The organism is Cupriavidus yeoncheonensis, assembly GCF_905397275.1.
GTDB lineage: Bacteria > Pseudomonadota > Gammaproteobacteria > Burkholderiales > Burkholderiaceae > Cupriavidus > Cupriavidus yeoncheonensis.
In genome coordinates, this window is sequence record NZ_CAJPUY010000002.1 from 115344 (window position 1) to 170978 (window position 55635).

Below are 55635 nucleotides of genomic sequence, written 5' to 3' on the forward strand. Positions count from 1 at the left end.
ACTGGCTGTCCGGCTTGACCGAGTTCCACGTCGCGCGCGCGGTGTCGCCGGCCTTCTTCATGGTTTCATCGACCTTCTGCTGGTCGCAGCCAAACAGGGCAAGCAAGGAAGCGAACAATCCCATGGCGGCAAGGCGTCGCGGCGACGCATGAGTTGGGGGGTGACGGTCAACGCTTGACCGGCTCTGCGGCAGCAGCCGATGCGGCCTGCGCCGCGTTTTCGCTATCGGATTCCGGGTTGCCATCTTCCTGGCTCCTTCTGGTGCCGCTGCGATTCGAAGCCCCCGAGAACAGGACGCCCCAGTTGTCGAAGCGGCGGTTGAACAAGACCGACAGGCCGTTGATGGATCCGCCCTTGGCGATCAGCGACCAGCGCCGCGAAAACGCCCAGGTCAGCTTGACCACGTTGGAAGCCGACGTCAGGCTCTGCTCGTAACCGACCGAGAGCTGCTCGGTCACGGCCTTGCCCACGCTCACCACCTGCTGGTCGTTCAGGCCGGCCGTCGACGGACCGATCGAGAACTCGTCGAGGCCGAAGTGCTGCACGACGCCCTTCCCCGCCTTGCCGCCGATCATACCGAGCGCTGCGCCACCCAGTGCCGCGCCGCCGAGCTGCTTCTGCTGGCCCGCCGCCGCGCTTTCCGCGCCATAGCCGAACATCAGCCATGACAGCTTGTCTTCCTCCGGCACATTGGGCTCCGACACCAGCCGCACGCGCGGCAGCCGCACCGTGCCGGTCACCTCCACGCCGGCTTCGACTTCCTGGCCGCGGCGCATCGCGCGGATGTACATGTTCGGATTGTCGATCGGGCCGTTGAAGTTGATGGTACCGCGTTCGATGTTCAGCTTGCGGCCAAAGGCCTCGTAGGTGCCCTCGGTCACGCGCACGGTGCCGGTGGCCCTCATCGGCGCGAGCGGCTCGCTGCGCACCGTCATCTGCCCGGCCATTTTGAGATCGGCGCCGGCGCCGCGGAAGCGGAAGTCGTTGCCGAGATCCACGGCGATCTCGATCAGCGGGCTGAACTTGCTCGCGGGCTTGGCTTCCGGCGCCGGCGTGGCCGCCGTCTTCAGTTCGCGCTGGTCCTTGCGGCGCACCACCACGACGTCGTCGCCGAGTTCCGGCGCGCCGGCCTTCGGCAGGTCGAACAGGCCTCGGTCGACGCGGAACTTGCCGCGGATCACCATCTGCCGGTTCTCGTTGCCGATGGTCGCGTTGCCCGACAGGATCAGCGTGCGTTCGGGACTGGCGAACAGCTGCAGCTTGTCGGCGACAATCTTGGCTGTCAGGTTCGGATCGGCCTCGCCCAGCTTGACGTTGCCGGTGGCCGTGACTTTGCCGTCGCCGCCGTGGAACTCCACCTGCTTCAGCTCGACCGTGTTCTGGTCCAGCACGATGCGAACGATACCGTCGGTCAGGCGGATGCCCAGATCGTACATCGTCAGCGCGATGCCATCGCCATCGACCGTACCCGTCAGCGCGGGCGCGCCGACCGTACCGGAGAGCCGCAGCGCCGCCGCAAGCTTGCCTTCGAAGGCATACTGCGGCCCGCTCAGCGCTTCCAGCGACTTCAGCCGCGGCACGTCGAGCTGTACCGTGCCGCCCAGCGTCGAGGCCGGCCCCACGCTGAGCAGGCCCTGGTCCGGCACCAGTCCGGCAGACACATCCACCGCCACCTTGCCGATGCGTTCGGCCACGGTGCCGCCGCGCAGCGTGATGCGGTTGCCCGCGATATCCGCGCGCAGCGACGTCTCGCCGAGCCCCAGCGACGTGAAGCCGCGCCCGGCGTTGACCGACGCGTCGCCGCTGCGGCGTCGGATCTCGGCAAACCCCGCGGCGGTTTCCGCGAGCGTCAGGTTCCAGCGGCCGTCGAGCACCAGGTCCGAACGCAGCGGCGGCTTCTCGCCGGTCACGGTTTCGACGAGTTCCAGCACGTGGCCGACCTGCACGCCATCCAGATTGCCCTGCGTGCGGATGCGGCCGTGGTCCCAGTCCAGGCTGTCGATCTGCAGCACGGCACGGTCGAACAGCAGGCGCGTCGCGCCGAGCCGCAGCCGCTGGTCGGCCACCATGAGCTGTGTCGGCGCCGCCAGCTTCACGTTGACGGTGCTGCGTTCCTCCAGCGTGCGGATGGTGCCTTGCCAGCCGTCGGTCGGCCCCTTCCACGCGCCCTGGCCGGACAGCGCCAACTGCAGCGGCCGCTGGTGCAGCGTGCCGGCAGCCTTGGCATCGAAAACGTGGCTGGCCTGCGTACCGTTGAGCGTGGCGTCGAGCGTGCTCAGGCTTGCCTGCGGCCCCTTGTAGCCGCGCGCCGCGAGCTGGACCGACAGCGTGCCGTCGAGCCCGCCGCGCACTTCGGCGTGGCCGCTGGCCGTCGCCACGCTGTGCGGTCCGAACGTCAGCGCCTGCGCACTGTAGTCGCCCACGATCTCGGGCCGTTTGATCGTCCCGCTTACGTCCGCGTCGAGCTTGAGCTTGCCCGCCACGCCGAATTTCAGCCGCTCCAGTTGCGGCGCGTCCACGGCGACATGCAGGCGGTCGCCGCGCGCGCCGAAGCTGCCGCGCAGGTCGACCTGGTTGCCGGCCATGCTGAGCGCGGCTTCGCTGGGCAGCAGCCGCTCGCCAGCCAGGCGGATCTTGCCCGCGCCGGTCATCGGCAGGCCGGCGTACTCGCTCTCGCGCACGGTGAAATCCACCGCGGCGCGAATCTCGTTGGCCAGCGTGCCGGTCGTGCTGAAGTCCGCGTTGATGCGGCCGCTGGCGACCTTGGCCAGGCGCGCCGGGTCGAACGCCGCCAGCTTGCCCTTGAACTCGAAGGCCTGCTGGTCCTTCAGGCCGAGCTTGCCGTCGGCCGTGAGCGTGCCCGCGCCCAGCGTCGCGCGCAACGCCGACAGCGTCAGCGTTTCGTCGTCCATGCTGGCATCGGCAAAGAGCTTGAGTTCGCCGCCGCTGAGGTCCAGCGCCACGCTCTGGCGGCCGCGGTCCAGGCGCACGGCCAGCGGGCCGGACAAACTGGCTTCATTCAGCGAGCCATGCAGCGCGGCGGGATTGAGGCGATGCACGTCCAGGTCGAAGGCGCCGCGGCCGTCCTGCAGCGCGCCGCTGCCCGTGATCTCGGCCTTGCCCGTCAGCGCGATGCGCAGATCGCGCAAGGCCTGCGTCTTCTCGTTGAGCTGCACGTGGGCCTGCACCGACTGCACCGGCAGTCTGCCGGCGTCGATGCGGCCCGCTTCGAGGTTGCGCACCACGATGTCGCCGGCGACCGTGAGCGCTTCCGCGGGGACCGGTGCCGCCGGGCCTGAAGCCGGCGCCGAGGCTGGCGCCGCCGGCTTCGCAGGCGCACCGGCTGCATCGACGGGACGCAAATCGGCATGGACCGTCAGGTTCGCCTGCGGCGCCGACGGACTGAACAGCCGCGGGTTGATGCGCTCGCCATCGACCAGCAGGTGCGTGAATGGCACCTTGCCGTACGGGGTCACGTCGGCGCTGGCGCGTGCGCGGATGCGCTCCCCGTTGGCCTCCAGCTCGGCGCGCAATGCCTCCAGCGAACCCTGCGCGGTGGCGCTGACCGTGAAGTCCTCCTTTTGCCAGCTTGCCTCGAGCAAGGCCTGCAGGTTCAGCGCGAACGGGGCCCGGGCCGCGATCTGCGCGGTGGCGGCCAGCTTGCCATACGGTGTCTCGAGCCGGTCGACACTGAGGCGATGCCGCAATCCGTCGGAATGCAGCGCGCCCGCCAGGCCCGAGAAGACCATCGGCTGTGCCGTTGCCGCCGGGCTGGTGCGCAGGGCCAGCCGCTCCAGCGTCAGCACGTCGATATCGATGGCCAGCGGCAGTTCGAGCGAAGTCGGCATCGTCGCCGGCGTCGTGCTCGGTGCGGACGGGCCGAGCTGCACGTCCACCTTGCCGATGCGCAGCCACGCCACGTGCCAGCGCCGCGGCGACCAGGCCATGTTCCAGCTGCTGTCGATCCGGTCGACCGTGACGCGCGTAGCGCCGCTCGCGAACACCACGTCGCGCAGCCGCAGGCCCTGGAACAGCGTGCCGCCCTCATACCTGCCCGCCAGCATCCCCGCCGACAGCCGCGTGGCCAGCGTCCACAGGTGCCGCGTGCCGGCCTCGGAGCGCAGCGCCAGCACGCCGGCGGCAGCCAGCGCCACCAGCAGGGCCAGCAGGCCCGCGGCGATCCACGCCAGCACGCGCCCGAAACGCCGGCGGCGTGGCGGCGGGCCGTCAGGCGGCGGTGCGTCGTCGCCGCGACCCGGCACGGAAGGCATGTCCACCAGGCCCATCAGAACGCCACCCCCAGCGAGATATGCGGACGGAACTGCTTCTCCTGGATACCGTAGCCGATGTCGAGCTGCACCGGCCCCACCGGGCTGCGCCAGCGTGCGCCGACACCTACGCCATTGAAGATCTTCACGTCATTGAGCGCGTCGGCGGCCGTGCCGGCGTCCCAGAACACCGCCATGCCCCAGTCGGGCTTGAACCAGTACTGGTACTCCAGCCCGGTGGTGGCCAGGTACTTGGCCGGCAGCACGCTGGAGCCGCTTGCCGTGCCGATCGACTGGTAGCTGTATCCGCGCACGGAATCGGTACCGCCGGCGCGGAAGCGCAGCGTGGCCGGGATCTTGCTGGAATCGGCGCTGGTCAGGTTGGCGCCCAGTTCCAGCCGCGCGATGAACAGGTCGCGGTTGCCCACCGGCACGTACTGGCGGATGCGCCCGTACATGCGGAAGAACGTGGCATCGCTGAGCAGCCCCTTGGCCGCCACGCCGAGCTGGGTGGCGATCACATTGCCGCGGCGGGGGAAGACCGGGTTGTCCACATCGCGCCGCGTCCACGCGAAGGCCGGCACCAGCGCCTTGCTGATCTGCGCGGGCTGGTTCTGCGGCAGCAGGTTGTCGTAGTAGAAATCGAGCGACAGCGTGGTGTCGTACTTCTCGCGCGAGCGCGAGCGCTTCAGGCCCGCGCGCCAGCTCGTGGTGTCGGTGTTCTCGACGTCGATGGTGCGTTCGTAGCTGCCGTACAGGCTGTTGCGGTATGTGCTGCGGTCCGGCGGCATGGCGGTTTCGGCGAACAGGTAGGAGCGCTTCTGCTCGATGCGGGCCTGGGAATCGAACACCCAGGCGCGGTTGAACAGGTTGTAATAGGAATAGCGGCCTTCCACCTGCGCGCCGGTATCGGTCGTGAAGCCGACACCGCTGTTGAGCCGGTGTTCGGGATACTCGCGCACCTTCACCTCCACCGGCGCGGTAATCACGCCGTCGGGCGGATTGGCCGCCTGCCCTGCCGGCGGCACCAGTTCGACCTGCACGTTCGAGAAATAGGGCTGGTTCTGGATGGCGCGCTGCAGTTCCAGCAACCGCTCCACGCGATAGGGCTCGCCTTCGTTGAGCGGATTCACGTTATGGACGATCTGCTCGGGATAGCGGCGCGTGCCGCTGACGTGCAACGGCCCCAGCAGGTAGGCCGGCCCGCTGTCGTAGCTTGCCGACAAGTCCGCACGCAGTTCATCGGGCTCGATCCGGGCCTGGGACCGGGCCAGCCGCGCCCCATAGTAGCTCCGGCTCTGCAGCGTCACCAGGGCATCTTCCTTGGCCTTGTCCCAGTCCGCCTGCCGGAAGGGCTCGCCGACGGGCAGGCCCCATTTCTTCCGGATCTCGGCAACCTGCTCCGGCGAACGTGTCGCCGCCGGTCCCTCCACCTTGATTTCGACGTTGCGGATGAGCGTGCGCGCGCCGGGGTCGACCATCACATGCACGACGCGCTTGTCGCCCTCGCCCTCCAGGCGCGTGGTGGTGACGGGATCGAAATACCCTTCGGTGGAGGCGAACTGCCGCACCTGGTCGCCCACGGTCTCCACCATATAGTCGAACTGGTCCGGCGACAGGTCGGTGCGGTCCTTGTAGCGGGACAGGTCAAGGTGGTTTTCCAGGATCTCGCGCAAGGGCTTGGGCGCCTCAACCTCCACTTTGTAGGCGGCGTGCGCCGGCAGCAGCCACACTGCCGCCAGCGCGGACAGGAGCAGCCGGCGCAGGCGCGCGGGTATCCGCCGCCGCGCGTCCGGCCCGGTCTTCCAGTCAGTGGTGGCCGCCATGCGGGCCGATTCGGTCCTCATTCGCTGGTGTTGCTCCGACGGGCGGAATTGGCGCCTGTGGGCGCTGGTGGGCGCGTGTGCGCAGTACGCGAAGTCGGTATTTGACCACACCCCCGCCCATGGCCGTAACCATGGACCGCCACAACGCAACGCTCCGGCAGGCCGCGCACGGGGAACGGACCGTTGCAGGGGCCGGATACTGTAAAATCCTGGCGCACCGTACCTTTCAGCCGCCTTCGCGGCGCATTAGCAGAATCCCACCATGGCCATGTACGAATCGGAAGTCACCCAGTTCCTGAAGTCGCTCAAGCAGGAACGTCCCGCCCTCGAAACCGAGCAGCGCGAAGGCCGTGCCCTGCTGTGGGACAAGGAACCGATCGACCTCGATGAGCGCGCCCGCGGCGAGGCCTCGCGTGTGACGCAAAAGCCCTACGTCTACTCGCTGGACAACTGATCCGGGCCGATCCGGCGGACACCGCGCGCCTTCCATGAACCAGAGCGATCAGGACAAGCTGCAGCTTGCCGTGGAACTGCCTGCCGCGCTGCCGGCGCAGTCGGGCAGCCCGGCCGACGTGGTCGACGGGATGGCGTTCGCGCGCCTGTACGGCGAGCCGCTGTTCAAACTGCCGCAGGACCTCTACATCCCGCCCGACGCGCTCGAGATCTTCCTGGAAGCCTTCGAGGGCCCGCTGGACCTGCTGCTGTACCTGATCCGCAGGCAGAACTTCAACGTCCTGGACATCCCGATGTCGCAGGTCACCCGGCAGTACCTCTCGTACATCGAGCAGATTCGCAAGACCAACCTTGAGCTGGCGGCCGAATACCTGCTGATGGCGGCCATGCTCATCGAAATCAAGTCGCGCATGCTGCTGCCGGTCAAGAAGGCCGACAGCGACGAGGATGCCGAGGATCCGCGCGCCGAGCTGGTGCGCCGCCTGCTCGAATACGAGCAGATGAAGCTGGCCGCGCAGCGCCTGGACACGGTGCCGCAGCTGGGCCGCGACTTCCTGCGCTCGCAGGTCTATATCGAGCAGAGCCTCGCGCCACGTTTCCCGGACGTGGAAACGATCGACCTGCAGGCGGCCTGGGCCGACGTGCTCAAGCGCGCCAAGCTCAACCAGCACCACAAGATCTCGCGTGAAGAACTGTCGGTGCGCGAGCACATGAGCCAGATCCTGCGCAGGCTGCAGCATGCGCGCTTCATGGAGTTCACCGAACTGTTCGAAGACGCGATCCGCTCCGGCAAGGGCGTACCGGTGGTGGTGGTGAACTTCATCGCCATGCTGGAACTCGCGCGCGAGTCCCTGGTGGAGATCACGCAGCCCGAGCCGTTCGCGCCAATTTATGTGCGATTGGCGTACACCCCCGCCTGACCCCCCGTCGCGCCGCGCCCGCCGCGCGGCTACATGTTCTACAATCCGCCGACAACCCGCGAAGAGTCCGTACAAGGTCCGCCGGGCATGTCGGCGCGCCCGCCAGAAGGCGCCAGGGTCACCCATACCACGACAGCACACCACGTTCATGAAAGTCATTTCCTCCATCCACGAGCTGCGTGACCAGTTGCGCGGGCAAAACCGGGCCGCGTTCGTCCCCACCATGGGCAACCTGCACGAAGGCCACCTGTCGCTGATGCGCCTGGCGCGCCAGCATGGCGACCCGGTGGTGGCCTCCATCTTCGTCAACCGCCTGCAGTTCGGCCCGAACGAGGACTTCGACAAGTACCCGCGCACCCTGCAGGACGACATCGAAAAGCTGCAGAAGGAAGGCGTGTACGTGCTGTTCGCCCCCACCGAGCGCGACATGTATCCGGAGCCGCAGGAGTACCGCATCGATCCTCCGCACGACCTCGGCGACATCCTGGAAGGCGAGTTCCGCCCCGGCTTCTTCAAGGGCGTCTGCACCGTGGTGATGAAGCTGTTCACGTGCGCGCAGCCGCGCGTGGCGGTGTTCGGCAAGAAGGACTACCAGCAGTTGATGATCGTGCGCCGCATGGTCCAGCAGTTCGCGCTGCCGATCGAGATCGTGCCGGCGGAGACCGTGCGCGCCGACGACGGCCTGGCGCTGTCGTCGCGCAACCGCTACCTGACCGAAGCCGAGCGCGCCGAGGCCCCCATGCTCTACCGCACGCTGCATGACGTGCGCGACACCGTGCTGGGCAGCGACCGTGCTGCCACTGCGCTGACCACCGTCGAGGCCAGCGCCTGTGACACCCTGGCGCAGCGCGGCTGGAAGCCGGACTACGTATCCATCCGCAAGCGCAGCAACCTGCAGGCGCCGACGCCCGAGGAATTCGCCGCCGGCGAGCCGCTGGTGGTGCTGACGGCGGCCAAGCTGGGCGCCACGCGACTCATTGACAACCTGGAGATCTGAGCCCGGCGGCCGCGCCGCCAGACCAGACAAAAAGAGCAAGCCCGCGGGCTTGCTCTTTGCATTTCAGGCGCCGGCCTTGCCGGTGCCACGCAGGCCGGCCCGCTGGCTGGCCCGCTGGCTGCCCTTGGCCACGTGGCGCCGGTGGCCACGCCGGCGCTTCCACCAGATCAGCACGCCCGTGATGGCGAACGTCAGCGGCGCCAGGCCGAATACGGTGATGAAGACGCGGCCCGGTACGCCGAAGGCCTCGCCGGTATGGAGCGGGAACAGCCAGTTCAGGAAGGTGTCGCCGGCGGGCGCATCGGCAGGGTCGCGCACGCCGAGCCGCCGGCCGGTATAGGCATCGAGCCACAGGCGCGTGGCGCCGCTGTCCTGGCGCACCTCGCCCGGCTGGCGCAGGCGCACCTCGTAGGCGTCGCCCGCCTTGCGCGGGAAGCTGATGCGGGTCACGGCGGCATGCGGGTATTCCGCCTGGGCGGCTGCCATCATCTGCGCCGCGCCCAGCGGCCGCGTGCCCGGCTCGGCCGGCGCCGACACGTGCCTGGCCGGCGGCGTCACCGTCATCACGCTGGACACGATCGGCGTGACCCATTTCGGCAGGTTCAGATACCAGCCCGAGAAGGCGATGATCGCCAGCACCGGTGCGGCAAAGATGCCGCCCGCACGATGCAGCGTATAGGTGAAGCGCGACCAGGATCCACCGTGCGTGATACGGAACGCCTGCAGCATCGAACGCGGCCGCAGCTTGGGCCACCAGGCCGCGATGCCGAGCAGCACGGTGATCAGCAGCATCATGCCGCCCACGCCGGTGATGGTCTTGCCGGTCTCGCCGCTGAGCAGGTAGCGATGCAGGTGGAACAGCGTGGGCAGCAGTTGCTGGCGCGTCAGGCCGGGCTCGCCCCACACGCGTTCGCCCTTCACCTCAAGCGTGACCGGGTCGATCATCACCTGGCGCGAACGCCCCGGCACCGCGCCGTCGGGCCCCTTGATCGGGTACCAGGCGACAAAGACGCCATGTTCCTCGACCGGCAGCATCAGCAGGTTGGGCTTGCCATAGCCGGGACCGGACAGGCGCTCGGTGACGGCCTGGACCGTATCGGGCAACACCGGCATCGGCACCGGCGCGGATGCCACGAGCAGGTCAGGGTTCAGCCACGCATCAAGCTCGTCGCGCCACGCAATGGTGGTGCCGGTGAGCCCCATGAGGACGAACAGCAGGCCGAAAACCAGGCCGATATACAGATGCAGCTTGACGATGACGACGCGAAGGCGGCCAGTGACCATGGGGCGACAGAAGGAAATGCGAAAGCCGGCGGGAATGACGCATGAAGCATGCTGCACGCCACGGGCCAAGCGATGCAAATGGGAAAGATTCGCAATTCTATCAGGCCGCAGGCACGCGGTTGCGCCGGTGCGGCGGAATGACGACCCGCCGCCCTGCCGCTGATGTCCCCGTGCCCGCACGGCTCGCACGGCTACAGCCGAAGGCGCCTCAGCGGCGCAGTGGCGCGAACATGGCGTGCAGATCGAGGTGGCTCGCGACGCTGTCGGCCAGCCGCTCGATCGAGGCCTCGCGCAGGGCCGCCAGGTCGATCCCCTGCGCGCCGTCCAGCCCGGCCCAGCGCAGCAGCGCCTGGCAGGCCGCCGGCTCGTCGAACAGGCCGTGCACGTAGGTCGCCAGCACCTGGCCGTCTTCGGAACAGGCACCGTCGGGGCGTGCCTTGCCATCGCCCTCATCCAGCCACAGTGCCGGGCGATCGAGCCCGGCGCCGCGACTCACGCCCATGTGAATCTCGTAGCCGCTGACCGCGGCCTGCGCGCCTGACAGCCGGCCGCTGACATGGCGAAGCTGCTTGTGCGGCGCGAGCGTGGTCTCATAGTCGAGCCAGCCGAAGCCCGCGCTGCTGCCCGCCAGCCCTTCATGCCCGGCGGGATCATGGATCTGCCGGCCCAGCATCTGCATGCCGCCGCAGATGCCGATCACCTTGCCGCCATAGCGCAGGTGACGGCGCAGGGCGGGCTCCCAGCCGTTGGCCCGCAGGAAGTCCAGGTCGGCGCGCACGCTCTTGCTGCCGGGCAGGATCACGAGGTCCGCGGGCGGCACCGGCATGCCCGGCCCGATGAAGCGGAGGTCCACCTGCGGATGGGCTCGCAGCGCATCGAAATCGGTATGGTTCGAGATCCGCGGCAGCACCGGCACGATCACGCGCAGCAGCGTGTCGGGCGCGCCTTGCTTGGCCGACTGCGTGCAGATGATGGCGTCTTCCGCATCCAGATGCAGGCCATGCAGGTAGGGAAGCACGCCGAATACCGACTTGCCGGTGCGCGCCTCCAGCCAGTCCAGCCCGGGCTCCAGCAGGCCGATATCGCCGCGGAAGCGGTTGATGATGAAGCCGGTGACGCGCGCGCGCTCGCTGTCCGACAGGCAGTCCAGCGTGCCCACGAGGTGCGCGAAGACACCGCCGCGGTCGATGTCGGCCACCAGCACGACGGGGCAATCGACGCGCTCGGCAAACCCCATGTTGGCGATGTCGCGGTCACGCAGGTTGATTTCGGCAGGGCTGCCGGCGCCCTCCACCACGACCACGTCATAGGCCTGCGTCAGGCGCGCGTGCGAAGCCAGCACGGCCTTCATGGCCTCGGGCTTGTAGGCGTGATAGGCGCGCGCATCCAGATCGAGCCGGGCCTGGCCGTGGATGATGATCTGCGCGCCGGTGTCGCTGCTGGGCTTGAGCAGCACCGGATTCATGTCGGTATGCGGCGCCAGCCCGGCGGCTAGCGCCTGCAGCGCCTGGGCGCGGCCGATCTCGCCGCCGTCGGCCGTCACGGCGCTGTTCAGCGCCATGTTCTGCGGCTTGAATGGCACCACGCGCGTGCCGGCGCGGGCCAGCACGCGGCACAGGCCCGCGACGATCGTGCTCTTCCCGGCGTCGGAAGTCGTGCCCTGGACCATCAGCGTGCCGCGCAGGGCACCCGTGTCGCCGTCGTCAGTCGTTTCAGAAGCATCACATTGCATAGCGGCCGATTATCTCACCCGTCCATCTCACCTGTCCGTGCGACGACCGGATGCGACCGCTACAATACCCGGATGGAAACACCGGCCATCGATACCGCGTCCGCCACGGCCGTGGAGCCCCGCCGGGCCGCGAACGGCCATGGCCCGCGCCAGCTCACGCTGGTGCTCGGCGGCGCACGCTCGGGCAAGAGCCATTACGCCGAGCAGCTGGCGACCGACCACGCCACCATCAAGGGCGGGCCGGTCACCTACATTGCCACGGCGCGCCAGGACCCCGACCAGACCGACGAAGAGCTGGAGTTGCGCATCGCGCTGCACCGCGCCCGCCGGCCGGCCGACTGGCACCTGGTCGAAGAACCGGTGCGCCTGGCCGATGCGCTCTACGCGCATGCGCGCCACGATGGCTGCATCCTGGTGGACTGCGTCACGCTGTGGCTCAACAACCTGCTGTTCCCGAAGGACCGCGCGTATCCCGAGCACGGTGTGATCACGCCGCCGGACATCTTCGCCGAAGAAATCGAAGCGCTGCTCAACGCCCTGCCCACGCTCCCCGGCCACGTGATCCTGGTCTCGAACGAGATCGGCTTCGGCGTGGTGCCGATGGGCGCCATCACCCGCTTCTACGTCGACGAACTCGGCCGCCTGAACCAGAAGCTGGCCGCGGCCGCGGATTGCGTGCGTCTGCTCGTCGCCGGCATTCCCATTCCCGTCAAAGGCCCCGACCCGGCATGATCATGTTGTCCTGGCCGGCATGCGCGGCCGCGGCGCTGGCAGGCGTGCTGCTGGACCAATGGCTGGGCGAGCCGAAGCGCTGGCATCCGCTGGTCGGATTCGGCCACCTGGCCAATGCGCTGGAACGCCGCTTCAACCGTTCTCCGCAGACGACTCCCGCCTGGCGCCAGCGAATCGCCGGCCTTGCCGCATGGTCGGTGATGGTGCTGGTGCCGGCCGCGCTGGTCTCGCTGCTGGCCGATGTCGCAACGGGCCGGCATCCGTGGCTCGGCTGGATGGTGCACGTCGTCGCGCTCTACGCCGCGCTGGGCGCGCGCAGCCTGCAGCAGCATATCGCCCCGATCGCCGCAGCGCTGGCACGTGCCGACCTTGACGCAGCGCGCGCACTGACGGCTCGCATCGTTTCACGCGATACGGCCGATGCCGACAGCGAAGCGCTCGCGCGCGCCGCGTGCGAATCGGCGCTGGAGAACGGCAATGACGCCATCTTCGGCGCGCTGTTCTGGTTCCTTGTCGGCGGCGCGCCTGCGGTGATCGCGTTCCGGCTGGCCAATACGCTCGATGCCATGTGGGGCTACCGCACGCCGCGCCTGCGGTATTTCGGCTGGGCCGCCGCACGGCTGGACGATGTCCTCAACCTCGCGCCCGCGCGGCTGACGGCGCTGTCCTACGCGCTGCTCGGCGCCACCGCGCAGGCCCTGCGCTGCTGGCGGACACAGGCACCGGCCTGGTCCAGCCCGAACGCGGGTCCGGTGATGGCCGCCGGCGCTGGCGCGGTTGGCGTGGCGCTGGGCGGTCCGGCCCGCTACCACGGCGAACTCGAGGCGCGTCCGCCGCTAGGCGCCGGCGCCCGGCCGGATGCGGCCCATGTGGTGGCCTGCCTGCGGCTGGTGCGGCGCACGTTGTGGCTGTGGCTTGCGCTGGCCCTCGCGAGCGCCGCGGCACTGTACGCGTTTCCCGCCCTGCCACTCACATGAAACCCGCTCTGTCCCCCATCCGCCACGGCGGCGACCTGCAGGCGGCCGTGCGCCGCTACGGACGCCCTGCCGCCGAATGGCTGGACCTGTCCACCGGCATCAATCCGACCGGCTATCCGGTTCCGCCGATCCACGGCGACGCGTGGCGGCGCCTGCCCGAGGACGACGACGGTCTCGCGCAAATCGCGGCCCGCGCATTCGGCGCGCAACAGGCGTTGCCGGTCGCCGGCTCGCAGGCCGCGATCCGCACGCTGCCGCAACTGCTTGGGCGCGGCCGCGTCGGCGTTGCCGCGCTCGGATACAGCGAGTACGCCCCTGCGTTCGCCGCTGCGGGTCATGACGTCGTGCTGCTCGGCGAATCGGACTTCGCACAGCCTTCGCTGGCCGATGGCCTGGACCACCTTGTCGTGGTCAACCCGAACAATCCGACCGGCCGGCTGCTCCCGCCAGAAGCGCTGCTGAACTGGCACGCGACCCTGGCCCGGCGCGGCGGCACCCTGATCGTCGACGAAGCCTTCATCGACTGCACGCCCGGGCACTCCATCGCGGCTCGCAGCGGCGCGCCGGGGCTGGTGGTGCTGCGCTCGCTCGGCAAGTTCTTCGGGCTCGCCGGCGTCCGCTGCGGCTTCGTGCTCGGCGAGCGCGCCTGGCTCGATGCGCTGGATGAGCGCCTGGGCCACTGGACCGTGTCGGGCCCGGCACGCGTGATCGCCCGGGCGGCGCTGGCCGATACCGCATGGCAGGCCGCCAACCGTGACAGGCTGGCCGCATGTGGCGAGCGCCTGTCGGCGCTGCTGCGCCGCTGCGGCCTGCAGCCTGTGATGCAACCGCTGTTCTGCTGGGTGCCCCATGAAGACGCGGCCCGCCTGCACGATGCGCTGGCCAGGCATGGCGTCTGGACCCGCCGCTTCGATGCCGCCGGCGACTGCCCGCCGGGCCTGCGCCTCGGCCTGCCGCCCGATACACCGCTCACATGGCGGCATCTGGAAGCCGCGCTGGCTGCCGTGATGCGCCGCTGAACGCCACCACCGCGCCACCACCGCGAACCCACTCATCAAGCCGATGCCTGATCGTATTGCCGCTGTACGCCACCTCGTTGTCGCCGCATGGATCTGCGCTGCCGCGCCGGCCATGGCCGCCATTTCCGTCGTCGACGATGCCGGCCAGACCGTCACGCTCGCCCAGCCCGCGCGACGCGTGGTGTCGCTGGCACCGCACGTGACCGAGCTGATCTACGCCGCGGGCGGCGGCGAGCGCATCGTCGGCACCGTGCATTACAGCGACTATCCGCCGCAGGCGCGCGATATCCCGCGCGTCGGCGACAACAAGGCGCTGGACCTCGAACGCATTGCCGCGCTCAAGCCGGACCTCATCGTGGTGTGGCGCCACGGCAATGCGCAGAAGCAGACCGACCGCCTGCGCGCACTTGGCCTGCCGCTGTTCTACAGCGAGCCGCGCCGGCTCGATGCCATCCCCGAGAACCTGGAGAAGCTCGGCACCCTGCTGGGCACCGAAGCCGTGGCCCGCCGTGCGGCGGAGGACTTCCGCCAGCGCGTGGCAACGCTGCGCAAGACCTATGCGGGCAAGCCGGCCGTCACGGTGTTCTACCAGGTGTGGCAGCAGCCGCTGATGACGCTGAACGGCCAGCACCTCGTGAGCGACCTGCTGGCGCTGTGCGGCGGCCGCAACCTGTTTGCCGCCGAGTCTCCGCTGGTTCCCACCGTATCCGTCGAGGCCGTGGTGGCCGGCAATCCGGAAGTCATGCTGACCGCGGGCACGGGCGCCACGCCATCGGACCGGCCGCTGGCGGATTTTGCGATGTGGGAGAAATGGAAGCAGGTCACCGCGGTCGCACGCGGCAACCTGTTCACGATCAACGGCGACCTGGTCAACCGCGCCGGCCCGCGCGTGGTCCAGGGCGCCGAGCAGATCTGCAAGGACCTCGACACGGCGCGCAGCCGCCGGCCCGCGCGCTGATCAGCCAGCGCTGCGGTTCCACCAGGCGAGTTGCGGCGTGCCGCGGCCGAGGCGGAACAGGCAGCTCGCACCGAAGCCCAGCTCCCAGCCCAGCGTCGTGCCCAGGGGCAGGCCGAGCCAGTGCGCGGCCAGCATGCGCATCGGTCCCGCGTGGCCGACCACCCACAGGCAGTCATCGGATGCGCCCGGTTGCGCCAGCGAAGCCGCCCAGCCGCACACGCGCGCCATGGCCTGTGCCGCGGTTTCGCCGCGATGCGGGCAGGCATCGAGCAGGTCCTGCGCGAGCGCGTCGAGTTCACCGCGCGGGATATCGTCCCATGCGCGTCCTTCCCACACGCCGAAGTCGATCTCTGCAAGCCGCGGCTCGGATTCGGGCTCCAGCGTGTGCGCAGGCAAGGCCTGCAGCAGCAGCCGGGCCGTGTCCGCGGCGCGCCGCAGGGGACTCGTCAGCACGCGCTGCGGTGTCGGCAGCGCCGCAACGATGGCAGCCGGTGCCGGCACGACCGGCGTGGCCAGGCACAGGTCCAGGCGGCCATAGCAGATGCCGGGGTCGATATCTGGCCGCGCGTGGCGGATCAGGACCACGTCCATGCCGCGGCCACCAGGTAGATCAGCAGTTCGGCCAGTTGCTGGGCCAGGCCGAGACAGTCGCCCGTGTAGCCGCCGATACGGCGCACGAAGTAGCGGCCCAGCAGGAAGCGCAGGATCGCCAGCGCGGCCAGCGCCACGCCCGCAAAGGCCGGCGACACCAGCACCAGCGGCGCGGCGCCGCACAGCAGCGCAAAGGCCAGCCCCGCTGCGCCGGGCCGCTGCGCCACGGGTTTCGCCTTGCCCTCGTCGCGCACATAGTCCAGCGTGGCCAGGTAGCTCACGGCCATGGCGCGGCTGGCGCCATGCGCGGCGACCAGCACCAGCAGCAACTCGGCCGGCCCGCCGCGCGCGCCGATGGCCACCAGCAGTTGCCACTTGAGCAGCAGCGCCACGACCAGCGCGATCGCGCCAAACGCGCCGATGCGCGAATCGTGCATGATGCGCAGTACGTCCTCGCGCCGCCACGCACCGCCGAAGGCATCCACGCAATCGGCCAGGCCGTCTTCATGGAAGGCGCCGGTCAGCAGCAAGCTTGCCGCCATGCCCAGCAGCACCGCCACGCCGGGCGGCCACCATTGCAGCGCGCCCCACGTGGCCAATGCGGCCACGGCACCGACCAGCAGGCCGACGAACGGAAAGTAGCGCGCGGCCGCGTTCAGGTAGCGCGGCTCGTAGCCGACCCAGCGCGCCAGCGGCGACGGCAGCGGCACCCGGGTGAAGTAGCCGAGCGCGGTCAGGAAGAAGCGCAGTTCGTCGGCCATGCGGGCGCGATCAGGCCGAAGCGCCGCTGACACCGGCGCCGCTGAAGGTGGCCATCTCGTTCAGGAAGGCCGCGGCGGAGGCCACCAGTGGCCACGCCAGCGCCGCGCCGGTCCCCTCGCCGAGGCGCAGATCCAGCGCCAGCAGCGGCTCGGCCTCAAAATGGTCGAGCAGCGCGCGATGGCCGCGCTCGTGCGAGCAGTGCGAGAACACGCAGTAATGCAGCACGCGGGCGTCAATGGATTGCGCCACCAGCAGCGCGGCCGAGGCAATGAAGCCATCGACCAGGATCACCATGCGGCTTGCCGCGGCGGCCAGGAAGGCACCGGCCATCATCGCGATCTCGAAGCCGCCGAACGCGGCCAGCACATCCAGCGGTGCCACGGCGTCCGCGTGCAGGGCGAGCGCGCGTTCGAGCACTTCACGCTTGCGCGCGAGGCCGTCGTCGTCGAGCCCGGTGCCGCGGCCGATGCAGTCGGCCAGCGGCAGGCCCGTGAGCCGGCTCATCAGGCAGGCCGCGGACGAGGTATTGGCGATGCCCATCTCGCCGAAGCCGATCACATTGCAGCCCTGCTGCGCGGCGCGCAGCACACGGGCCATGCCGGCCATCATCGCCGCGCTGGCCTGCTCCATGCTCATGGCGCGCGTTTCGGCAAAGTTCTGCGTACCGTCGGCGATCCGGCAATTGACCAGTCCCGGCGAAGCGGGCAACGGCGCGCGCACGCCGGCATCGACGACTTCGAGCGCAATGCCGTGCAGGCGCGAGAACACATTGATGGCCGCACCGCCCTTCAGGAAGTTCAGCACCATCTGCGCGGTGACTTCGGCGGGATAGGCGCTCACGCCGGCGTCAGCCACGCCGTGGTCGCCCGCGAAGACGATCACGGTGGGGCGTTTCAGCGCAGGCTGCGTAGTGCCGCAGATCAGGCCGATCTGCATGGCGAGGTCTTCCAGGCGGCCGAGCGCGCCGAGCGGCTTGGTCTTGTCGTCGATGGCGGCCCGCAGGGCCGGACGCAGCGCGTCGTCGAGAGGGGCGATTTCCGGGAACATCATGATGCGCAATGAGTACGAGTAAGAACGGACCGGCCGCAGTGTACCGCTACATCTCCACGCCGCGCTGCGCCTTGATGCCTTGCTGGAAAGCGTGCTTGACCGGGACCATGTCGGTCACGGTGTCGGCGGCTTCCACCAGGGCCGGCGGCGCCCCGCGGCCCGTGACCACGACGTGCTGCATCGGCGCGCGCGCGCGCAGGTCGGCAACGACCTGCTCCACATCAAGATAGTGCAGCTTGAGCGCAATGTTGAGTTCGTCGAGCAGTACGAGTCCGATCGACGGGTCGCGCAGCATGCCGCGGGCCACTTCCCAGGCCGCTTCGGCCTTGGCCACGTCGCGCGCGCGGTCCTGCGTGTCCCAGGTATAGCCTTCGCCCATCACGTGGAAGGCGCACGCTTCGGGAAAGCGGCGCAGGAACATTTCCTCGCCGGTGGGCTGCGCGCCCTTGATGAACTGCACCACGCCGGCCCGCATGCCATGGCCCAGCGCGCGCACCACCATGCCGAAGCCCGAGCTGGACTTGCCCTTGCCGTTGCCGGTGGTGACGACGATCACGCCGCGCTCGTCCTGCGCGGCGGCAATCTTCGCGTCGACCACTTCCTTCTTGCGGACCATGCGTGCCTTGTGGCGCGCATCGCGGCCAGCGTCGTCCTGGCCGTCGTTCTGTTCTGTCGGTTTGTCGTTCATGGCAAGTCGGGTGATGTCCCCGCCGGACGGGGAACTCCATCTGGAATCAGCGCGGTGTGGACGCCGTCAGTCACACTGACGATCGGCGTGCGCAGCGCGCGCGAGCATTGTTCGGGGGTCAGCACCTGTTGCGCCGGGCCATGCAGCGCGGTGCCGTCTTCCGCCATCAGCAGCGCATGGGTGGCGTAGCGGCGGGCCAGGTTCAGGTCGTGCAGGATCACGACGATGGCGTGGCGGCCGGCGCGAGCCAGCGCCGCCAATGCTTCGAGCACCATGATCTGGTGGCGCAGGTCCAGGTGCGAGACCGGTTCATCGAGCAGCAGCAGCGGCGCCTGCTGCGCCAGCACGGCGGCCAGCGCCGCGCGCTGGCGTTCGCCGCCGGACAGCGTCAGCACATCGCGTGCGGACAGCGTGTCGAGATCCATGGCGTGGATGGCGGCGCGCACCACGGCATCGTCGTCCCGGCCGGTCCAGCCCCAGCCGGACAGGTGCGGATGGCGGCCAACGCGCACGGCATCCAGCACGGACATCGAGAAGGTGTCATGCACCGCCTGCGGCAGATAGGCACGCTGGCGGGCCAGCGCGGCCGGCGACAGGCGCTCCAGCGGCGTGCCGTCCAGGCTGGCAGCGCCGGCATCCGCGCGGCGCAGGCCGGACAGCACCGCCATCAGCGTTGACTTGCCCACACCGTTGGGTCCGGCCACGCACCAGAGCTGGCCCGGCGCGATCTGCAGCGACAGGCGCCCGAGCAGCACGCGGGTGCCGGTGCGCAGGCTGACGTCGTGGAGCGCCAGCGTCGGGCATGCGGCCACGGGTTCGGACCATGGCGTCATCGCGGCCTCCGCAGCAGCAGGTAAAGGAAGGTTGGCACGCCCAGCAGCGCGGTGATGACGCCCACCGGCAGCTGCGCGGGCGCAATCACGGTGCGGGCGATCAGGTCGGCGGCCATCAGCAGCGCGCCGCCCAGCAGGGCCGAGGCCGGCAGCAGCAGGCGCTGGTCGTTGCCCCAGGCAAGGCGCACCAGATGCGGCACCACCAGGCCGACAAAGCCGATGGAGCCGGCGGTCGTGATGGCCACGGCGATCGACAGCGAAGCGAGCACGAACGTGGCCAGCCGGACGCGTCCCACGCGCACGCCCAGCGATTGCGCCACGGTCTCGCCGAGCAGCATCACGTTGAGCGAGCGCGCCATCGGCATGGCCAGCAGCACCGCCAGCGCCAGCATGGCGAGCGCGGCACCGTATTCGGCGGTCCCGCCCAGGTCGCCCGTGAGCCAGAACAGCATGCCGCGCAGCCGCGCTTCGGGCGCGATGGCAAGGATCAGCGTGATCAGCGCGCCCCAGCCCGAAGCCAGGATCACGCCGGTCAGCAGCAGGCGCGCGCCGGCCTCATGGTGGCCGCCCTGCACCTGAGGATGCAACAGGTCGCGCCGCGCCAGCGTGGCGACCAGCACCATCGACAGCAGCGCGCCGCCCGCGGCGCCAGCCTGCACGCCCCACAGCGGCAGCATCAGCAGCATCGCGCCGAGCGCGCCGGTGGCGGCGCCGCCGGATACGCCCAGCACATAGGGCTCCGCCAGCGGGTTGCGCAGCAGCACCTGCATCAGCGCACCGGACAAGGCCAGCAGTCCGCCGCACGCAAACGCCGCCGCGGCGCGCGGCAGGCGCAGCTCGCGCACGATGGCACCGGCGGTGCCTGTGTCGGCCCCGCTCAGCGCCTGACAGAGCTGGCCGGCATCCAGACGCACGCTGCCCAGCGCCAGTGACAGCAGGAACACCGCACCTGCCGCCGCCGCGAGCGCGAGCCATACCGCCAGGGCGCGCCGGAACTCAGACATGGCGCGCCACGCGGCCCGTCATTTCTGGCGCCAGCCCAGCGTGATGTAGCCGGCCCGGCCCTGCGTGTTGTACGGGAAGGCCAGCTGGTAGTTCTTGTCGAAGAGGTTTTCCACCCGGGCGGCAACGAACCATTGCTTGTCGATGTTGTAGCGCGCGTTGAGGTTGACGATACCGTATCCGCCCAGTGTGCGCGAGCCCGCGTCCAGGCGCGACGACGACAGCAGCCACTCGCCGCCGAAGCGCCAGTTGCCGAAGTTGCGGCCCACGTCGAACGCGGCATGCCGGCGCGCGCGGCGCACGAGCTGGGTGTTGCTCTGCTCGTCGACCGGATTCTGGAACGTGACGCTGGCCCCGACATCGGTGTTCCACAGCGTCGCGCGCCAGGAGGCTTCGAGGCCTTGTACCTTGGCCTTGTTGACGTTGCTCGGCAGGAACAAGCCATTCGGCTGCGCCACCGTGACGATCAGGTCGCTGTAGCGCGTTTCAAAGGCCGTCACGCGCAGCAGGCCGGTTTGCGGCGTGTTGTACTGCACGCCGGCTTCGGCCGACTTGGCGCGCTCGGGCTGCAGGTTCGGATTGCCGAACCCCGGGAAATACAGCTCATTGAAAGTCGGCGCACGGAAGGCGTTGCTGACATTGGCGATCAGCTTGAACGCCTCGGTCAGGTTGTAGCCATAGCCGGCAAAGAAGCTGCCCTGGTTGCCGAAATCCGAATAGTGGTCGTTGCGGCCATTGAGCTGCAGCTGGTGTTTGCCGAAGCGCCCGTCATAGCCGCCGAACACCGAGAAGACATTGCGCGAGGGCGCGACGTACGAGCTGGAATCGAGCTCCTGCTGCAGGTAGTCGGTGCCGAACAGCAGCGTGTGCGTCGCGGCCAGCGCGTACTCGTTCTGCCAGTTGAACTGGCGGTTGCGCGTGTTGAAGGTGCCGTTGTTCGCACCATTCAGGAAGTTCTCGCTGCGGTCCTCGCTCTGCGCGAGCTTGAAGTGCGTGGCCCAGTCGGGAAGCACCTTGCCATTGACGAAGGCCGATACGGTGTACAGATCGCTGTTGGAGCGGTTGTCGTCGGTGGGCCGGCCGAAGCTGCTGTCGTACGACAGCTTGCTCTTCGAGTAGTAGCCGGCCACGCCCGCGTCCCAGTCGGTCGTGAAGCGGTGCTTGACCTGCGCCGACACGCTCTGGTTCTCGTACGGGTTGTCGTTCGGGTTGGCGCGCGGCGCCTGCTGCGTGTTGATCGACGAAAAGCCGTCGGTCTTGAACGCGGAGCCGGTCACGTTGAACGAGGTATCGTCGATCTGGCCGCCGTATCCGACCGTGCCCTGGCGCGTGTTGTTGCTGCCGTATTCGACCTGCGCGTTTGCCGCCGGTGCCTGGCCGGCACCGCTCTTGGTGAAGATCTGCACCACGCCGCCGATCGCGTCCGAGCCGTACAGCGCCGACACGTTGCCGCGCACCACTTCGATATGGTCGATCTGGTCGGGCAGGATGTTGGCCAGCTGGGCGGTGCCGCTGCTCACGGACGACACGCGCACGCCATCGATCAGGATCAGCGTCTGGTTGGAATTGGCGCCGCGCATGAACAGCGAGGTGTTCGTGCCCATGCCGCCATTGGTGGTGAGCTCCACGCCGGCCTGGTTGCGCAGCAGCGTGCGCAGGTCCGGTGCCTGCGAATTGACGATGTCTTCCTGCGTCACGACCGTGGTGTGCGGCAGGGCCTCGGTGAGCGGCTGCGCCGTGCGGGTCGACGTGACCACCACCGGCGCGAGTTGCGTGAGTTGCGCGGGCGCCGCGTCGGCGGCCGGCTGGGACACGGCCGGGGCCTCGGTCTGTGCCACGGCGGGATTCAGGACAAGGGAAGACAGGGCAGCCAGTACGGCAGCCACGGACGGACGCACCGTCGGCAGCGCCGGACGGTTCGACCTGTAAAGCGATGAACGCATGATGCAGGAATGGATAGGACAGCCAGACCCGTTCCCCCGCGGGCCAGATGGCGATGAGGCGTGCCGCGCATGGGCGGCAGCCCGCGTTCAGGCCGGTATCCGGGCTGACGGCGCCAGGCTGGCCGCCTTCCCGAACGCTTGTGGTTCAGTGGCAATGGGCCAGCCCTGCGATACCGCGTGTGGACAGGTATCGCGGCCGCTTACCGTTGCGGGGGCAGCACAGGTTGGCCTGGCCGAGCAGTCTGTCGGCCGCGGCTCCCTGTTTCCCGTTGAACTGCCACTTGCCTTGGGCGAAATGGCGAGCACCTGGAACGAGCGCGAGTGTAGGCAGTTTCCCTAGCCGAGTCAATGCGGCCCCCGACCGCCCTTGTCGACGCGCAAATGGCGCACAAACGGTGATTTCGGCGCAGAAGCGGGCAACTTCCGCGCGTCATGGCGGTCACACCCGCCTTGCCTTTCATTGTGCGCGACGACGCTTCGGCTAGAATCCCGATACCTGACACCTTTCACCATGACAGGCCCTATGCTTAACGAACTCGAACAGCTGGCCGCCAAGATCGGACGCGTGCTCCATCACGCGGACACCCTGGCGGCGGAGAACCAGAGGCTGCGCGACGAAATCGCGCGCCTGGAAGGCGAGGCCGCACAGTTGCGCGGCGAGCGCGAAGCCATGGCCGCCGATCGCGAACTGCTCAATATCAAGATCGAGGAAGCGCAACAGCGCATCCAGTCCATCCTGGACAAGCTGCCCACCGCGGGCGATTCGCGCCAGCTCGACCTGCTCGGCGAAGACACCGGGTCGTCGGCCCAGGAACGCGTCGCGCACAAGGCCTCCGGAGAACACGCATGAGCAACAAGCAAGTCGAAGTGAACATCGCCGGCCAGCCCTACCGCTTCGCGATCGCGCCCGAGAACGAGGCCGCGCTGCTGGACGCCGTGGCGCTGGTGGACACGCAGATGAACAAGCTGCGCAACAACGCCTCGGCCAAGGGCGTGGAGCGCGTGGCGGTGATGGCGGCGATCAGCATCGCGTCAGACCTGCTGGCCCTGCAGCGCAAGCAGCAGTCGGATGGCGCAATCCCCGTGGATGCCATCCGCGCGCGCATTCGCGAACTCAACGAGCGCGCCGACGAGGCCCTGCGCCAGTACGCGCATGTCGGCACGGGCACGCAGGCACAGCCGAACTGAGCGCGGCCCGCACGCGCATGTGCGCTGGATGTGCGCTGTCGAGCAAAATGTAACGATGCGGTCGGGTGGACTTGGTATGCAACACATCGAGGTGTATAGTGTAGCCAGACTGCACGAGGCACCACAGATGTGCAGCAAAATGGCCGGGTTATCGCGCCTGGCCGCCGTTCTCATCCCATCCTAGTTAGAAACGGCAAACGTCTGACATCCCGCCCGCGAGTCCGAATTCTGGTCACGTCGGGATGTCCGGAGCGTCAGACGTTTGACAGTTTCCCTGCCTGGTTCGCGAGGGTCATAAACTCCTTGAACCGATATGCATCGCATGGTGCGGGATCATGTCGTATGGGCGAGCGCGTCGCTACATTCATAGTCCGGGCCTGGCTTGGACTCCCTGAATAGGTGATGTACCCGAAATACGACTTCCGCAGCCACTCTGAACCTCACTTGGGTTCAGGATGCCGACCCAACGGCCGAGGCGGGGACCCCTCAAAAAGGCGGTGGTTTTCACAGACCACCGCCTTTTTTCTTGCCGGGCGCTGCCGCGTCGCGCGTGCAGCGCGTTTTCCAGAACGCCCGCATCCCCGATTGCCATGAGCCGCGCAGAGAACAGCCGCACAGAAAAAGCGCCCGCACGTGCCCGCCAATACTGGCTGATGAAGTCCGAACCGGACGAGGCCAGCATCGATACCCTCGCCAGGGAAGGGACATTGCCGTGGACCGGCGTGCGCAACTACCAGGCGCGCAATTTCATGCGCGACGTCATGCGCATCGGCGACGGCGTGCTGTTCTACCACTCGTCCTGCCCGGAGCCCGGCATTGCGGGGCTCGCCGAGGTCTGCTCGCAGCCCTACCCCGACCCGACCCAGTTCGACCGCAAGAGCGATTACTTCGATGCCGCGTCCAAGGCTGACGAGCCGCGCTGGCAGCTCGTCGACGTGAAGTTCGTGCGCAAGAGCGCACTGATCCCGCTGGCCGAACTGCGCGCGCACGAAGAACTGGCCGATATGGTCGTGCTAAGGCGCGGCAACCGGCTGTCGATCACGCCGGTCACGCCGGCCGAATGGCGCTTCATCACCACGCGGCTGATGGGCTGAGTCGCGCCGCCGGACCGGCGGATGTCCATCACCAGTACAACCACACGCGACGCGGCGTTTTCCTTTCCCATGAGCCTTGCCCTGATTCCCGCCCTGCTCGCGCTGGGCGCCTTTACCGGTTTCTGCGCCGGCCTGCTCGGCGTGGGCGGCGGCATGATGATGGTGCCCTTCCTGACGCTGCTGTTCACCAGCCTCGGCTTTGCCGGCGAGGCCATTGTGCATATGGCCATCGCCACGTCGATGGGCACCATCCTGTTCACTTCGCTGTCGTCGGTGCGCGCCCATCACAAGCGCGGCGCGGTGCGCTGGCCGATCGTGCTGGCGCTGGCACCGGGGATCCTGCTGGGCGGCATGATCGGCGGCGGCAAGGTGTTCGCCGCGCTCAAGACGAGCTGGCTTTCGCTGGCGTTCGCCTGCTTCGTCGGCTTCTCGGCGCTGCAGATGCTGCGCAGCCGGCGCCCCGAGCCAAGCCGGCAGTTGCCGGGCACGCCGGGCATGGTGGGCGCGGGGTCGGCGATCGGCTTCCTGTCCAGCCTGGTCGGGGCGGGCGGCGCCTTTGTCTCGGTACCGTTCATGACCTGGTGCAATGTGCCCATCCACAATGCAGTGGCCACCTCGGCCGCGCTGGGCTTCCCGATTGCGGTGGCCAGCGTGATCGGCTACATCTGGAGCGGCTGGCAGCAGCCGGGCCTGCCGGCCGGGTCGCTCGGCTATCTCTACCTGCCGGCGCTGGTGGCCATTGCCGTCACCAGCGTGCTGACCGCACCGCTGGGCGCGCGCACCGCGCACCGCATGGACGTGGCGCAGCTCAGGAAAGCGTTCGCGGTCCTGCTGCTCTGTCTGGCCAGCTACATGTTCTGGAAGGCCTGGAAGGCATTCTGACGCGTCGGCTGTATGTCGGCTGTATATGCGTACGCGGTAGTGCAGGGAACGATTGCGAGGCGACTGCGTCTCATACCCATCACTTTGACTGGGAGAACAAGATGAAACAACTGCTTGCAGCCACCCTGCTCGGCACCTCGGCGCTGGTCGCATCCGCGCAGAGCATGCCGGCGCCGGCCGGCGTGCTGTCGCTCTCGGCACAGGCCGTGACCGAAGTGCCGACCGACGTCGTGCACCTGACCCTGGCGGCGGAGCAGGAAGGCGCGGAACCGGGCGCGATCTCGTCGCAGCTCTCGACCCGCACGCAGGCCGTCATCAGCCAGGCCAAGCGCACGCCCGGCGTGCAAGCCGAGTCGGGTGGCTTCACGATCCGTCCGAGCACCGACCGCAATGGCCGTATCAGCACCTGGCGCGGCCGTTCCGAAGTCATCCTGCAATCGCGCGATTTTGCGGCCGTGTCGAAGCTGGCCGGTGAACTGGCCAACCAGATGCAGGTACAGGGCATCGCCTTCTCGCTGTCGCGCGAAGCGCGCCAGGCCGCCGAAGGCAAGCTGACCGAGCAGGCCGTGGGCGCCTTCCGCGAAAAGGCGCAGTCCGCCTCGAAGCTGTTCGGCTACAGCAGCTATACGATCCGCGAAGTGAACGTGAACGAGAGCGGCGTGGTGCCGCCGATGCCACGCATGTATGGCGCCGCCAAGGCCATGATGTCCGACTCCGCGGCGCCAGTGCCCGTCGAGGGCGGCAAGACGCAGGTCACCGTGTCGGTGAACGGTTCGGTGCAGATGCTCAAGTAAAACCCGGGCGGCCGGCCGCGCCGGCAGGCCGCCTCACCGCCCCTCAGAGCGCGGCGAACTGCTGCCGCAGCACGTTCTTCTGTACCTTGCCCATGGTGTTGCGCGGAAGTTCGTCCACCACGTGCACGCGCTTGGGCACCTTGAAGTTGGCGATGCGTCCCTTCAGGGTGCCGATCAACTCGCCCTCATCGAGTTCGACGCCGGGCTTCTTCACCACCACGGCCACCACGGCCTCGCCGAAATCGGCATGCGGCACGCCGATCACCGCGCTTTCGGCCACGCCCGGCATCTCGTCGATAAAGCTCTCGATCTCCTTCGGATAGACGTTGTAGCCACCGGAGATGATCAGGTCCTTGCTGCGGCCGACGATGGTCACGTAGTTGCCGGGCACCGCACGCTCGCCTGCCTGGCTGACGATGGCTCCGCCATAGCGGCCCACGTCGCCGGTCTTGAACCAGCCGTCCGCGGTAAATTCCTCGCGCGTCTTCTCCGGCATGCGCCAGTAGCCCTTGAACACGTTCGGGCCCCTGACCTCGATATTGCCGATCTCGCCGATCGCGCTGGGCTTGCCCTCGCCATCGACCACGCGTACCGACACGCCGGGCAGCGGCATGCCGACAGTGCCGCCGATGCGCTCGCCCAGTGCACTGTCATAGGGGTTGGAGACCAGCATCACGGTCTCGCTCATGCCGTAACGCTCGAGGATGGTGTGGCCCGTGCGCTTGCGGAACTCTTCAAAGGTCTCCAGCAGCAGCGGCGCCGAACCCGACACGAACAGCCGCATGCGGCGGCAGGTATCGTCGTCGAAGCGCGACTCCTGCAGCATGCGTACGTAGTAAGTCGGCACGCCCATCATCACGGTGGAGCGCGGCAGGAATTTCAGCACCTGCGCCATGTCGAGCCTGGGCGCCCAGATCATCTTGGCACCGGCCAGCAGCGCGCCGTGCGATGCCACGAACAGGCCGTGCACGTGGAAGATCGGCAGCATGTGCAGCAGCACGTCATCGCTGCGCCAGCCCCAGTATTCATGCAGCGTCTGCGCGTTCGATGCCAGGTTGCCATGCGTGAGCATCGCGCCCTTGCTGCGGCCGGTGGTGCCGGACGTATAGAGGATGGCGGCCAGATCGCCGTCGGCGCGCGGCACGGTCTCGAACGTATCGGGTCGCGCCGCGGCGCGCGACAGCAGCGAGCCGGAGCGGTCTTCGTCGAGCGTGAAGACGTAGCTGGTGCCGTGGCGGAACGCCACCTTCGATACCCAGGCGAAATTCTTGCTGCTGCACACGACCACCGACGGTTCGGCATTGCCGACGAAGTAGTCGATCTCCGCTTCCTGGTAGGCCGTGTTCAGCGGCAGGTAGACATAGCCGGCGCGCAGCGTGGCCAGGTACAGGAACAGCGCCTCGGGCGATTTCTCCACCTGCACGGCCACGCGCGCCCCTTCAGGCAGGCCCAGGCCGGTCAGCAGGTTGGCCAGCTTGGCGGTGGCGCGGTCGAGATCGTCCCAGCTGTAGTACAGGCCGTCGTGCGTTTCGATGCAGCAGGCGGTGCGGTCGGCGGGAAAGCGCGTTTCGAACAGAGCGAACAGGTTGGCGTTCATGGTGCGGATGAAGACAAGGGCTTCCGGAATCCGGGCGCGAAAATCAATGGGCGATTGTAATGCGGAAACGCGCTAGTTCCCCTCGAAGCGCGGGGGACGGCGCGCGAGGAAGGCGGTCACGCCTTCGGCGTGGTCGCCGCCCTCGGCGTAGGCGAAATGTGCGGCCAGATCCTCGGCGGTCAAAGGCTCGGGCTGGGGCGACAGGCGGCGGATCGTCGCCTTGTTGATGCGTGCCGCGACCGGTGCCCCGGCCGTGATCCTGCGCACCGTGGCATCGATCTCGGCCGCCAGTCCGGCCGCGGGCACCACGCGCGTCAGCAGGCCCTTGTCGCGCGCCTCGGCCGCATCGAAGACGCGGCCTTCGAGCAGGATCTCCAGCGCGACGGCACGCCCGGCCAGCGCGAGCAGGCCCTGCAGTTCACCCGGCGCCATCGGAAAGCCGAGCCGGTTGATCGGCACGCCGAAGCGGCTGTTGTCCGCCGCGATGCGCAGGTCGCAATGGCAGGCAATCTCCAGCCCGCCCCCGACGCACACGCCCTCGATCATCGCCACGGTCGGGTGCAGGCACCCGGCAATGGCCGCCAGCGCCGGAGCGATGATCTCCATATGGTAGCGGCGCACCGCGGCCTCGTCGCCGCGCACGGCGGGGAACTCGGCAATGTCGGCGCCGGCGGCAAAATTGCCGTCGGCGCCGCGCACCACCACGCAGCGCAGCGAAGGGTCGGCCGACAGCTGCGTGAAGCCGTCGGCCAGCGCCTGCCACATCTGCGCCGAGATCGCGTTGAGCTTGCCCGGGTGCGACAGCGTGACGGTGGCCGTCGTACCTTCGACAGCGAACTGGACCGTACCGCTCATCGCTCAGTCGATCCTCGCGCCCGAGGCCTGCACCACCTGGGCCCAGCGCTTGATCTCGCTGCGCTGGAACTGGGCGAACTGCTCCTGCGTGAACTGCGGCGTTTCCGAGCCATTGCTGATCCAGACCTGCTTGAGCTCCGGCGTGTTCAGCGCCTTCTCGGTCTCGGTGTACAGGCGGTCGACGATCTCCTTCGGCGTGCCCTTGGGCACCCACATTGCGTACCAGGTCGACACCTCGTAGTTCGGCACGCCCGCCTCCGCCGCGGTCGGCACGTTCGGGAATGCCGGCGAGCGCTTGGCCGATGCCACCGCCAGGGCCTTGATGCGTCCCGCGCGGATATGTTGCGCGGACGAGCCAAGGCCGTCGAACATCATGTCCACCTGGCCGGCGATCAGGTCCGACAGCGCCGGGCCCGCGCCCTTGTACGGGATATGCGTGATGAAGGTCTTGGTCTGCAGCTTGAACAGTTCGCCCGCCAGGTGGTGCGACGAGCCATTGCCCGCCGACCCGTAGTTCAGCTTGCCCGGATTCTTGCGGGCATAGTCGAGCAGTTCCTTCAGGTTGTTGGCCTGCACGCGCGACGGGTTCACCACCACGACCTGCGGCGGCTGCGCAATCACGGTGACCGGGATGAAGTCCTTCTCGATGTCGTAGTCGAGCTTCTTGTAGAACGACGGCGCGATGGCGTGGTGCGCACCGCCGATGAAGACCGTGTAGCCATCCGGCGCGGCCTTGGCCGCCAGGCTCGCGCCCACGGTGCCGCCAGCGCCGCCGCGGTTGTCGATGACGAACTGCTTGCCGATCTGCTTGGAAAGCTGCGCGGTCAGCGGGCGGGCGAAGGCATCGGTGCCACCGCCTGCAGGGAAAGGCACGATCACCGTGACCGGCTTGGACGGCCAGGTATCCGCCAGCGCGGACGGTGCCTGCCATGCCATGCCGGCAAGGCCAGCGACCACGACGGCGGCGCGCGCGCACGCGGCCAGGCTGAACTGACGACGATTCATCTTCACTGTCTCCTCTTTCTCTCGAAGTGGAAAGTTGATCCGGATGCCGCTTGTTGTAAGTCCCGACAACTGCCATCCCCTGCGTTCAGGGAACGGCGCGGCCATGGCATGTCTTGTGTGACCTGACCAGAGTCACAGCAGCTTTCCCACGGCACGGCTGATGCGCGGGTTGCCTTCGCCAAGGCGCGCTAGATTGTCATCCAGTGCCTCGGGCGCGTAAAGGTAATTCACCATCATGCCGCACGACTGCATGCAGCCTTTTCGCGACAGGTCCCCGCCCCAGTTCAGCCGTTCCACGCACGCACCGTTGCCCAGGTGGAAGCGCGCCACCGGGTCCGCGGGCATGGACTGGCTGCGCTCGCGCACGAGGTAATGCGCGGCGAGCGACAACGCGGTGTCGCGCACCACGGCGTCCTGGGAATCGGGCGGCAACGCCGCGAGCCAGCCCGCGCCGTCGGCCGGCGCCGGGCCGTGCCGGTCCTGCCAGCGCGCCAGGCGCCTTGCACCCAGCGCGTCGGCCACGGCGGTGCCGTCCTGCCTGCGCAGCCAGTCGGCAAACCCGGGAATCGGCGATAGCGTAGCGAACTGCCTGACCTTGGGAAACTCGCGTTGCAGCTCCTCGATGACGCGCTTGAGCAGGAAGTTGCCGAAGCTCACGCCGCGCAGGCCCGCCTGCGTATTCGAGATCGAATAGAAAATGGCCCACTTCACGCGGCGCAGGTCTTCCAGCGGCGCGGCCTCGTCGAGCAGCGTCTGGACATTGGCCGCCATCTCGGGCACGAAGGCCACTTCGACAAAAATCAGCGGCTCGCGCGGAATGCGCGGATGGAAGAATGCATAGCAGCGACGGTCGGAATCGAGGCGGTTGCGCAAGTCCGTCCACGACGAGATCTCGTGCACCGCTTCGTAGCGGATCAGCTTCTCGAGCAGCGAGGCCGGCGAGTCCCAGGTGATGGGCTGCAGTTCCAGCAGGCCGACATCGAACCAGTTGGAGAACAGCGCTTCCAGGTCTTCATCGAGCACGCGCAAGCCGGCAATGCGCCGCTGCCAGCGCAGCATGTCGGCACGCAGGTGGATCAGGAAATGCAGGCCGCAGGCGCTATTGCCGCTCTGGCCATGCAGCGCGGCCAGCCGCTTGAAGAAGCGGATGCGCGCATTGGACTGACCCGGCCCCGAGCCGCCGCGCGCCGGCTTGCCGGGCTTGTCTGCGTCCGCGGAGCCGTCTTCGGAGACCGTACCACCGGCCACTTCTGCCAGCACTTCGAGCATGCCGCGACGTCGGCCCTCGTCCGCGGCTTCGTACTCGGCCTGCCAGGCCTGGGCGGCGGCGTTGGCATTGCCGTCTGTCAGCCGCGCCTCCAGGCACAGCCGCAGTTGTTCACGCTGGCGGCGTGCCACGCGCGCGGGCAATGGCGCCGCCTCCGCATCTTTGGACGGTGCCGGCGTCGCATCGGCATCGCCCTTGCGGCCCCACCAGCGTCCGATCCTGGACAACAGGTTGGGGCCCGACGGTTCGCTGACGCCCAGCGGGGCGCTGATCTTCTGGTCGCCGGAGTCGAGGGAGCTCATGGGGTACCTGCCTGGGTGCGTGATGAGTTCGGGAACGCGTGCAGCGCGGCCGCTTCGGCCTGGGCGGTGCGGTCCGGCACCGACAGGGCCGTCAGTGCAACTCGCTGGCGCAGCAGATGGGTCTTCATCAGGGCCTCGGCGCCGTCGGGGTCGTGCGCCTTGAGCGCCGAGAAAATGCTCAGGTGCTCGGCACAGGACTCATTGATGCGCCCCGGCAGCTTCAGGCTCTTGTGCCGCGACAGGCGCAGCACCTTGCGCAGGTCGCTGATCAGCCCCGACAGCCAGCGGTTGCCGGCCAGCCGCTGGATCGCTTCATGAATCTGGAAATTGGTTTCGTAGTAGGCATCGATATCGCCCGCGCCGGCATGCCGCGCAAGCTCGGCGTGCAACCCTTCCAGCGCCTCCAGGTCCTGCGTGGTCGCATTGCGCGCGGCCTCGTACGCGCAGCGTCCTTCCAGCAGCGCCATGAGCGGGAAGATCTCGTCGAGATCGCGCTCGGACAGCTCGTTGACGAAGCAGCCGCGCCTCGGCTCAAGGCGAACCAGGCCTTCGGCGGCAAGCACCTTGAGCGCTTCACGCAGCGGCGTGCGCGAAATGCCGAGTTGGCCGGCGAGCGTGCTTTCGTCGATCCATGCTCCGGGGACGAGCGCGTGCGCGTCGATCATGCCGCGCATGCGGTCCGCCACTTCCAGATACAGCGCCTGCTGGACGATACGCATAAGCCTCCGCCAGGGATCGGTCCGGACCCATCCTGTGCAGGTGGCTCCATAATTCATAATTATGAATAAGCGGAAGTCTCAGGCAAGGCATTTCGATGCTGCGCTGCAACGACTGATGGATCTGCGAGGTCGATTCGGGGAATGAGAAGAGGTGCGGCGGGTGGATGCCAGGCCTCCCCGCCAGCATCCACCCGCGCCTGAAAGAACAGCTGCGGACTATGTCATCGCAGGGTCGCTGCCTGCATGGCATCGTCCCGCGTGGGTCATTGACTTCCGGCGCCGACCCTGCGCCCCCCCTGTTGTCGCACACTGATGTGTGCGCAGATTTTCCCGTCTGCCGTCGTTGGCGGTCCGGTGCCCCCTGCCTGACCCGCAGGTCCTCCCTGGCGCCGTCCTGGCGGGCCTCGGCATGGCCCGCTCTTGTTGTAACAGAAGGGTTAGCGAGGATCGTGCCACGAACGATAAACCATTGTTTTTATTGAGGTCGATAATGAGAAACTTGTTACAAGACCCTATCGATGTAACAGAATGTTTCTCGCTTGTTACGACCAACGCCGTGCGGGCGGCATGCCGCGAGTTTTGGTGCGCGCGGTAGACATTGGCATTTGTGGCGAATTTGCCAGTTCAACCGCCAACATTATGTGGAGTAAGGCACAATCGACACACGCAAATTGGTTGCGCCCATGAAACAACGCGGCACCATGTCCGCGATCCCACCCGACCGGAATTCCGACCATGCAGACCGGCGACACCAGCGCAGTCCCCGCTTACCCTGAAACGCCCGACAGCGGGCAGCCTCCGGCGACACGCCCGGTGGAGCCCATCGTCTTGCGGCTCGCCTTCACTGGCACAGGATCGGAGTATTTCCGGATCTGGATCGTCAACACGCTCCTGACCATCGTCACGTTCGGCATCTATTCCGCGTGGGCCAAGGTCCGCACCTTGCAGTACTTCTATCGCAATACCAGCCTGGACGGCGCCACGTTCGACTATCACGGCAAGCCGGCGGCCATCCTCAAGGGACGCGCCATCGTGTTCGTGCTGGCGCTCGCATTCCAGCTTGCCGGCAAGGTGTCGCCGATGCTGGCAGTCGTGCTGGCACTGGCGCTGGCCGCGGTATTCCCGCTCCTGCTGGTGCGGTCGCTGCGCTTCCGCATGGCGAACTCGAGTTATCGCGGCCTGCGTTTCGCCTTCACTGGCGGCGATGCCGACGCGTACAAGGTGTTCGTGCTGTGGCCGCTGCTGACGGTGTTCACGCTCGGCGCGCTGGCACCGCTGGCGCATCAGCGCCTGAAGCACTACCAGCACAACCACACGCGCTTCGGCACGGCGCCCTTTGCATTCGATGCGTCGGCTGGCTCGTTCTATGGCGTGTACCTGCGCACCTTCGCCATGACGATCGTGGTCGTGCTGGTCGCCGTGGTCGGCGGCATCGCGCTGGGTGCCGGCGCCGGTTCGGGCCGTGGCGCCGCGGTGCTGGCGGGCTTGTTCGGCACCATCGGCATCTATGTCGCCGTGCTGGCCGTGGGCCCGTACTTCAATGCCTCGCTGCAGAACCTTGTCTGGAACCACACCACGCTGGTCCCGCACGGCTTGCGCAGCGAAGTGAATGCAGGCCGTCTGTTCTATATTTTCCTGACGAACATGATTGGCATCGCACTGACCCTGGGCCTGTTCCTGCCATTTGCACGGGTCAGGTCCGCACGCTATCGCGTGGAGTGCATGTCGCTGTTGGCGCGCGCTCCGCTGGACGCCTTCGTCGCGGGCCAGGCCGAGAGCGTGGGAGCGCTCGGCGATGCCGCGGCGGACTGGTACGACATCGACATTGCGCTGTGATCCTGCGTGCGCAGCCGGAGCCCGAAATGACTCACCGATGAAATTGCGCCGATGATTCCCGTCACCTACTTCGATGGCCGCTCTTCGCGAGCGCACCCGGCCACACTGGCCGTGGACGCCGGGCAGGCCGTGCTGCGCGATGCCGATGGCGCGGAACTGCGGCGCGCGGCGCTGTCGTCGCTGCGCGTATCGGAGCGGGTACGGCGCGCGCCGCGCCTGGTCACGTTCGCGGACGGCGCCTTCTGCCAGGTCAGCGACCACGCCGGGTTCGACCGGCTGCTCGCCGAGACGGGGCATCAGGAAGGCTGGGTGGTCAAGGCGCAGAACAGCTGGCGCATGGCGGGCATGGCAGTGGCTGCGCTGGTTGCCGTGTTCGTGCTCGGCTATTACGTAGTGCTGCCGTGGGGGGCGTCGCATATCGCGCAGGCAGTACCGCCCGCGCTCGAGGCGCAGCTCGGCCGCGCCACGCTGACAAGCCTGGACAACGGGCTGGTCGAGCCCACGCGCCTGCCGCCCGCGGAACAGGCGCGCATCCGCACGGGCTTCGCCGGGCTGAAGCGGCCCGACGATCCAGGCCATGACTACCAGATCGTGTTCCGCCGCGGCGGGCGCCTGGGCGCCAATGCGCTGGCCCTGCCCGGCGGCACCATCGTGGTCACGGACGAACTGGTGGGGCTGGCCGGCACGGGCGCCGGCATGCTCGGGGTGCTCGCACACGAGGCGGGCCATATCGCACAACGCCACGGCCTGCAGCAGGTCATCCAGGCCTCGGCGGTCGGCGCGCTGGCGGCCTATATGTTCGGCGACTATTCTTCGGTGCTGGCGGGCGTGCCCGCCGCGATGCTGACGCTGCGCTATTCACGCGAACACGAACGCGAGGCGGATGCCTATGCCATCGAGATCATGCAGCGCAACCGGCTGCCGCCGTCAGCGCTCGCCGATGTCCTGGTCGCGCTCGAGAACCAGAACCGTGTCGCGCAGAAGAACGAACCCGCGTCCGGCGCCAGGGCGGAAGAACCTGCGCTGGACGATTTCCTCTCCACGCACCCGCACACGCGCGAACGGATCGAGGCACTGCGCGCGGCAGGCTCCTGACCGCGCGCGGACGACCTGTCAGGCGCCCGATCCCGCCACAGGCTGCTCATCGGCGGAACGCGCCTGCCTGCGATAAGCCCACACCACCATGGCAATCCCGATCAGGATCATCGGCAGGCTCAGCCACTGGCCCATGGACAGGTGCAGCGCCAGCAGGCCCAGGAAATTGTCCGGCTCGCGCGCGAATTCTGCGGCAAAGCGGAAGCAGCCATAGCCGATCAGGAACACGCCGGACACCGCGCCCATCGGCCGCGGCTTGCGGGCGAACAGCCAGATGATGATGAACAGCGCCACGCCTTCGCCAGCGAACTGGTAGAGCTGCGACGGGTGGCGCGGAATGTTGTCGCCCGCCTGCGGGAAGATCATGCCCCAAGGCAGGTCCGTGGGCCGGCCCCACAGCTCGCCGTTGATGAAGTTGCCGATGCGCCCTGCTGCCAGCCCGCACGGGATCATGGGGGCGATGAAGTCGGTGACCTCCAGCCAGTGGCGCTTGCGCAGGCGCGCGAACAGCCACATCGCCACCAGCACCCCGAGAAAGCCGCCATGGAAGGCCATGCCGCCCTCCCACACCTTGAAGATCTCAAGCGGATGCGCGAGGTAGTACGACGGCTTGTAGAACAGCACATAGCCGAGCCGCCCGCCCAGTATCACGCCCAGCACGCCGAAGAACAGCATGTCGTCGAGATCGCGCGTCACCCAGCCCTTCGCCGCCATATGCGGCTGGTGGATGCGCAGGCGCCCGAACCACAGGAACATGATGAACCCGGCCAGGTACATCAGCCCGTACCAGCGGATGGCAAGCGGGCCAAGATGGATGGCGACCGGATCGAATTGGGGATGAATCAGCATGGTGAGGTGGGTGGAAGTTATAAAGGCCCGGCAGCCACGGATACCGCAGATCCCGCAGATGCCAGCCCGCTCGCGATGTCGATCAGGGACCGCAGCGCCGGCGCGACGCCGGCGGCGCCTTCGCGCCAGACCAGGCCGGTCTCGATCTGCGGCCCCGCCTCGCGCAACGCGAGGTACGACACGCCGGTGCGGCGAAGGTTGCAGAGCGAGGCCGGCACCAGCGCCACCCCCATGCCCGCAGACACCAGGCTCACGATGGTCTGCATCTGGATGGCTTCCTGCGCGATCACTGGCGACAAGCCGTCGCGCGCATAGTAGCCCGTAATGATGTCATAAAACACCGGCGCGCTTCGTCGCGGGAAAATGATCAGCGGTTCCTGCGCGGCGTCGCGCAGCGAGACCTTGCCATCGGCCGGTGCGGCGCCGTGCGCGGGCCGCCAGCCGTCCGGCACGGCCAGCACCAGCGGTTCGCTGACCAGCGGCAGGTAGGACAGGCCGCGCGGCATGGCCGGCAACTGCGGGCGGATGACCAGCCCGGCGTCGATGCTGCCGTCGATCAGCGCCTCGAGCTGGATGTCGCTGGTAGCCTCGCGCAACTGCAGCTGGACCTCGGGATGCTGCGCGCGGAAGCGCCGCAGCAGGTCGGGCAGGATGCCGTAGTCGGCCGTACTGACGAACGCCAGCGCGAGCGAGCCGATCTCCCCGCGCGCGAACCGCTGCGCGAGCCCCGGCAGCGCCGCCGCATCGGCCAGTACGCGCCGGACCTCGGGCAGCCACTGCTGCCCGGCGGGTGTCAGCATCACCGAACGGCGCGTGCGCGCGAACAGCTGCACGCCGATTGCGTCTTCCAGCGCCTGGATCTGCTGCGAAAGCGGCGGCTGCGTCATGGCCAGCCGCGTGGCCGCGCGCCCGAAATGCAACTCTTCCGCCACCGTGACGAAGTACCGCAGCTGGCGCAGGTCCAATGGCGCTCCTGATATGTTTTTCGACTCAATAGCGGTCAAATAATATATTTGACACGCCAAAATGCAAGTCGCATTCTTTCGGCAAACATCGCTCTGCCTGCGCCGCGCGGCGGCGGCCGAGAAACATCCCCCGGAGACCCCCACCATGGCATTCAACAAGCGCTCCCAGAACATCACGCAAGGCGTGGCCCGTTCCCCGAATCGCTCGATGTACTACGCCCTCGGCTACAAGAAGGAGGACTTCGACAAGCCGATGGTCGGCATCGCCAATGGCCATTCGACGATCACGCCGTGCAACGCCGGCCTGCAGCGCCTGGCCGATGCCGCGATCGACGCCGTGAAGGCCTCCGGCGCCAACCCGCAGGTATTCGGCACGCCCACCATCTCCGACGGCATGTCGATGGGCACCGAAGGCATGAAGTACTCGCTGATCTCGCGCGAGGTCATTGCCGACTGCATCGAGACCGCCGCGCAGGGCCAGTGGATGGACGGCGTGGTCGTGATCGGCGGCTGCGACAAGAACATGCCGGGCGGCATGATCGCGCTGGCACGCACCAATGTGCCGGGCATCTACGTCTACGGCGGCACCATCCGGCCGGGCAACTGGAAAGGCAAGGACCTGACCATCGTGTCGTCGTTCGAGGCCGTGGGCGAATTCACCGCCGGCCGCATGAGCAAGGAAGACTTCGAGGGCGTGGAACAGAACGCCTGCCCGTCCACCGGCTCCTGCGGCGGCATGTACACCGCCAACACCATGAGTTCGTCATTCGAGGCGCTCGGCATGTCGCTGCTGTATTCGTCGACCATGGCCAACCCCGACCAGGAAAAGGTCGACAGCGCGGCCGAGTCGGCGCGCGTGCTGGTCGAGGCCGTCAAGAAGGACATCAAGCCGCGCGACATCATCACGCGCAAGTCGATCGAGAATGCGGTCAGCCTGATCATGGCGACCGGCGGCTCGACCAATGCCGTGCTGCATTACCTTGCCATTGCGCACTCGGCCGAAGTCGAATGGACCATCGACGACTTCGAGCACATCCGCCGCAAGGTGCCGGTGATCTGCAACCTGAAGCCGTCGGGCCAGTACGTGGCCACCGACCTGCACAAGGCCGGCGGCATCCCGCAGGTCATGAAGATCCTGCTGAAGGCGGGGCTGCTGCACGGCGATTGCCTCACCATCACCGGCCGCACGCTGGCCGAGGAACTGGAGCACGTGCCCGACCAGCCGCGCGCCGACCAGGACGTGATCATGCCGATCGAAAAGGCGCTTTACGCCGAAGGCCACCTGGCCATCCTGAAGGGCAACCTGGCCGAGGAAGGCGCGGTCGCCAAGATCACCGGCCTGAAGAACCCGGTCATCACCGGCCCGGCGCGCGTGTTCGAGGACGAGCAGAGCGCCATGGACGCCATCCTGGCCGACAAGATCAACGCCGGCGACGTGCTGGTGCTGCGCTACCTGGGGCCCAAGGGCGGACCGGGCATGCCAGAGATGCTGGCCCCGACCTCGGCCATCATCGGCAAGGGCCTGGGCGAGTCGGTCGGCTTCATCACCGACGGCCGCTTCTCGGGAGGCACCTGGGGCATGGTGGTCGGCCACGTCGCGCCCGAAGCGTACGTGGGTGGCACCATTGCGCTGGTGCAGGAAGGGGATTCGATCACCATCGATGCACACAAGCTGCTGCTGCAGGTGAATGTGTCCGACGAAGAACTGGCACGCCGCCGGGCCGGCTGGAAGCAGCCGGCACCGCGCTACACGCGGGGCGTGCTGGCCAAGTTTTCCCGGCTGGCGTCGACCGCTAGCAAGGGGGCGGTGACGGATTGAGGGGATTGGTCTGGCTGGCGGGGTCCTTGTAGGTGCCGCTGTTTCGCCAGGCGTAGCCGGCGAGTCTTAACTTGACCGGTTGTCGTTCTTGGCGGACGCTGCCTTTCGCCGGCTACGCCGGCGAAACAGCAGCGCCTGCCAAGCACGACACGCCAATCAAACCCCTATCGGCTACCCCAGCGAAACAACCCCGCCTGCCAAGCACGAAGCGCCAACCCCGACCAGGGAACCACCGCCCAATCCCCCCTCACATCCCCCCCGGATCCCTCTCGATCTCCTCCAGCGTTGCATCGAGCCATTCCACCAGCCGCGCCTCGAGCGCCTGTGTCAGCTCGGCCGCAAGCTGCGCCGTCAGCGGCGCCAGCCGCGCGCGCAGCGTGGCCTCGGTATGCGCCTCCACCACCTGTGGCCACTCGGTGCGGAACCGCATCATGACGCGCGTCAGGAGTTCGGTGCGCACTGCGCGCAAGTCGTCTTCTCCGGGCGCATCGGACAGGTAGCGGCCGGACAAGGCGTTGTCCTCAGGCTCGGTCACCGGCAAAGCCGTGTCGCCGTCGTCCAGCTCATCGGTCAGGACCGGTATGGCCAGCGCATCGGGCTCGCCGGTGTCGCCCACGTGCGTGACCACGCCCGATTCGGCCATGCCCGCGGTATCGATGACACCGGCATCGGAGGGCGTCGCAGCGGCATCCGGCAAGTCCACCACCTCGGTCAGCAGCGGAATGCTGTCGTTCGGCCCCAGCCGCGGGATCACCCGCGAGGTCGTGCGTTCGCTCATGCGGAATCTCCCTTGGGCTGGCTGAGGTCGTGGTGCGTCAGCGGATAGCCGCGCTCACGGTAGAAGCGGTAGCGTTCGCGCCCGGCCTCGCGGTCTTCGGCGCCGGCGCCCACCACTTCGATCAGGCGTTCAAAGCTGGCGAACTGCGCCGGTGCCTGCGCGTCCAGGTTGATCAGCAGCTGGTGGTGCGGCAAGTCGTCCAGCCGGGCGGCCAGCACGATCGGCGTGACGGCCGCGTTGGGACTGTCCACGCCGCAGTGCGGCAGGAAATCCAGCGGCGAGAACGTCCACAGGCGCGCGTCGAGTTCCGCGAGCTGCGGCGGCTGGCCGTGCACCACCACCTTCTGGCCGGCGCCGTACGCCTTGCGGACCAGCCGGCAGACATAGCCCAGCTTGTCCGGCACGTTGCTGTGGAAATCGATGCGCGTCATGACTGCCTGCCCCTTGCGCCCGTCAGGCGGCGCGATCCATCAGGAACTGCGCCAGCAGCGGCACCGGACGGCCGGTGGCACCCTTGGCCGCGCCGCTCTTCCAGGCCGTGCCTGCGATGTCCAGGTGGGCCCAGTCGTACTTCTCGGTGAAGCGCGCCAGGAAGCAGGCGGCGGTCACGCTGCCGGCCGGACGGCCGCCGATATTGGCCATATCGGCGAAGTTCGACTTGAGCTGGTCCTGGTACTCGTCGTCCAGCGGCATGCGCCAGGCGGTGTCCATGGACTTGCGGCCGGCCTGCAGGAGCTGGTCCGCAAGCGCATCGCTGCGGGCGTAGAGACCGCTGTTGATGTGGCCCAGCGCGATGATGCAGGCGCCGGTCAGCGTGGCAACGTCGATCACGGCGGCCGGCTTGAAGCGCTCTACGTAGGTCAGCGCGTCGCACAGGATCAGGCGGCCTTCGGCGTCGGTGTTCAGGATCTCGACAGTCTGGCCGGACATGCTGGTCACCACGTCGCCGGGCTTGGTGGCCACGCCGCTGGGCATGTTTTCGCAGGTCGGCACCACGGCGATCACGTTGAGCTTCAGGCCCATCTCGGCCACGGCCTGCAGCGTGCCCAGCACCGAGGCCGCGCCGCACATGTCGTACTTCATTTCGTCCATGCCCTCGCCCGGCTTGAGCGAGATGCCGCCGGTATCGAAGGTAATGCCCTTGCCCACCAGCACCACGGGCGCCTGCTTGGCACCCGCGCCGTCATAGCGCAGCACGATGAACTGCGGCGGCTCGACGCTGCCCTTGGTCACGGACAGGAACGAGCCCATGTTCAGCGCTTCGATCTGCTTGCGGCCGAGCACTTCCGCCTTGAGCTTGTGGCGCTTGGCAATGGCGCGCGCCGTGTTGGCCAGGTAGGTCGGGGTGCAGATATTGGACGGCAGGTTGCCCAGGTCGCGCGTCAGTTCCATGCCGTTGGCAATGGCCGTGCCTCGCACCACGGCCTGGGTCGCGGCCTTGGCATCGTTGGCGTCCACGGCCAGCACCACCTTGCGCAGGGTCGGCTTGTCGGCGGCGCCCGGCTTGCCGTTGGGGCGCTTCAGGCCCGGGTGACGCTCCAGCAGGCGGTAGCCGGCATCGCGCACCAGCGTGATGGTGGTAATGACCGCCCAGCCGATGTCGCGCTGCTGCGGCGGCTGCTGGGACAGGCACCACAGCGCCGAGGTGGCGCGCGTGGCCGACAAGGCACGCACGGCCGTGCGCACGGCTTCGGCAAACGCCTTGTCGCTGAAGTCCGCCTCCTTGCCCAGCCCGACCAGCAGCACGCGGGCAGCACCCACGCCGGCCACTTCGTGCAGCGTGAGCTGCGTGCCGCGCTTGCCTTCGAAGTCGCCCTGCTTCAGCAACCGTGCGACCAAGCCCTTGGTTGCCACGTCGAGGGCTTTGGCCACGCCCGCCAGATTCTGGCCTTCGAACACACCGACCACCAGGCAGTCGGTCTTGGTCGCCAGGAAACCATTTTGGCCGGCTTTACTCCAATCCAGGGCTTTTGTGCTAAATTCCATCGCGCTTCCTTCTAGGGGCTTGTAGACACGAAAGCCTCCATTATCCGCGATTTTTACCAGCGACCTGCCGCTGCCGATCCGCCCCGCCGCCAGCCCGCTGTCCTGCGAGGCACTTCGCACACGGCACATCGCCCGCGCCGGCCGGCAGTCCGGAACCGACACCGCATGATCCTTCAACAAGCCCTGCGACGCGAGCTCGCCTACACCGCCGGCGCGGTGTTCCTGGTGATGCTGACCTTCATGCTCACGTCGCTTGTGATCCGTATCCTGGGCCTGGCCGCCAATGGCAAGGCCAGCCCCAACGACGTGCTGATCCTGATCGGCCTGGCCACCATCGGCTACCTGTCCATCCTGCTCTCGGCCACGCTGTTCATCTCGACGCTGATCGTGCTCACGCGCTGGTACAAGGACTCCGAGATGGTGGTGTGGTTCTCGGCCGGCATCTCGCTGCGCGACCTGGTCAAGCCGGTGCTGCAGTTCGCGGCGCCCTTCATCCTGCTGGCACTATTGCTCGGCGTGTTCGCATGGCCGTGGGCCAACCAGCAGAGCGCGTTGTTCCGCGACCGCTTCGAGCAGCGCGGCGTGCTGTCGATGATTGCCGCGGGACGCTTCATCGAGCCGTCCAACGGCAACTACGTGCTGTTCATCGAAGGCATCGACGGCAACATGGAGTACGCGCGCAACGTCTTCGTCGCCAATGCCGAGGCCAACAAGGTCGGGGTCGCGCTGGCCCACAAGGGCAAGTTCGAGACCATGCCCAATGGCGACCGCCTGGTGGTCATGGAAAACGGCCGCCGCTATGCCGGCACGCCGGGCCAGATCGACTACCGCATCGTCGAATTCGAACGCTATGCCGTCAAGGTGGACAACAAGCCACCTGAAAGCCAGAACGAGCAGCCGCCCAAGAGCCGCAACACCATCGACCTGCTGCGCAATCCCACACGCGAGAACCTCGGCGAGCTGCTCTGGCGCATTTCGCTGCCGATCCTTGCCTTCAATTTCGTGATGATCGCCATCCCGCTGGCGTACGTGAACCCGCGGCTCGGCCGCTACACGCCGCTGGTGTTCGCGGTGCTGATCTACCTGACCTACAGCAACATGATCAACCTGGCCCAGTCCTGGGTGCGCTCCGGCTCGGTCCCGTTCTGGCTGGCCTGGTGGCCGATCCACCTGGTGGTGTTCCTGGCCGCGCTGCTGATGTTCCGCTACCGGCAGAACCGCAGCCTCGGTGGCTGGCGCGCCGTGTTCGGGCGTCGTCCCGCGCCCGCCAAGGGGGGCACGGCATGAGGCTGCTGCGTGTCTACGAGCGCTACTTCGCGCGCCAGGTCTATGGGGTGTTCATCTTCATCCTGTTCGCGGTGCTGTCGCTGTTCGTTTTCTTCGATTTGCTCAATGAGCTGGAAAGCGTCAACGGCAAGTACACCTCGCTGATCGCATTCTTCCACGTCGTGTTGCAGGCGCCGACGCGCGTCTATGAGGTATTGCCGATCGCGGTGCTGATCAGCGCAATCTACGTCTTTTCGCAGCTGGCCAGCCAGTCTGAGTACACGATCTTCCGGGTGGCGGGGCTGAATACGCGGCAGGCCCTGTTTTCGCTGTTCAAGCTGGCGGTACCGCTGGCCCTCATCACCTTCATCTTCGGCGAGTTCATCGGCCCGCGCGCCGAGCAGTTCGCGCAGAAGGTGAAGCTGGAAGCCATCGGCGCCACGGTATCGTCGGACTTCCGTTCCGGCGTCTGGGTCAAGGACCGCGACAAGGATCCGAGCGGCAGCGGCGAGATCACCCGCTTCGTCAACGTGGCCGGGCTGCGGCCGGACCAGACCATCACGGGCATTACGGTCTACGAGTTCGATGCCGAGTACCGCCTGCGCGTCATCCGGGTGGTGAAGGAAGGCCGCTACCAGGGCGCCCAGTCGTGGCTGCTCAGCGACGTCAACGAGACGCGCTTCTCCGAACTGGGCAAGCCGCCCGGCGCGCCGGGCGACGGGCTCGCGCCGGAGTTCCGCGCCGAGCAGGTGCGGTTCCCCAGCATCACCATGCATTCCGAGCTGACCCCGCAGATCCTGTCCGTGCTGCTGGTCACGCCCGAACGCATGTCCACGCTGGACCTGTTCCGCTATATCCGGCACCTGCGTGACAACAAGCAGGACACGCAGCGCTACGAGATCGCCTTCTGGAAGAAGGTGGTCTACCCGCTGACCCTGTTCGTCATGATGGCCCTGGCCCTGCCCTTCGCCTACCTGCACGCACGTGCCGGCGCGGTGGGTGTCAAGGTGTTCGGCGGGATCATGCTGGGGCTGTCTTTCCACCTGTCGAATACGCTGTTTTCGCACGTGGGGCTGCTGCATACCTGGCCGCCGATCCTCTCGGCACTGGTGCCCGGCACGCTGTACCTGCTGTTTGCACTGACGGCGCTGCGCTGGGTGGATCGTCACTGACGCAAGGGCCATGATGCCTCCGACCGCAGCCCCGCCCCGCCGCCAGGCCCTCGTGTTGTTCGCGCACGGCGCGCGCGATGTGCGTTGGCGCGAACCGTTTGACCGGCTGGCGCGGAAGCTCTGCGCTGCCCTGCCGGGGACGCCGGTCCGGCTTGCCTTCCTGGAACTGATGTCGCCGCAGTTGCCGGAGGCCCTGGCTGAGCTGGCTTCCGCCGGCATCGGTGAAGTCACTGTGGTGCCCGTGTTCTTCGGGCAGGGCGGTCACTTGCGGCGGGACCTGCCGGCGCTGGTCGATACCTGCAGGCAGCAATATCCCGCCTTGTCGATTCGCTGCGCGGCAGCGGTCGGTGAGGACGACAGCGTGCTGGATGCGATTGCCGCGTACTGCGTGGCCTCGCTCGCCCCGGCCGCGACTGGCGGCGCCTGAAAAAAAACCGGGCAGATGCCCGGTCTTTCTTTCGCCTGCTCTCTTAAGCCTCGTTAAGCTGCCTCAGGCCGCTTTCGCCGCAACAGGCTCCGTCACGTCGAGAACCGGCTCCGTCGCCCGGGCTGCCAGCGCCGCCCCGATCATCAGCAGGCTCGGCTGCGCCGGGTCGATCCAGCCGGCAGCCTCGCCCGCCGCCATCTGCTGCAGCGTGAAAGCATGGCTGCGCTGACGAGGGGTGCTGACGGACTCCACCACCCATGCCGGCGTCGAAGGCGCCTTGCCGTGCGCGATCAACTGCGCGGCAATGGCCGCAGCCTGATCGCGTCCCATGTAGTAGACCAGCGTATCGGCACGCACATCGGCCTGGATATCGGCCGCCGCCGGCACTTCCGAGCCGTCCGCCGCCTTGGCCTGCGTGGCGAAGGCAACGCTGCGCGACACGCCGCGCTTGGTCAGCGGCCTGGCGATGGCCGATGCTGCCGCCAGTGCAGCAGTGATGCCGGGCACCACCTCGTACGCGATGCCCGCGGCTTCCAGCGCCTGAAGTTCTTCATCGGCGCGGCCGAACAGCATCGGGTCGCCGCCCTTCAGGCGCACCACGCGCTCGAACTTGGTGGCCATGTCGACGATCTGGCGGTTGATGAACAATTGCGCCGTCGAACGCTTGCCGCAGCGCTTGCCCACTTCCACCAGCTTCGCCTGCGGACACCAGGCCAGCATCTCCGGCGCTACCAGTGCATCATGCAGCACGACCTGGGCTTCGCCCAACAATCGTGCACCACGCACCGTAATGAGATCCGCCGCCCCGGGGCCTGCCCCGATCAGGTAGACCTTGCCGGTCGCTTTGCCTGTCTTGCTCATCGTCTGCCCCTTGCGCCTGCGCTTGACTGCGTGTCGTAACGCTCAGGAGTATGCACGGATCATGCCCGCGGCCACCGTATGATTGGTCGCCTCGTCGATCAGCACGAATGCGCCGGTCGCCGGGTTGTCACCGTAGGTGTCGCACACGATCGGCTTCTGCAGCGAGATCTGCACCGAACCGATGTCGTTCAGGCGGATGTCGCGGCGGCCCGTTTCGTGCGACAGCGTGTGTACGTCCAGCACGCGGTCCACTGCCGACACGCGCGCGAACACGCTGGCCGTGGTGTGCTTGAGCACGTACTTGCGCGCCGGGTTCAGCGACTCGTCGTCGAACCAGCACAGGTCGGCCTGCAGTTTCTTGGCGGGGGCCGCGGTCGCATCGGCGGCAACGAACATATCACCACGTGATACATCGACGTCTTCGGACAGTCGCACGGTGACGGTGTCGCCAACATTGGCGGACTCGGCAGCGCCGTTGGGCGTCAGCACTTCCGCCACCACGGCATCGCGGTTGGCGGGCAGCACGCGCAGCTTCTGGCCCACGCGCACGGTGCCGGCTTCGATCCGGCCGGCATAGCCGCGGAAATCGTCCGATTGCGAACCGTCCTGGCGGATCACCAGCTGCACCGGGAAGCGCAACGCGGCGTCATCCTCGGGCGCGGCTTCTTCCACCGGCAGTTCTTCCAGCAGCGGCAGCAGCGGCTCGCCCTGGTACCAGGGCATGGCATCGCTCTCGTGCACGATGTTGTCGCCGCGCAGCGCGGAGACCGGCACGTAGCGCACGTCCTTCAGGCCGAGCTGGGCAGCCAGTTCGGTATAGGCGGTGCGGATTTCGTTGAAGCGCTGTTCGCTGTAGTCGACCAGGTCCATCTTGTTGACGGCCACGATCACGTGCCGGATCTCCAGCAGCTTCAGGATCGCCGAGTGACGCTTGGTCTGGGCCAGCAGTTCGGCACGGCCGTCGGTGACCGTGACGCGGGTGGCATCGACCAGCACGATGGCCGCGTCCGCGGTCGAGGCACCTGTCACCATGTTGCGCGTGTACTGCTCGTGGCCCGGCGTATCGGCGATGATGAACTTGCGGCGCGCGGTCGAGAAGTAGCGGTACGCCACGTCGATGGTGATGCCCTGCTCGCGCTCGGCTTCCAGGCCGTCGGTCAGCAGCGAGAAGTCGATCTGCTCGCCGGCGGTGCGCTTGTTCTTGGCGTTGGTCAGCGCGGTCAGCTGGTCGGACAGCACGGCCTTGCTGTCGAACAGCAGGCGGCCGATCAGCGTGCTCTTGCCGTCGTCGACGGAGCCGGCGGTGATGAAACGCAGCAGGCCCTGGTGGGTAGATTGGTGAGTCATGTCGTAATCCTTGGCTGCGTCGGCTTAGAAATAGCCTTCCTTCTTGCGGCGCTCCATCGACGCCTCGCTGGTCTGGTCGTCCATGCGCGTGGCGCCGCGCTCGGTGATCTCGGTCACCGCCGTTTCGGCGATGATCGCTTCCGGCGAATCCGCCGTGCTGGCCACCGGGCAGGTGCAGCTGATGTCGCCCACGGTGCGGAAGCGGACCGACAGTACTTCGCTGACGTCGCCGTCCTGCTTCGGCGTGATCGGCGTCACCGGCACCAGCAGGCCGTTCTTGCGCACCACTTCGCGCTGGTGCGTGTAGTAGATCGGCGGCAGCGCCAGCTTCTCGCGGGCGATGTATTGCCACACGTCCAGCTCGGTCCAGTTCGAGATCGGGAACACGCGCATCTGCTCGCCCTGCGCCATGCGGGCGTTGTAGAGGCTCCACAGCTCGGGGCGCTGGGCCTTCGGGTCCCACTGGCCGAACTCGTCGCGGAACGAGAAGATGCGTTCCTTGGCGCGCGCCTTCTCTTCGTCGCGGCGGGCACCGCCCATCAGCGCGTCGAACTGGTGCTCGGCGATGGTTTCCAGCAGCGTCACGGCCTGCGCCGCATTGCGCGAGTCGGTGTCCTTGCGCAGGCGCACGGTGCCGCGCTTGATGGAATCTTCCACATGCCCGACCACCAGGCGGGCGCCGAGATCGGCCACGCGCTGGTCACGGAAGGTGATCACTTCCGGGTAGTTGTGGCCGGTATCGATGTGCACCAGCGGGAACGGCAGCTCGATCTTGCGGTCGCCCAGGCGGAAGGCCTTCAACGCCAGGTGCAGCATGACGATCGAATCCTTGCCGCCCGAGAACAGCAGCGCCGGGTTGCGGCACTCGGCCACCACCTCGCGGATGATGTAGATCGACTCGGCCTCCAGGCGGTCGAGGTGGTCGTTCTGTACCTGCAGCAGGTGCGCCACGTTGCTGGCAGCGCTTGCGATATCGTTCATGATGCCCATGTCGTTCGGCCCAATCTCAATGCTTGATGTTCTGTTCGTGGAGCCCGCACTCTTTCGAGTCCTTGCTCTCCCACCACCAGCGCCCGGCACGCACGTCTTCACCGGCGCGCACCGCACGCGTACAAGGTTCGCAGCCGATGCTGGGGTAGCCCTTGGCATGCAGCGCGTTGACCGGCACGTTGTGGCGCTTCAGGTAGGCCCACACCTCGGACTCGGTCCAGTCCGCGAGCGGATTGAACTTGGGGATGCCGCGGGCATCGTCCATTTCCTCGAACGGCAGTTCGGCGCGCGTAACGGCCTGCTCGCGGCGCTGGCCCGTCATCCAGGCGTCCGCGTGCGACAGCGCGCGGTTGAGCGGCTCAACCTTGCGGATGCCGCAGCAATCCTTGCGCAGGTCGACGCTGTCGTAGAACGCGTTCAGGCCGTGCTTCTTCAGGTAGTTCTCGACCGCCTCGGGGTCCGGCGTGAACTGTTCGACGGTGTAGCCGTAGTGCGCCTTGACCTCATCGAGGACGGCCAGGGTCTCCGCGTGCAGGCGGCCGGTATTCAGCGTGAACACCCGGATGCCCGCGCGCACGGCCTGCGTGCCGCGCAGGATCGCGTCGGTCAGCACCATGTCCTCGGCAGCGAGGCTGGTGGCAAAGCGCGCGCGGAAGAAACGCCCGGCAATCCCCGTCAGGCGGGTCGCCAGCGCGCGCTCCTTCTCTTCCAGAGCCGCCAGGCTGCCCGTGTACTCGGGCATGGTCCACAGCGCGGGACGCAGCGCCGATGCCGGCGCACCGGCATCCACCACCGCGATGTCGCTCAATGCAGCGCTCATGCCGATTCCCTTGCGCCAACCTCGGCGCGTGCACGGCGGAACAGCGGCAGCGGCTCATCGACCGATGCCTGGTACGTCACGGTGAACTCGGTGAAGCCCTTGATCGCGTCCTCGATGTCCTTGTCGGCGCGCACCGCGAAGGTGTCGAAACCGCAGCGCTTCATGAAGTTGAGCTGATCGCGCAGCACGTCGCCGATGGCGCGCAGCTGGCCCTTCCACTGGTAGCGCGTGCGCAGCAGGTAGGCCGTGGAGAACCCGCGGCCATCGCGGAACACCGGGAAATCCACCGCGACCACGGCCACGCCGTCGAACAGCGGCTGGGCATCGCCCGGCTCGTCTTCGGGTGCCAGCCACACGCCGGTGCGCTCGCGCGCGCGGCCGGCCAGCAGGTCTTGATGCGACTTCCACACCGTCAGCGGGAACAGGACGGCGTCCTGGCTCTGCACGGCGGCGGTGATCTGCTCTTCCGTCAGCGGCTGGCCTTCGGCGCCACGCAGCACGCTCCAGTTGTCTTCGACGATGGCCGGGGTGACCGCGTCGGCGGTACGTTGCAGTTGAATGATCTTTGCCATGTGTCTATCTCCGGTCCTCAGGCTTCGGCGCGCTCGCGCGGCTGCTTGTCGGCGTACACGCGTTCCTTGAACGGGGTGATGCCGATCCGGTTCACGGTTTCGATGAAGCGTTCGTCTTCGATGCGGTTGGCCACGAAGGTCTCGATGATGCGCGAGATCACGTCCGGCATTTCCTCGGCGCTGAACGACGGGCCGATGACCTTGCCCAGCGCGGTGCTGTTGCCCTGGGCACCGCCCAGCGTGACCTGGTACCACTCGGAGCCATCCTTGTCGACGCCGAGGATGCCGATATTGCCGACATGGTGGTGGCCGCAGGCGTTGATGCAGCCCGAGATGTTCAGCGACACTTCGCCCAGGTCATGGACGAAGTCCAGGTTGTCGAAACGCTCCTGGATGGCCAGCGCGATCGGGATCGACTTGGCATTGGCCAGCGAGCAGAAGTCGCCGCCCGGGCAGGCGATGATGTCGGTCAGCAGGCCGATGTTGGCCGTAGCCAGGCCAGCCTTCTTCGCGAGCTGCCACAGGTCGTACAGGTCGTGCTTCTTCACGTCCGGCAGCACCAGGTTCTGCTCGTGCGCGACGCGCAGCTCGCCGAAGCCGAAGCGGTCGGCCAGGTCGGCCACGGCTTCCATCTGCTCGGCAGTGGCATCGCCCGGAGGCGAGACCGGACCCGGCTTGGTCGACAGCGTCACCGCGGCATAGCCCGGCACCTTGTGGCCGTGCACGCTGCGGCTCACCCAGCGGGCGAAAGCCTTGTCTTCCAGCAGGTGCTTCTCGTACGAAGCGTCGGTGTCGGCCAGCTTCTCATAGGCCGGCAGCGTGAAGTACTGCGCCACGCGGTCGAACTCGTCCTGCGTCAGCGTGCCGGGGCCGTCCTTGCTGTACTGCCACTCCTCTTCGACTTCCTGCGCGAACTTCTCGGCGCCGATGGCCTTGACCAGGATCTTGATGCGCGCCTTGTACTTGTTGTCGCGGCGGCCATAGCGGTTGTACACGCGGATGGCGGACTCGACGTAGGTCAGCATGTGCTGCCACGGCAGGTCGTCCTTGATGACCGTGCCGAGGATCGGGGTGCGGCCCAGGCCGCCGCCGGCCAGCACGCGGATGCGGGTCTCGCCGGCGTCGTTCTTGTAGACGTAGATGCCGATGTCGTGCATCTGCACCACGGCGCGGTCGTCCTTCGAGGCCGAGATGGCGATCTTGAACTTGCGCGGCAGGAACGCGAATTCCGGCTGGAACGTGCTCCACTGGCGCAGCAGTTCGGCCAGCACGCGCGGGTCGACCGACTCGTCCGGCGCCACGCCGGCGAAGTGGTCGGTGGTGATGTTGCGCACGCAGTTGCCCGAGGTCTGGATGCCGTGCATCTCGACGCTGGCCAGCTCGGCCAGCACGTCGGGCACGCGCTCGAGTTCCATCCAGTTGTACTGGATGTTCTGGCGCGTCGAGAAGTGGCCATAGCCGCGGTCGTACTCGCGCGCGATATGGGCCAGCTTGCGCATCTGCTTCGAGGCCAGCAGGCCGTATGGGATCGCCACGCGCAGCATGTAGGCATGGCGCTGCATGTACAGGCCGTTCTGCAGCCGCAGCGGCAGGAATTCTTCCTCGGTCAGTTCGTCCGACAGGCGGCGGCGCACCTGGTCACGGAACTGGGCGACGCGCTCGTTGACGATGCGCTGGTCATATTGGTCGTACTGATACATGGCGGGGTCCGTTCAGTATTCGTTGAATTCAGGAGACGAGCTTGATGGCGACCAGGGTCAGCGTGGTGGCCAGGGCCGCGCGCACCAGGCGCTCGGGCAGCGCGCGGGAGAGCTGCGCACCCAGCCAGATGCCGGGGATCGAGCCCACCAGCAGCGCCAGCAGCAGATTCCAGTCGACCGTGCCGAGCCACACATGGCCCAGCCCGGCCAGCGCCGTCAGCGGGACGGCGTAGGCGATATCGGTGCCGGCCACTTCGGCCGGCTTCATATGGGGATACAGCAGCAGGATCAGCGTGGCGCCAACCGCGCCGGCACCGATCGACGACACCGTGACCAGCACGCCGATCACGGCGCCGACCACGATGGTGGCAATCACTTGCGCACGGCCCTGCAGCTGGAAGCGCGGGTTGCGCTCGAGCCAGGCCAGCATCTGCTTGCGGAACAGCAGCGACAGCACCGTCAGCAGCACCGACACGCCGATCGTCAGGCGAATCGCGTGCAGCCACTGGCCATTCAGTTCACCGGCGCTCTTCAGCACGAGGATGGCGGCCACCGCGGCCGGCAGGCTGCCGATGCACAGGCGGCGCACGACCTGCCACTGCACATGGCCGTGCGCACGGTGCGCCAGCGTGCCGAAACCCTTGGTGATCGACGCGAAGGCCAGGTCCGTACCGACCGCCGTGGCCGGCGAAAAGCCGAACAGCAGCGTCAGCAGCGGCGTCATGAGCGAGCCCCCGCCCACCCCGGTCAGACCGACGAGGACGCCTACGAACAAACCGGAAACGGTATAGGCAAGGGACATGGATGAGGCTCGGCTGGGCCAGTCCGTCTTGCCGGCGCCACGTTCAGGGTGGCGGCTGCGGGCGCAATGCGGGCTGGCCGTTTATTAACAAAGTTCGAGAATCGTAATAAACTGGCCTCATACCTCAAACTAATAAGAAGTTGTTTGTTTATACGACTCAAGATATATGAACCTGCACCAGTTTCGCTTTGTGCGTGAAGCGGTACGCCAGAACTACAATCTGACGGAGGCCGCAAAAGCGCTCTACACATCACAACCGGGTGTGTCGAAGGCCATCATCGAGCTGGAAGAAGAGCTGGGTGTCGATATCTTCACACGCCACGGCAAACGCATCCGCAGCCTGACCGAGCCGGGGCGGCGCATCCTCAACTCGGTCGAGAAAATCCTGCAGGAGGTGGAAAGCCTGAAGCGCGTGGGCATGGACTACGCCGCACAGGACCAGGGCAACTTCACCATTGCCACCACCCACACGCAGGCACGCTACGCGCTGCCGCGGGTCATCAGCGAGTTCACCAAGCGCTACCCCAAGGTGCGCCTGTCGATCCAGCAGGGCAACCCGGCGCAGATTGCCGACATGCTCCTCCATGACCAGGCGGACATCGGCATTGCGACAGAAGGCATCACCAACGAAAAATCCCTGGTCTCCCTGCCCGGCTACCAATGGCAACATGTGGTGATTACGCCACCAGACCATCCCCTGCTGGAAAAGAAGCATCTGGCGCTGGAAGACCTCAAGGGCTACCCGCTCATCACCTATGACCCCAACTTCGCCGGTCGCCCCAAGATCGACAAGGCCTTCGCGCTGCGCCACCTGGAGCCTGACATCATCCTGGAAGCCATCGATGCGGACGTGATCAAGACGTACGTGGAGATCGGGCTCGGCGTCGGCATTGTCGCGGGCCTGGCCTACGACCCCGAGCGCGACCGCAACCTGCGCGGCATTCCTGCCGGCCACCTGTTCGGTACCAATGTGACCCACCTGGCCGTCAAGCAGGGCGCCTACCTGCGCAGCTTTGTCTATACCTTCATCGAACTGTTCTCGCCCACGCTGAATCGCAAGCTCGTGGAGCAGGCCATGTCGGGCGAGCACGAGGTCTACGAACTCTGAGCCTCGCGGTACTCGCCCTTCCTTCCGCCCTTCCTTCTATCTATGCAGGACACTTTCATGCACGTTTTCCTGGCACGCCCGTGCCACCCGCAGCCGGAGGCCCGCCCGTGAGCGAATTGCCGCAAATCCACTGGACCGAGGACGGCGCGGAACACAGTGCGCACTGGCGCTCGGAAGCCGGCCTGCCGCCGCCGCGCCGCGTGGTGGTGGCCGATGACACCACGTCCGCCGATACCGCGTACCGCCTGGCCTGCGAAGGCACCGCGCTGCTGTGGCGCGGCGACTTCCAGAACGCGCGCCAGCTGCTGCAGGCCATGGCCCGCCGCACCGAGCGCAAGCCGAAGAAGAAGAGCCGGCCCGGACACAAGCCCGCCGCGGCCGAGTCGCCGACCGAGGCCTTCCACCAGCACCGGCTGGCACAGTCCCAGCGCGCCCGCACGCTGGGCATGCTGCTGCTGCCGTTCGACGCCGGCCATACCGTGCCGCTGCGCCGCGCCCCGGACGTCGCGCAGGCCTGCGAGCAGGTCTACGGCAGCGCCGGCGAACCCTACGTCGCGTCGATGCGCGAGCTGCTCGGCATGATCGGCGCCTACGAATGGCGTCGCAAAGGGGTGGAGATTCCCGCGCTGGGCGCGCGCGTCCACCCGTGGTACGGCGTGTTCTCGCCGGTGCGCGGCGAGTACGTGGACCTCGTCGCCAACGCCCCGCTGCCGTCCAAGGCGCTGGCGTTCGATATCGGCGCGGGCACTGGCGTGCTGTCGGCCGTGCTGGCCCGGCGTGGCGTCAAGCGCGTGGTGGCCACGGACCAGGACCCGCGCGCGCTGGCTTGCGCGCGCGAGAACCTCGAACAGCTTGGCGTGACTGGCCAGGTAGAGGTCGTGGAAGCCGACCTGTTCCCGCCGGGCCGGGCGCCGCTGATCGTTTGCAACCCGCCCTGGGTGCCGGCACGTCCGAGCTCGCCCGTGGAGCGCGCCGTCTACGATCCCGACAGCGTCATGCTGCGCGGCTTCCTGGACGGCCTGGCGGCCCACCTCGAGCCTGGCGGCGAGGGATGGCTACTGCTGTCCGACCTGGCCGAGCACCTCGGCCTGCGTTCGCGCGAGCAACTGCTCGGCTGGATCGAAGCGGCCGGTCTGCAGGTGCTGGGCCGCACGGACATCCGCCCGCGCCACCCGCGCGCGGCGGACGCCGCCGACGCGCTCCATGCGGCGCGCTCGGCGGAAGTGACCTCGCTCTGGCGGCTGGGGGCGCGGTAAGCACCCGCCGCCCGGGGCGGTGCGGCCTGCCAGCCGCTCCGCTATGCTTGCTGCCGACGGCTTCTCTCTCCACATCCGGGGAGAGTGGCCGCAGAGAAAAAAAAGAAAACACATCGAGAGGAGAACCCATGCCCAACCTGCCGCGCCGCGCGCTTGCTGTCGCCTGCGCCTGCGCCACCGCGCTGATCGCCAATGCCGCGCTGGCCGACATCCGTGTTGGCGTGGATGTCTCGACCACCGGGCCGGCTGCGTCGATCGGCATTCCGTCGAAGAACACGGTGCTGATGTGGCCGCAGACGCTGGGCGGACAGAAGGCCCACTACGTGCTGCTGGACGACGGTTCGGACCCGGCCGCCGCGGTGCGCAACGTGCGCAAGCTGATTTCCGAGGAAAAGGTCGACGTCATCGTCGGCCCCAACATCACGCCCAATGCGATTGCCGCGCTGGACGCCATCGCCGAGAGCGAAACGCCCATGGTGGCGCTGGCCGCCTCCGCCGCGATCATCGAGCCGCTGACCGATGCGCGCCGGCGCTGGGCCTTCAAGATGCCGCAGAACGACTCGCACATGGCCACGGTGCTGACCGAGTACATGAGCAACCATGGCGTGAAGACGGTCGGCTTCATCGGATTTTCGGACACCTACGGCGAAAGCTGGTGGCGCGAGTTCTCGCGCCTGGCGGAAGTGCGCAAGCTGAAGGTGGTCGGCAATGAACGCTTTGGCCGCAACGACACCTCCGTGACCGGGCAGGTGCTCAAGCTGATGTCGGCCAACCCTGACGCCATCCTCATCGCCGGCTCGGGCACGCCCGCGGTGCTGCCCCAGAAGACGCTGGTCGAGCGCGGCTACAAGGGCAAGATCTACCAGACCCACGGCATCGCCACGTGGGACTTCCTGCGCGTAGGCGGCAAGGATGTGGAAGGCACCCTGTTCCCCACCGGCCCCGTCGTGGTCGCGCGCCAGTTGCCGGCCAGCCATCCCGTGCGCAAGGTGGCACTCGATTTCGTCACGCGCTATGAAGCGAAGTACGGCGCCGAGAGCGTGACGCAGTTCGCCGGCGACGCCTGGGGCGCGTGGCAGTTGCTCGACGATGCGTCGCGGCGCGCACTGAAGACCGGTGCGCAGCCGGGCACGCGCGAATTCCGCAACGCCTTGCGCAACGCCATTGAAACCACCTCCAACCTCACCATTCCCAACGGCGTCATGAACATGAACGCGAAAGACCACCAGGGCTTCGACCAGCGTTCGCGCGTGATGGGAACCGTCCGCAACGGCAAGTTCGCCTACGCGGGCGAAGAGTAACAGCCGCAGCCACTACGACCGGCATGACCGGCACCGCCCGGACTGAACAGGAAACACCGCATGACCACCGCCTCTCCCCAATCCTCCGCACGCACCGTCGCCTTTATCGGCCTGGGCGCCATGGGCACGCACATGGCCCGCCACCTGCTGGCAGGGGGCCACCAGGTGCGCGCCTTCGTGCGCCGCCCTGAAGCGGCCGAAGCCGCGCGCGCCCTCGGCGCCGAGCCGTTCTTCACGCCCGCCGAAGCCGCGCGCGGCGCCAGCGTGGTGTTCACCAACGTGACCTCGTCCGAGGACGTGCGCGACGTGCTGCTCGGCGAGAGCGGCGTGATCCACGGCGCCGCCCCCGGCACCGTCTGCGTCGACCACAGCACCATCTCGCCGATCGTCACGCGTGAAATCGCCGCCGCACTGGCCGCACGCGGCATCGACATGCTGGACTGCCCCGTATCGGGCGGCACCGTCGGGGCCGAGGCCGCCACGCTGACCATCATGGTCGGCGGCAAGCCCGAAGTGCTGGAAGGCGTGCGCCCGCTGCTGGCGCTGATCGGCAAGACCATCACCCACATCGGCGACCACGGCGCCGGCCAGGTGGCCAAGCTGTGCAACCAGATCGCGCAGGTGGTCAATATCGAGGGCATCGCCGAGGCCATGCGCTTTGCGTCCGCGCAGCAGGTCGACACCGCTCGCGTGTTCGAGGCCATGTCCACCGGCATGGCCGGCAGCCGCATGCTCGACATGATGGGACCCAAGATGGTCGCGCACGACTTCGCCGCCGGCATCGAGGCACGGCTGCATGACAAGGACTTCGGGCTCGCGCGCGATATCGCTCAGGAAATCGGCCTGAAGCTGCCGGCCATGGAGGCCACCTCGGGCCAGCTCCGGACGCTCATGGACAAGGGCTGGGGCAAGGACGATACCTCGTCCCTGCTGCGCGTGCTGGAGGA

Annotated in this window: 51 protein-coding genes, 1 other RNA gene and 1 riboswitch (2 of these 53 running past the window's edge); of the genes, 23 read left to right on the forward strand and 29 right to left on the reverse strand. The window is 67.7% G+C overall.

Translation table 11 applies throughout. From position 1 onward, the window contains the following. The 3 genes in view from bamE to KHO22_RS02785 are tightly spaced (at most 43 nt apart) and all read right to left on the reverse strand, a layout consistent with a single transcriptional unit that may run on beyond the window. Positions 1 to 124 carry the beginning of an outer membrane protein assembly factor BamE domain-containing protein gene (gene bamE / locus KHO22_RS02775; protein WP_211945579.1) on the reverse strand. Its footprint begins 425 nt before the window's first position, so 124 of the gene's 549 nt are visible here — the first part of the coding sequence; it begins with the start codon at positions 122 to 124; the stop codon falls past the left edge of the window. Between the two features lie 43 nt (positions 125 to 167). Continuing rightward, positions 168 to 4286, reverse strand: coding sequence for a translocation/assembly module TamB domain-containing protein (locus KHO22_RS02780; RefSeq protein WP_211945580.1), 4119 nt, complete (start codon positions 4284 to 4286; stop codon positions 168 to 170). Next, entirely contained in the window at positions 4286 to 6094 is a 1809-nt protein-coding gene (locus tag KHO22_RS02785; protein ID WP_211945885.1) for an autotransporter assembly complex protein TamA, read from the reverse strand. The genes KHO22_RS02780 and KHO22_RS02785 overlap by 1 nt, the downstream gene beginning before the upstream one ends. Before the next feature lie 262 nt (positions 6095 to 6356). On the opposite strand from KHO22_RS02785, the gene KHO22_RS02790 reads away from it, so the two are divergent. The 3 genes from KHO22_RS02790 to panC all read left to right on the forward strand — a co-directional run bounded on the left by KHO22_RS02790 (position 6357) and on the right by panC (position 8464). After that, positions 6357 to 6548 (forward strand): DUF3460 family protein, encoded by a 192-nt coding sequence (locus tag KHO22_RS02790; protein WP_211945581.1) that lies wholly within the window; start codon positions 6357 to 6359, stop codon positions 6546 to 6548. Positions 6549 to 6582: 34 nt separating this feature from the next. After that, positions 6583 to 7467, forward strand: coding sequence for a segregation and condensation protein A (locus KHO22_RS02795; RefSeq protein WP_211945582.1), 885 nt, complete (start codon positions 6583 to 6585; stop codon positions 7465 to 7467). A 148-nt stretch (positions 7468 to 7615) separates the two neighbouring features. Then, positions 7616 to 8464, forward strand: a complete 849-nt coding sequence (gene panC / locus KHO22_RS02800) for a pantoate--beta-alanine ligase (RefSeq protein ID WP_211945583.1) — start codon at positions 7616 to 7618, stop codon at positions 8462 to 8464. Positions 8465 to 8527: 63 nt separating this feature from the next. On the opposite strand, the gene KHO22_RS02805 is transcribed toward panC, so the two are convergent. Together KHO22_RS02805 and KHO22_RS02810 are read right to left on the reverse strand one after the other, a co-directional pair. Next, positions 8528 to 9748 (reverse strand): PepSY-associated TM helix domain-containing protein, encoded by a 1221-nt coding sequence (locus tag KHO22_RS02805; protein WP_211945584.1) that lies wholly within the window; start codon positions 9746 to 9748, stop codon positions 8528 to 8530. Positions 9749 to 9956: 208 nt separating this feature from the next. Continuing rightward, a complete protein-coding gene (locus KHO22_RS02810; protein ID WP_211945886.1) occupies positions 9957 to 11417 on the reverse strand; it encodes a cobyric acid synthase in 1461 nt (486 codons plus the stop codon). A 135-nt stretch (positions 11418 to 11552) separates the two neighbouring features. Here KHO22_RS02810 and cobU point away from each other — a divergent pair, with 135 nt between their 5' ends. Genes cobU through KHO22_RS02830 form a run of 4 tightly spaced genes read left to right on the forward strand, consistent with a single transcriptional unit; the run spans position 11553 to position 15166 of the window. Next, positions 11553 to 12212 carry a bifunctional adenosylcobinamide kinase/adenosylcobinamide-phosphate guanylyltransferase gene (cobU, locus tag KHO22_RS02815; RefSeq protein ID WP_230426729.1) on the forward strand — a complete coding sequence of 220 codons (660 nt, stop codon included), beginning with the start codon at positions 11553 to 11555 and terminating at the stop codon, positions 12210 to 12212. Further along, positions 12209 to 13189 carry an adenosylcobinamide-phosphate synthase CbiB gene (cbiB, locus tag KHO22_RS02820; RefSeq protein WP_211945585.1) on the forward strand — a complete coding sequence of 327 codons (981 nt, stop codon included), beginning with the start codon at positions 12209 to 12211 and terminating at the stop codon, positions 13187 to 13189. Before cobU ends, cbiB begins: the two co-directional genes overlap by 4 nt. After that, the gene (gene cobD, locus KHO22_RS02825; protein WP_211945586.1) at positions 13186 to 14208 is read left to right on the forward strand and encodes a threonine-phosphate decarboxylase CobD; all 1023 of its coding nucleotides are present in this window, start codon (positions 13186 to 13188) and stop codon (positions 14206 to 14208) included. Before cbiB ends, cobD begins: the two co-directional genes overlap by 4 nt. A 43-nt stretch (positions 14209 to 14251) precedes the next feature. Then, positions 14252 to 15166, forward strand: a complete 915-nt coding sequence (locus KHO22_RS02830) for a cobalamin-binding protein (protein ID WP_211945587.1) — start codon at positions 14252 to 14254, stop codon at positions 15164 to 15166. Here the strand turns inward: KHO22_RS02830 and KHO22_RS02835 are convergent, their stop codons facing one another. From KHO22_RS02835 to KHO22_RS02865, 7 genes are read right to left on the reverse strand one after another with little or no spacing between them, the layout of a single operon-like run. Continuing rightward, the gene (locus KHO22_RS02835; protein ID WP_211945588.1) at positions 15167 to 15757 is read right to left on the reverse strand and encodes a histidine phosphatase family protein; all 591 of its coding nucleotides are present in this window, start codon (positions 15755 to 15757) and stop codon (positions 15167 to 15169) included. It lies immediately after the preceding gene. Further along, positions 15742 to 16518 (reverse strand): adenosylcobinamide-GDP ribazoletransferase, encoded by a 777-nt coding sequence (locus KHO22_RS02840; RefSeq protein WP_211945589.1) that lies wholly within the window; start codon positions 16516 to 16518, stop codon positions 15742 to 15744. Before KHO22_RS02840 ends, KHO22_RS02835 begins: the two co-directional genes overlap by 16 nt. Positions 16519 to 16528: 10 nt before the next feature. Further along, the gene (cobT, locus tag KHO22_RS02845) at positions 16529 to 17569 is read right to left on the reverse strand and encodes a nicotinate-nucleotide--dimethylbenzimidazole phosphoribosyltransferase (protein WP_211945590.1); all 1041 of its coding nucleotides are present in this window, start codon (positions 17567 to 17569) and stop codon (positions 16529 to 16531) included. Between the two features lie 46 nt (positions 17570 to 17615). After that, positions 17616 to 18257: a cob(I)yrinic acid a,c-diamide adenosyltransferase gene (gene cobO, locus KHO22_RS02850; protein ID WP_211945591.1), complete on the reverse strand. Its 642-nt coding sequence runs from the start codon at positions 18255 to 18257 to the stop codon at positions 17616 to 17618. Further along, complete coding sequence (locus KHO22_RS02855) at positions 18254 to 19090, reverse strand: ABC transporter ATP-binding protein (protein ID WP_211945592.1); 837 nt, start codon at positions 19088 to 19090, stop codon at positions 18254 to 18256. Before KHO22_RS02855 ends, cobO begins: the two co-directional genes overlap by 4 nt. Next, positions 19087 to 20094 carry a FecCD family ABC transporter permease gene (locus tag KHO22_RS02860; protein WP_211945593.1) on the reverse strand — a complete coding sequence of 336 codons (1008 nt, stop codon included), beginning with the start codon at positions 20092 to 20094 and terminating at the stop codon, positions 19087 to 19089. The genes KHO22_RS02855 and KHO22_RS02860 overlap by 4 nt, the downstream gene beginning before the upstream one ends. A gap of 18 nt (positions 20095 to 20112) precedes the next feature. Continuing rightward, positions 20113 to 22035 carry a TonB-dependent receptor plug domain-containing protein gene (locus KHO22_RS02865; RefSeq protein ID WP_211945594.1) on the reverse strand — a complete coding sequence of 641 codons (1923 nt, stop codon included), beginning with the start codon at positions 22033 to 22035 and terminating at the stop codon, positions 20113 to 20115. A gap of 73 nt (positions 22036 to 22108) precedes the next feature. Beyond that, a riboswitch (cobalamin riboswitch) is annotated at positions 22109 to 22361 on the reverse strand. A gap of 197 nt (positions 22362 to 22558) precedes the next feature. Here KHO22_RS02865 and KHO22_RS02870 point away from each other — a divergent pair. From KHO22_RS02870 to KHO22_RS02895, 6 genes are all read left to right on the forward strand, one after another. Beyond that, on the forward strand, positions 22559 to 22885 hold the full coding sequence (locus KHO22_RS02870) for a hypothetical protein (RefSeq protein WP_211945595.1): 327 nt from the start codon (positions 22559 to 22561) through the stop codon (positions 22883 to 22885). Continuing rightward, positions 22882 to 23223, forward strand: a complete 342-nt coding sequence (locus KHO22_RS02875) for a cell division protein ZapA (protein WP_211945596.1) — start codon at positions 22882 to 22884, stop codon at positions 23221 to 23223. The genes KHO22_RS02870 and KHO22_RS02875 overlap by 4 nt, the downstream gene beginning before the upstream one ends. Before the next feature lie 268 nt (positions 23224 to 23491). Then, a non-coding RNA gene (gene ssrS, locus KHO22_RS02880) (6S RNA) lies at positions 23492 to 23709 on the forward strand. 167 nt (positions 23710 to 23876) lie between these two features. Next, the gene (locus KHO22_RS02885) at positions 23877 to 24317 is read left to right on the forward strand and encodes an EVE domain-containing protein (RefSeq protein ID WP_230426730.1); all 441 of its coding nucleotides are present in this window, start codon (positions 23877 to 23879) and stop codon (positions 24315 to 24317) included. Between the two features lie 69 nt (positions 24318 to 24386). Beyond that, entirely contained in the window at positions 24387 to 25199 is an 813-nt protein-coding gene (locus tag KHO22_RS02890; RefSeq protein ID WP_211945598.1) for a sulfite exporter TauE/SafE family protein, read from the forward strand. Between the two features lie 101 nt (positions 25200 to 25300). Beyond that, complete coding sequence (locus KHO22_RS02895; protein ID WP_211945599.1) at positions 25301 to 25993, forward strand: SIMPL domain-containing protein; 693 nt, start codon at positions 25301 to 25303, stop codon at positions 25991 to 25993. Positions 25994 to 26036: 43 nt separating this feature from the next. On the opposite strand, the gene KHO22_RS02900 is transcribed toward KHO22_RS02895, so the two are convergent. The 5 genes from KHO22_RS02900 to KHO22_RS02920 form a co-directional block, all read right to left on the reverse strand. Further along, positions 26037 to 27590: a malonate--CoA ligase gene (locus KHO22_RS02900; RefSeq protein ID WP_211945600.1), complete on the reverse strand. Its 1554-nt coding sequence runs from the start codon at positions 27588 to 27590 to the stop codon at positions 26037 to 26039. Between the two features lie 72 nt (positions 27591 to 27662). Continuing rightward, entirely contained in the window at positions 27663 to 28445 is a 783-nt protein-coding gene (locus KHO22_RS02905) for an enoyl-CoA hydratase/isomerase family protein (RefSeq protein ID WP_211945601.1), read from the reverse strand. A 3-nt stretch (positions 28446 to 28448) separates the two neighbouring features. Next, complete coding sequence (locus KHO22_RS02910; protein ID WP_211945602.1) at positions 28449 to 29450, reverse strand: Bug family tripartite tricarboxylate transporter substrate binding protein; 1002 nt, start codon at positions 29448 to 29450, stop codon at positions 28449 to 28451. Between the two features lie 132 nt (positions 29451 to 29582). Further along, a complete protein-coding gene (locus tag KHO22_RS02915; protein WP_211945603.1) occupies positions 29583 to 31019 on the reverse strand; it encodes a malonyl-CoA decarboxylase domain-containing protein in 1437 nt (478 codons plus the stop codon). Beyond that, positions 31016 to 31738, reverse strand: a complete 723-nt coding sequence (locus KHO22_RS02920) for a GntR family transcriptional regulator (RefSeq protein ID WP_211945604.1) — start codon at positions 31736 to 31738, stop codon at positions 31016 to 31018. Before KHO22_RS02920 ends, KHO22_RS02915 begins: the two co-directional genes overlap by 4 nt. A gap of 735 nt (positions 31739 to 32473) precedes the next feature. Between KHO22_RS02920 and KHO22_RS02925 the strand changes: the two genes are divergently transcribed. Together KHO22_RS02925 and KHO22_RS02930 are read left to right on the forward strand one after the other, a co-directional pair. Next, positions 32474 to 33574, forward strand: a complete 1101-nt coding sequence (locus KHO22_RS02925; protein ID WP_211945605.1) for a YjgN family protein — start codon at positions 32474 to 32476, stop codon at positions 33572 to 33574. Between the two features lie 51 nt (positions 33575 to 33625). Then, on the forward strand, positions 33626 to 34669 hold the full coding sequence (locus KHO22_RS02930) for a M48 family metallopeptidase (RefSeq protein ID WP_211945606.1): 1044 nt from the start codon (positions 33626 to 33628) through the stop codon (positions 34667 to 34669). 18 nt (positions 34670 to 34687) lie between these two features. Here the strand turns inward: KHO22_RS02930 and lgt are convergent, their stop codons facing one another. Next, a complete protein-coding gene (gene lgt / locus KHO22_RS02935; protein WP_211945607.1) occupies positions 34688 to 35518 on the reverse strand; it encodes a prolipoprotein diacylglyceryl transferase in 831 nt (276 codons plus the stop codon). A 17-nt stretch (positions 35519 to 35535) separates the two neighbouring features. Beyond that, positions 35536 to 36483, reverse strand: coding sequence for a LysR family transcriptional regulator (locus KHO22_RS02940; RefSeq protein ID WP_211945608.1), 948 nt, complete (start codon positions 36481 to 36483; stop codon positions 35536 to 35538). Positions 36484 to 36628: 145 nt separating this feature from the next. On the opposite strand from KHO22_RS02940, the gene ilvD reads away from it, so the two are divergent. Then, the gene (ilvD, locus tag KHO22_RS02945) at positions 36629 to 38302 is read left to right on the forward strand and encodes a dihydroxy-acid dehydratase (RefSeq protein WP_211945609.1); all 1674 of its coding nucleotides are present in this window, start codon (positions 36629 to 36631) and stop codon (positions 38300 to 38302) included. Positions 38303 to 38549: 247 nt separating this feature from the next. Here the strand turns inward: ilvD and KHO22_RS02950 are convergent, their stop codons facing one another. Genes KHO22_RS02950 through KHO22_RS02960 form a run of 3 tightly spaced genes read right to left on the reverse strand, consistent with a single transcriptional unit; the run spans position 38550 to position 41066 of the window. Beyond that, the gene (locus tag KHO22_RS02950) at positions 38550 to 39080 is read right to left on the reverse strand and encodes a hypothetical protein (protein ID WP_211945610.1); all 531 of its coding nucleotides are present in this window, start codon (positions 39078 to 39080) and stop codon (positions 38550 to 38552) included. After that, positions 39077 to 39511, reverse strand: coding sequence for a DNA polymerase III subunit chi (locus tag KHO22_RS02955; protein ID WP_211945611.1), 435 nt, complete (start codon positions 39509 to 39511; stop codon positions 39077 to 39079). The genes KHO22_RS02950 and KHO22_RS02955 overlap by 4 nt, the downstream gene beginning before the upstream one ends. A gap of 22 nt (positions 39512 to 39533) precedes the next feature. Beyond that, positions 39534 to 41066: a leucyl aminopeptidase gene (locus tag KHO22_RS02960; protein ID WP_211945612.1), complete on the reverse strand. Its 1533-nt coding sequence runs from the start codon at positions 41064 to 41066 to the stop codon at positions 39534 to 39536. Positions 41067 to 41231: 165 nt separating this feature from the next. On the opposite strand from KHO22_RS02960, the gene lptF reads away from it, so the two are divergent. From lptF to KHO22_RS02975, 3 genes are read left to right on the forward strand one after another with little or no spacing between them, the layout of a single operon-like run. Then, a complete protein-coding gene (lptF, locus tag KHO22_RS02965) occupies positions 41232 to 42353 on the forward strand; it encodes an LPS export ABC transporter permease LptF (RefSeq protein WP_211945613.1) in 1122 nt (373 codons plus the stop codon). After that, positions 42350 to 43504 (forward strand): LPS export ABC transporter permease LptG, encoded by a 1155-nt coding sequence (gene lptG, locus KHO22_RS02970; RefSeq protein WP_211945614.1) that lies wholly within the window; start codon positions 42350 to 42352, stop codon positions 43502 to 43504. The genes lptF and lptG overlap by 4 nt, the downstream gene beginning before the upstream one ends. Positions 43505 to 43514: 10 nt before the next feature. Next, complete coding sequence (locus KHO22_RS02975) at positions 43515 to 43931, forward strand: sirohydrochlorin chelatase (RefSeq protein ID WP_420839572.1); 417 nt, start codon at positions 43515 to 43517, stop codon at positions 43929 to 43931. A gap of 63 nt (positions 43932 to 43994) precedes the next feature. Here KHO22_RS02975 and cobA read toward each other — a convergent pair whose 3' ends face one another. From cobA to KHO22_RS03010, 7 genes are read right to left on the reverse strand one after another with little or no spacing between them, the layout of a single operon-like run. Further along, positions 43995 to 44792, reverse strand: a complete 798-nt coding sequence (gene cobA, locus KHO22_RS02980; protein WP_211945615.1) for a uroporphyrinogen-III C-methyltransferase — start codon at positions 44790 to 44792, stop codon at positions 43995 to 43997. 42 nt (positions 44793 to 44834) lie between these two features. Continuing rightward, positions 44835 to 46139 (reverse strand): sulfate adenylyltransferase subunit 1, encoded by a 1305-nt coding sequence (locus KHO22_RS02985; protein WP_211945616.1) that lies wholly within the window; start codon positions 46137 to 46139, stop codon positions 44835 to 44837. 24 nt (positions 46140 to 46163) lie between these two features. Next, positions 46164 to 47129, reverse strand: coding sequence for a sulfate adenylyltransferase subunit CysD (gene cysD / locus KHO22_RS02990; RefSeq protein WP_211945617.1), 966 nt, complete (start codon positions 47127 to 47129; stop codon positions 46164 to 46166). A gap of 16 nt (positions 47130 to 47145) precedes the next feature. Continuing rightward, the gene (locus KHO22_RS02995; RefSeq protein WP_211945618.1) at positions 47146 to 47949 is read right to left on the reverse strand and encodes a phosphoadenylyl-sulfate reductase; all 804 of its coding nucleotides are present in this window, start codon (positions 47947 to 47949) and stop codon (positions 47146 to 47148) included. Further along, complete coding sequence (locus KHO22_RS03000) at positions 47946 to 48521, reverse strand: DUF934 domain-containing protein (RefSeq protein WP_211945619.1); 576 nt, start codon at positions 48519 to 48521, stop codon at positions 47946 to 47948. The genes KHO22_RS02995 and KHO22_RS03000 overlap by 4 nt, the downstream gene beginning before the upstream one ends. Before the next feature lie 17 nt (positions 48522 to 48538). After that, positions 48539 to 50221 (reverse strand): nitrite/sulfite reductase, encoded by a 1683-nt coding sequence (locus KHO22_RS03005; RefSeq protein ID WP_211945620.1) that lies wholly within the window; start codon positions 50219 to 50221, stop codon positions 48539 to 48541. A gap of 28 nt (positions 50222 to 50249) precedes the next feature. Beyond that, complete coding sequence (locus KHO22_RS03010) at positions 50250 to 51023, reverse strand: sulfite exporter TauE/SafE family protein (RefSeq protein ID WP_211945621.1); 774 nt, start codon at positions 51021 to 51023, stop codon at positions 50250 to 50252. 166 nt (positions 51024 to 51189) lie between these two features. Here KHO22_RS03010 and KHO22_RS03015 point away from each other — a divergent pair, with 166 nt between their 5' ends. The 4 genes from KHO22_RS03015 to KHO22_RS03030 all read left to right on the forward strand — a co-directional run. Then, positions 51190 to 52131 (forward strand): CysB family HTH-type transcriptional regulator, encoded by a 942-nt coding sequence (locus KHO22_RS03015; protein ID WP_211945622.1) that lies wholly within the window; start codon positions 51190 to 51192, stop codon positions 52129 to 52131. A gap of 107 nt (positions 52132 to 52238) precedes the next feature. Beyond that, the gene (locus tag KHO22_RS03020; RefSeq protein ID WP_211945623.1) at positions 52239 to 53387 is read left to right on the forward strand and encodes a methyltransferase; all 1149 of its coding nucleotides are present in this window, start codon (positions 52239 to 52241) and stop codon (positions 53385 to 53387) included. A 128-nt stretch (positions 53388 to 53515) separates the two neighbouring features. Continuing rightward, positions 53516 to 54688 carry an ABC transporter substrate-binding protein gene (locus KHO22_RS03025; RefSeq protein ID WP_211945624.1) on the forward strand — a complete coding sequence of 391 codons (1173 nt, stop codon included), beginning with the start codon at positions 53516 to 53518 and terminating at the stop codon, positions 54686 to 54688. 60 nt (positions 54689 to 54748) lie between these two features. Next, positions 54749 to 55635: the 5' portion of an NAD(P)-dependent oxidoreductase gene (locus tag KHO22_RS03030; RefSeq protein WP_211945625.1), read on the forward strand. 4 nt of this gene lie beyond the right edge of the window; only the first 887 of its 891 coding nucleotides appear in the window; the start codon lies at positions 54749 to 54751; the stop codon falls past the right edge of the window.

Coding starts and splice junctions, on each gene's coding strand:
- KHO22_RS02780 (WP_211945580.1), bottom strand. CDS start 4,286: ATGGGCCTGGTGGACATGCCTTCCGTGCCGGGTCGCGGCGACGACGCA.
- KHO22_RS02785 (WP_211945885.1), bottom strand. CDS start 6,094: ATGGCGGCCACCACTGACTGGAAGACCGGGCCGGACGCGCGGCGGCGG.
- KHO22_RS02790 (WP_211945581.1), top strand. CDS start 6,357: ATGGCCATGTACGAATCGGAAGTCACCCAGTTCCTGAAGTCGCTCAAG.
- KHO22_RS02795 (WP_211945582.1), top strand. CDS start 6,583: ATGAACCAGAGCGATCAGGACAAGCTGCAGCTTGCCGTGGAACTGCCT.
- panC (WP_211945583.1), top strand. CDS start 7,616: ATGAAAGTCATTTCCTCCATCCACGAGCTGCGTGACCAGTTGCGCGGG.
- KHO22_RS02805 (WP_211945584.1), bottom strand. CDS start 9,748: ATGGTCACTGGCCGCCTTCGCGTCGTCATCGTCAAGCTGCATCTGTAT.
- KHO22_RS02810 (WP_211945886.1), bottom strand. CDS start 11,417: ATGGTCCAGGGCACGACTTCCGACGCCGGGAAGAGCACGATCGTCGCG.
- cobU (WP_230426729.1), top strand. CDS start 11,553: ATGGAAACACCGGCCATCGATACCGCGTCCGCCACGGCCGTGGAGCCC.
- cbiB (WP_211945585.1), top strand. CDS start 12,209: ATGATCATGTTGTCCTGGCCGGCATGCGCGGCCGCGGCGCTGGCAGGC.
- cobD (WP_211945586.1), top strand. CDS start 13,186: ATGAAACCCGCTCTGTCCCCCATCCGCCACGGCGGCGACCTGCAGGCG.
- KHO22_RS02830 (WP_211945587.1), top strand. CDS start 14,252: ATGCCTGATCGTATTGCCGCTGTACGCCACCTCGTTGTCGCCGCATGG.
- KHO22_RS02835 (WP_211945588.1), bottom strand. CDS start 15,757: ATGGACGTGGTCCTGATCCGCCACGCGCGGCCAGATATCGACCCCGGC.
- KHO22_RS02840 (WP_211945589.1), bottom strand. CDS start 16,518: ATGGCCGACGAACTGCGCTTCTTCCTGACCGCGCTCGGCTACTTCACC.
- cobT (WP_211945590.1), bottom strand. CDS start 17,569: ATGATGTTCCCGGAAATCGCCCCTCTCGACGACGCGCTGCGTCCGGCC.
- cobO (WP_211945591.1), bottom strand. CDS start 18,257: ATGAACGACAAACCGACAGAACAGAACGACGGCCAGGACGACGCTGGC.
- KHO22_RS02855 (WP_211945592.1), bottom strand. CDS start 19,090: ATGACGCCATGGTCCGAACCCGTGGCCGCATGCCCGACGCTGGCGCTC.
- KHO22_RS02860 (WP_211945593.1), bottom strand. CDS start 20,094: ATGTCTGAGTTCCGGCGCGCCCTGGCGGTATGGCTCGCGCTCGCGGCG.
- KHO22_RS02865 (WP_211945594.1), bottom strand. CDS start 22,035: ATGCGTTCATCGCTTTACAGGTCGAACCGTCCGGCGCTGCCGACGGTG.
- KHO22_RS02870 (WP_211945595.1), top strand. CDS start 22,559: ATGCTTAACGAACTCGAACAGCTGGCCGCCAAGATCGGACGCGTGCTC.
- KHO22_RS02875 (WP_211945596.1), top strand. CDS start 22,882: ATGAGCAACAAGCAAGTCGAAGTGAACATCGCCGGCCAGCCCTACCGC.
- KHO22_RS02885 (WP_230426730.1), top strand. CDS start 23,877: ATGAAGTCCGAACCGGACGAGGCCAGCATCGATACCCTCGCCAGGGAA.
- KHO22_RS02890 (WP_211945598.1), top strand. CDS start 24,387: ATGAGCCTTGCCCTGATTCCCGCCCTGCTCGCGCTGGGCGCCTTTACC.
- KHO22_RS02895 (WP_211945599.1), top strand. CDS start 25,301: ATGAAACAACTGCTTGCAGCCACCCTGCTCGGCACCTCGGCGCTGGTC.
- KHO22_RS02900 (WP_211945600.1), bottom strand. CDS start 27,590: ATGAACGCCAACCTGTTCGCTCTGTTCGAAACGCGCTTTCCCGCCGAC.
- KHO22_RS02905 (WP_211945601.1), bottom strand. CDS start 28,445: ATGAGCGGTACGGTCCAGTTCGCTGTCGAAGGTACGACGGCCACCGTC.
- KHO22_RS02910 (WP_211945602.1), bottom strand. CDS start 29,450: ATGAATCGTCGTCAGTTCAGCCTGGCCGCGTGCGCGCGCGCCGCCGTC.
- KHO22_RS02915 (WP_211945603.1), bottom strand. CDS start 31,019: ATGAGCTCCCTCGACTCCGGCGACCAGAAGATCAGCGCCCCGCTGGGC.
- KHO22_RS02920 (WP_211945604.1), bottom strand. CDS start 31,738: ATGCGTATCGTCCAGCAGGCGCTGTATCTGGAAGTGGCGGACCGCATG.
- KHO22_RS02925 (WP_211945605.1), top strand. CDS start 32,474: ATGCAGACCGGCGACACCAGCGCAGTCCCCGCTTACCCTGAAACGCCC.
- KHO22_RS02930 (WP_211945606.1), top strand. CDS start 33,626: ATGATTCCCGTCACCTACTTCGATGGCCGCTCTTCGCGAGCGCACCCG.
- lgt (WP_211945607.1), bottom strand. CDS start 35,518: ATGCTGATTCATCCCCAATTCGATCCGGTCGCCATCCATCTTGGCCCG.
- ilvD (WP_211945609.1), top strand. CDS start 36,629: ATGGCATTCAACAAGCGCTCCCAGAACATCACGCAAGGCGTGGCCCGT.
- KHO22_RS02950 (WP_211945610.1), bottom strand. CDS start 39,080: ATGAGCGAACGCACGACCTCGCGGGTGATCCCGCGGCTGGGGCCGAAC.
- KHO22_RS02955 (WP_211945611.1), bottom strand. CDS start 39,511: ATGACGCGCATCGATTTCCACAGCAACGTGCCGGACAAGCTGGGCTAT.
- KHO22_RS02960 (WP_211945612.1), bottom strand. CDS start 41,066: ATGGAATTTAGCACAAAAGCCCTGGATTGGAGTAAAGCCGGCCAAAAT.
- lptF (WP_211945613.1), top strand. CDS start 41,232: ATGATCCTTCAACAAGCCCTGCGACGCGAGCTCGCCTACACCGCCGGC.
- lptG (WP_211945614.1), top strand. CDS start 42,350: ATGAGGCTGCTGCGTGTCTACGAGCGCTACTTCGCGCGCCAGGTCTAT.
- KHO22_RS02975 (WP_420839572.1), top strand. CDS start 43,515: ATGATGCCTCCGACCGCAGCCCCGCCCCGCCGCCAGGCCCTCGTGTTG.
- cobA (WP_211945615.1), bottom strand. CDS start 44,792: ATGAGCAAGACAGGCAAAGCGACCGGCAAGGTCTACCTGATCGGGGCA.
- KHO22_RS02985 (WP_211945616.1), bottom strand. CDS start 46,139: ATGACTCACCAATCTACCCACCAGGGCCTGCTGCGTTTCATCACCGCC.
- cysD (WP_211945617.1), bottom strand. CDS start 47,129: ATGGGCATCATGAACGATATCGCAAGCGCTGCCAGCAACGTGGCGCAC.
- KHO22_RS02995 (WP_211945618.1), bottom strand. CDS start 47,949: ATGAGCGCTGCATTGAGCGACATCGCGGTGGTGGATGCCGGTGCGCCG.
- KHO22_RS03000 (WP_211945619.1), bottom strand. CDS start 48,521: ATGGCAAAGATCATTCAACTGCAACGTACCGCCGACGCGGTCACCCCG.
- KHO22_RS03005 (WP_211945620.1), bottom strand. CDS start 50,221: ATGTATCAGTACGACCAATATGACCAGCGCATCGTCAACGAGCGCGTC.
- KHO22_RS03010 (WP_211945621.1), bottom strand. CDS start 51,023: ATGTCCCTTGCCTATACCGTTTCCGGTTTGTTCGTAGGCGTCCTCGTC.
- KHO22_RS03015 (WP_211945622.1), top strand. CDS start 51,190: ATGAACCTGCACCAGTTTCGCTTTGTGCGTGAAGCGGTACGCCAGAAC.
- KHO22_RS03025 (WP_211945624.1), top strand. CDS start 53,516: ATGCCCAACCTGCCGCGCCGCGCGCTTGCTGTCGCCTGCGCCTGCGCC.